General features: G+C 35.9%; 51 protein-coding genes, 1 rRNA gene and 1 pseudogene. 39 read left to right on the top strand and 14 right to left on the bottom strand.

The genetic code is table 11. The features are described from left to right. The first annotated feature begins 22 nt into the window (after positions 1–22). From rrf to WAX74_RS18435, 6 genes and pseudogenes are all read left to right on the top strand, one after another. Positions 23–138 (top strand): 5S ribosomal RNA (gene rrf, locus WAX74_RS18460). A gap of 761 nt (positions 139–899) precedes the next feature. Beyond that, positions 900–1,577 carry a response regulator transcription factor gene (locus tag WAX74_RS18455; protein WP_336499137.1) on the top strand — a complete coding sequence of 226 codons (678 nt, stop codon included), beginning with the start codon at positions 900–902 and terminating at the stop codon, positions 1,575–1,577. Continuing rightward, complete coding sequence (locus WAX74_RS18450; RefSeq protein ID WP_336499136.1) at positions 1,574–2,953, top strand: sensor histidine kinase; 1,380 nt, start codon at positions 1,574–1,576, stop codon at positions 2,951–2,953. The genes WAX74_RS18455 and WAX74_RS18450 overlap by 4 nt, the downstream gene beginning before the upstream one ends. Positions 2,954–3,015: 62 nt before the next feature. After that, a pseudogene (locus tag WAX74_RS18445) lies at positions 3,016–3,989 on the top strand (MMPL family transporter); the annotation flags it as partial. After that, positions 3,981–4,976, top strand: coding sequence for an MMPL family transporter (locus tag WAX74_RS18440; protein WP_413788995.1), 996 nt, complete (start codon positions 3,981–3,983; stop codon positions 4,974–4,976). The pseudogene WAX74_RS18445 and the gene WAX74_RS18440, both read left to right, overlap by 9 nt. Position 4,977: 1 nt before the next feature. Beyond that, a complete protein-coding gene (locus WAX74_RS18435) occupies positions 4,978–5,367 on the top strand; it encodes a hypothetical protein (RefSeq protein WP_336499133.1) in 390 nt (129 codons plus the stop codon). A gap of 41 nt (positions 5,368–5,408) precedes the next feature. Here WAX74_RS18435 and WAX74_RS18430 read toward each other — a convergent pair whose 3' ends face one another. Together WAX74_RS18430 and WAX74_RS18425 are read right to left on the bottom strand one after the other, a co-directional pair. After that, positions 5,409–6,308, bottom strand: coding sequence for an EamA family transporter (locus WAX74_RS18430; RefSeq protein ID WP_336499132.1), 900 nt, complete (start codon positions 6,306–6,308; stop codon positions 5,409–5,411). A gap of 12 nt (positions 6,309–6,320) precedes the next feature. Further along, entirely contained in the window at positions 6,321–6,893 is a 573-nt protein-coding gene (locus tag WAX74_RS18425; RefSeq protein ID WP_336499131.1) for a GNAT family N-acetyltransferase, read from the bottom strand. A gap of 159 nt (positions 6,894–7,052) precedes the next feature. Between WAX74_RS18425 and WAX74_RS18420 the strand changes: the two genes are divergently transcribed. The 6 genes from WAX74_RS18420 (at position 7,053) to WAX74_RS18395 (ending at position 11,130) form a co-directional block, all read left to right on the top strand. Next, on the top strand, positions 7,053–7,250 hold the full coding sequence (locus WAX74_RS18420; RefSeq protein ID WP_336499130.1) for a PLD nuclease N-terminal domain-containing protein: 198 nt from the start codon (positions 7,053–7,055) through the stop codon (positions 7,248–7,250). Continuing rightward, the gene (locus tag WAX74_RS18415; protein WP_336499129.1) at positions 7,247–8,149 is read left to right on the top strand and encodes an ABC transporter ATP-binding protein; all 903 of its coding nucleotides are present in this window, start codon (positions 7,247–7,249) and stop codon (positions 8,147–8,149) included. The genes WAX74_RS18420 and WAX74_RS18415 overlap by 4 nt, the downstream gene beginning before the upstream one ends. Continuing rightward, a complete protein-coding gene (locus WAX74_RS18410) occupies positions 8,146–8,928 on the top strand; it encodes an ABC transporter permease (protein WP_336499128.1) in 783 nt (260 codons plus the stop codon). Before WAX74_RS18415 ends, WAX74_RS18410 begins: the two co-directional genes overlap by 4 nt. Positions 8,929–9,300: 372 nt before the next feature. After that, positions 9,301–9,579: a hypothetical protein gene (locus WAX74_RS18405; RefSeq protein WP_336499127.1), complete on the top strand. Its 279-nt coding sequence runs from the start codon at positions 9,301–9,303 to the stop codon at positions 9,577–9,579. A 105-nt stretch (positions 9,580–9,684) separates the two neighbouring features. After that, on the top strand, positions 9,685–10,308 hold the full coding sequence (locus WAX74_RS18400; protein WP_336499126.1) for an NAD(P)-dependent oxidoreductase: 624 nt from the start codon (positions 9,685–9,687) through the stop codon (positions 10,306–10,308). Between the two features lie 24 nt (positions 10,309–10,332). After that, the gene (locus WAX74_RS18395) at positions 10,333–11,130 is read left to right on the top strand and encodes a metallophosphoesterase (RefSeq protein ID WP_336499125.1); all 798 of its coding nucleotides are present in this window, start codon (positions 10,333–10,335) and stop codon (positions 11,128–11,130) included. A gap of 41 nt (positions 11,131–11,171) precedes the next feature. Here the strand turns inward: WAX74_RS18395 and WAX74_RS18390 are convergent, their stop codons facing one another. The 7 genes from WAX74_RS18390 to putP form a co-directional block, all read right to left on the bottom strand. Continuing rightward, on the bottom strand, positions 11,172–11,357 hold the full coding sequence (locus tag WAX74_RS18390; protein ID WP_336499124.1) for a CsbD family protein: 186 nt from the start codon (positions 11,355–11,357) through the stop codon (positions 11,172–11,174). A 61-nt stretch (positions 11,358–11,418) separates the two neighbouring features. Then, the gene (locus WAX74_RS18385) at positions 11,419–12,162 is read right to left on the bottom strand and encodes a hypothetical protein (protein WP_336499123.1); all 744 of its coding nucleotides are present in this window, start codon (positions 12,160–12,162) and stop codon (positions 11,419–11,421) included. Next, positions 12,163–12,690 carry an RNA polymerase sigma factor gene (locus WAX74_RS18380; protein WP_336499122.1) on the bottom strand — a complete coding sequence of 176 codons (528 nt, stop codon included), beginning with the start codon at positions 12,688–12,690 and terminating at the stop codon, positions 12,163–12,165. A gap of 115 nt (positions 12,691–12,805) precedes the next feature. After that, positions 12,806–13,405, bottom strand: coding sequence for a response regulator transcription factor (locus tag WAX74_RS18375; protein ID WP_336499121.1), 600 nt, complete (start codon positions 13,403–13,405; stop codon positions 12,806–12,808). A gap of 3 nt (positions 13,406–13,408) precedes the next feature. After that, complete coding sequence (locus WAX74_RS18370; protein ID WP_336499120.1) at positions 13,409–14,539, bottom strand: sensor histidine kinase; 1,131 nt, start codon at positions 14,537–14,539, stop codon at positions 13,409–13,411. Positions 14,540–14,624: 85 nt separating this feature from the next. Further along, a complete protein-coding gene (gene desA, locus WAX74_RS18365; protein ID WP_336499119.1) occupies positions 14,625–15,677 on the bottom strand; it encodes a Delta(5) desaturase DesA in 1,053 nt (350 codons plus the stop codon). Positions 15,678–16,162: 485 nt separating this feature from the next. Next, positions 16,163–17,647, bottom strand: a complete 1,485-nt coding sequence (putP, locus tag WAX74_RS18360; RefSeq protein ID WP_336499118.1) for a sodium/proline symporter PutP — start codon at positions 17,645–17,647, stop codon at positions 16,163–16,165. 122 nt (positions 17,648–17,769) lie between these two features. On the opposite strand from putP, the gene WAX74_RS18355 reads away from it, so the two are divergent. Together WAX74_RS18355 and WAX74_RS18350 are read left to right on the top strand one after the other, a co-directional pair. Next, positions 17,770–18,933, top strand: a complete 1,164-nt coding sequence (locus tag WAX74_RS18355; RefSeq protein ID WP_336499117.1) for an exonuclease SbcCD subunit D — start codon at positions 17,770–17,772, stop codon at positions 18,931–18,933. Beyond that, positions 18,930–22,010 carry an SMC family ATPase gene (locus tag WAX74_RS18350; RefSeq protein WP_336499116.1) on the top strand — a complete coding sequence of 1,027 codons (3,081 nt, stop codon included), beginning with the start codon at positions 18,930–18,932 and terminating at the stop codon, positions 22,008–22,010. The genes WAX74_RS18355 and WAX74_RS18350 overlap by 4 nt, the downstream gene beginning before the upstream one ends. A 641-nt stretch (positions 22,011–22,651) precedes the next feature. Here the strand turns inward: WAX74_RS18350 and WAX74_RS18345 are convergent. Next, on the bottom strand, positions 22,652–23,944 hold the full coding sequence (locus WAX74_RS18345; RefSeq protein WP_336499115.1) for a M48 family metallopeptidase: 1,293 nt from the start codon (positions 23,942–23,944) through the stop codon (positions 22,652–22,654). A gap of 124 nt (positions 23,945–24,068) precedes the next feature. Here WAX74_RS18345 and WAX74_RS18340 point away from each other — a divergent pair, with 124 nt between their 5' ends. From WAX74_RS18340 to WAX74_RS18325, 4 genes are all read left to right on the top strand, one after another. Beyond that, the gene (locus WAX74_RS18340; RefSeq protein WP_336499114.1) at positions 24,069–24,890 is read left to right on the top strand and encodes an ABC transporter permease; all 822 of its coding nucleotides are present in this window, start codon (positions 24,069–24,071) and stop codon (positions 24,888–24,890) included. 4 nt (positions 24,891–24,894) lie between these two features. Continuing rightward, entirely contained in the window at positions 24,895–25,674 is a 780-nt protein-coding gene (locus WAX74_RS18335) for an ABC transporter ATP-binding protein (protein ID WP_336499113.1), read from the top strand. A 12-nt stretch (positions 25,675–25,686) separates the two neighbouring features. Then, the gene (locus WAX74_RS18330) at positions 25,687–26,772 is read left to right on the top strand and encodes an ABC transporter substrate-binding protein (RefSeq protein ID WP_336499112.1); all 1,086 of its coding nucleotides are present in this window, start codon (positions 25,687–25,689) and stop codon (positions 26,770–26,772) included. A gap of 80 nt (positions 26,773–26,852) precedes the next feature. Further along, positions 26,853–27,299, top strand: coding sequence for a YaiI/YqxD family protein (locus WAX74_RS18325; protein WP_336499111.1), 447 nt, complete (start codon positions 26,853–26,855; stop codon positions 27,297–27,299). A gap of 2 nt (positions 27,300–27,301) precedes the next feature. Here the strand turns inward: WAX74_RS18325 and WAX74_RS18320 are convergent, their stop codons facing one another. After that, positions 27,302–28,171, bottom strand: coding sequence for a glycerophosphodiester phosphodiesterase family protein (locus tag WAX74_RS18320; protein WP_336499110.1), 870 nt, complete (start codon positions 28,169–28,171; stop codon positions 27,302–27,304). Positions 28,172–28,371: 200 nt separating this feature from the next. On the opposite strand from WAX74_RS18320, the gene trhO reads away from it, so the two are divergent. The 11 genes from trhO (at position 28,372) to WAX74_RS18265 (ending at position 37,279) form a co-directional block, all read left to right on the top strand. Continuing rightward, on the top strand, positions 28,372–29,328 hold the full coding sequence (trhO, locus tag WAX74_RS18315; protein WP_336499109.1) for an oxygen-dependent tRNA uridine(34) hydroxylase TrhO: 957 nt from the start codon (positions 28,372–28,374) through the stop codon (positions 29,326–29,328). A gap of 207 nt (positions 29,329–29,535) precedes the next feature. Further along, complete coding sequence (locus tag WAX74_RS18310) at positions 29,536–29,982, top strand: GNAT family N-acetyltransferase (protein WP_336499108.1); 447 nt, start codon at positions 29,536–29,538, stop codon at positions 29,980–29,982. A 15-nt stretch (positions 29,983–29,997) separates the two neighbouring features. Then, positions 29,998–31,302: a D-serine ammonia-lyase gene (locus WAX74_RS18305; RefSeq protein WP_336499107.1), complete on the top strand. Its 1,305-nt coding sequence runs from the start codon at positions 29,998–30,000 to the stop codon at positions 31,300–31,302. Positions 31,303–31,475: 173 nt separating this feature from the next. Next, entirely contained in the window at positions 31,476–31,865 is a 390-nt protein-coding gene (locus WAX74_RS18300; protein WP_336499106.1) for a GntR family transcriptional regulator, read from the top strand. Then, positions 31,862–32,971: a DUF1648 domain-containing protein gene (locus WAX74_RS18295; RefSeq protein ID WP_336499105.1), complete on the top strand. Its 1,110-nt coding sequence runs from the start codon at positions 31,862–31,864 to the stop codon at positions 32,969–32,971. Before WAX74_RS18300 ends, WAX74_RS18295 begins: the two co-directional genes overlap by 4 nt. A gap of 219 nt (positions 32,972–33,190) precedes the next feature. Next, complete coding sequence (locus WAX74_RS18290) at positions 33,191–33,679, top strand: GNAT family N-acetyltransferase (protein WP_336499104.1); 489 nt, start codon at positions 33,191–33,193, stop codon at positions 33,677–33,679. A 78-nt stretch (positions 33,680–33,757) separates the two neighbouring features. After that, a complete protein-coding gene (locus tag WAX74_RS18285; protein WP_336499103.1) occupies positions 33,758–34,354 on the top strand; it encodes an AAA family ATPase in 597 nt (198 codons plus the stop codon). Between the two features lie 190 nt (positions 34,355–34,544). Further along, the gene (locus WAX74_RS18280) at positions 34,545–35,228 is read left to right on the top strand and encodes an HAD family hydrolase (protein ID WP_336499102.1); all 684 of its coding nucleotides are present in this window, start codon (positions 34,545–34,547) and stop codon (positions 35,226–35,228) included. Positions 35,229–35,296: 68 nt separating this feature from the next. Beyond that, positions 35,297–36,094 carry a class I SAM-dependent methyltransferase gene (locus WAX74_RS18275; RefSeq protein WP_336499101.1) on the top strand — a complete coding sequence of 266 codons (798 nt, stop codon included), beginning with the start codon at positions 35,297–35,299 and terminating at the stop codon, positions 36,092–36,094. 120 nt (positions 36,095–36,214) lie between these two features. Next, positions 36,215–36,730, top strand: a complete 516-nt coding sequence (locus WAX74_RS18270; protein WP_413788994.1) for a shikimate kinase — start codon at positions 36,215–36,217, stop codon at positions 36,728–36,730. A gap of 57 nt (positions 36,731–36,787) precedes the next feature. Further along, positions 36,788–37,279: a GNAT family N-acetyltransferase gene (locus WAX74_RS18265; protein ID WP_336499099.1), complete on the top strand. Its 492-nt coding sequence runs from the start codon at positions 36,788–36,790 to the stop codon at positions 37,277–37,279. Between the two features lie 163 nt (positions 37,280–37,442). Here WAX74_RS18265 and WAX74_RS18260 read toward each other — a convergent pair whose 3' ends face one another. Then, positions 37,443–37,883, bottom strand: coding sequence for a peptidylprolyl isomerase (locus WAX74_RS18260; RefSeq protein WP_336499098.1), 441 nt, complete (start codon positions 37,881–37,883; stop codon positions 37,443–37,445). Between the two features lie 77 nt (positions 37,884–37,960). On the opposite strand from WAX74_RS18260, the gene WAX74_RS18255 reads away from it, so the two are divergent. The 3 genes from WAX74_RS18255 (at position 37,961) to nhaC (ending at position 40,824) form a co-directional block, all read left to right on the top strand. After that, on the top strand, positions 37,961–38,155 hold the full coding sequence (locus WAX74_RS18255) for a YwbE family protein (protein ID WP_336499097.1): 195 nt from the start codon (positions 37,961–37,963) through the stop codon (positions 38,153–38,155). A 29-nt stretch (positions 38,156–38,184) separates the two neighbouring features. After that, on the top strand, positions 38,185–39,288 hold the full coding sequence (locus WAX74_RS18250; protein WP_336499096.1) for an amidohydrolase: 1,104 nt from the start codon (positions 38,185–38,187) through the stop codon (positions 39,286–39,288). Positions 39,289–39,381: 93 nt separating this feature from the next. Beyond that, positions 39,382–40,824 carry a Na+/H+ antiporter NhaC gene (nhaC, locus tag WAX74_RS18245; protein WP_336499095.1) on the top strand — a complete coding sequence of 481 codons (1,443 nt, stop codon included), beginning with the start codon at positions 39,382–39,384 and terminating at the stop codon, positions 40,822–40,824. A gap of 59 nt (positions 40,825–40,883) precedes the next feature. Here the strand turns inward: nhaC and WAX74_RS18240 are convergent, their stop codons facing one another. Continuing rightward, complete coding sequence (locus WAX74_RS18240) at positions 40,884–42,131, bottom strand: transcriptional regulator (RefSeq protein ID WP_336499094.1); 1,248 nt, start codon at positions 42,129–42,131, stop codon at positions 40,884–40,886. Between the two features lie 90 nt (positions 42,132–42,221). Here WAX74_RS18240 and WAX74_RS18235 point away from each other — a divergent pair, with 90 nt between their 5' ends. Next, positions 42,222–43,334, top strand: a complete 1,113-nt coding sequence (locus WAX74_RS18235) for a mandelate racemase/muconate lactonizing enzyme family protein (protein WP_336499093.1) — start codon at positions 42,222–42,224, stop codon at positions 43,332–43,334. 14 nt (positions 43,335–43,348) lie between these two features. After that, complete coding sequence (locus tag WAX74_RS18230) at positions 43,349–44,038, top strand: GNAT family N-acetyltransferase (RefSeq protein ID WP_336499092.1); 690 nt, start codon at positions 43,349–43,351, stop codon at positions 44,036–44,038. Between the two features lie 195 nt (positions 44,039–44,233). On the opposite strand, the gene WAX74_RS18225 is transcribed toward WAX74_RS18230, so the two are convergent. Beyond that, positions 44,234–44,689, bottom strand: a complete 456-nt coding sequence (locus WAX74_RS18225) for a hypothetical protein (protein ID WP_336499091.1) — start codon at positions 44,687–44,689, stop codon at positions 44,234–44,236. A gap of 467 nt (positions 44,690–45,156) precedes the next feature. On the opposite strand from WAX74_RS18225, the gene WAX74_RS18220 reads away from it, so the two are divergent. The 5 genes from WAX74_RS18220 (at position 45,157) to WAX74_RS18200 (ending at position 50,702) form a co-directional block, all read left to right on the top strand. Beyond that, positions 45,157–46,398 carry an MFS transporter gene (locus WAX74_RS18220; protein ID WP_336499090.1) on the top strand — a complete coding sequence of 414 codons (1,242 nt, stop codon included), beginning with the start codon at positions 45,157–45,159 and terminating at the stop codon, positions 46,396–46,398. A 117-nt stretch (positions 46,399–46,515) separates the two neighbouring features. Beyond that, complete coding sequence (locus tag WAX74_RS18215; RefSeq protein WP_336499089.1) at positions 46,516–48,180, top strand: hypothetical protein; 1,665 nt, start codon at positions 46,516–46,518, stop codon at positions 48,178–48,180. 265 nt (positions 48,181–48,445) lie between these two features. Then, the gene (locus WAX74_RS18210) at positions 48,446–49,258 is read left to right on the top strand and encodes an amino acid ABC transporter substrate-binding protein (RefSeq protein ID WP_336499088.1); all 813 of its coding nucleotides are present in this window, start codon (positions 48,446–48,448) and stop codon (positions 49,256–49,258) included. After that, a complete protein-coding gene (locus WAX74_RS18205) occupies positions 49,245–49,946 on the top strand; it encodes an amino acid ABC transporter permease (RefSeq protein WP_336499138.1) in 702 nt (233 codons plus the stop codon). Before WAX74_RS18210 ends, WAX74_RS18205 begins: the two co-directional genes overlap by 14 nt. A 21-nt stretch (positions 49,947–49,967) precedes the next feature. Continuing rightward, on the top strand, positions 49,968–50,702 hold the full coding sequence (locus WAX74_RS18200; protein WP_336499087.1) for an amino acid ABC transporter ATP-binding protein: 735 nt from the start codon (positions 49,968–49,970) through the stop codon (positions 50,700–50,702). Positions 50,703–50,929 lie beyond the last annotated feature (227 nt).

Genomic DNA, 50,929 nt, shown 5'->3' with positions numbered 1-50,929 from the left:
ATGTGTATTGAAAGCCGAAGAGTCTAGTGATGATGGCGAAGAGGTCACACCCGTTCCCATACCGAACACGGAAGTTAAGCTCTTCAGCGCCGATGGTAGTTGGGGGTTTCCCCCTGTGAGAGTAGGACGTCGCTGGGCATCAAGAAGTCGTCACCGAGTAATCGGTGGCGGCTTTTTTTGTTCTAGAAAAACAGGCCGAAGGCAAATGGATAAGTAAGTATATATGTATGCGAGAAAGTAGAGGAGCAAAGAGTTCGAGGAAGCAAGGAAGAGAGACTCGCAGCGTATGCTATACGCGAGAATCGAACGACCGCGGCTGACGAAGAAATCTGCCGCTCATCTGCTTTCGCAGCCCGAACACGGATGTTAAGCTCGCACGCCGATGGTAGTTGGGGGTCTCCCCCTGTGAGAGTAGGACGTCGCTGGGCACCAAGAAGTCGTTACCGAGTAATCGGTGGCGGCTTTTTTTGTGTTTTCATTTAGAAAAGAGGAAGAAATCTGGATCATCTCAAAGGAAGTGCACTCTTTATTGTGAGAAATAGTCGCTTTCACGGTCTAATTGGTTGCTTTCGTAATCTCCTTAGTAGCTTATATTACTCATTTGGTTGCTTATGGGCTTGGAATGGTTGATCTCAAAGGCAAACTAGTCTCCCTTATCCATATTTTTACTAAAATTCTCAATCAAGAATTGTTGGTCACCGAGTAATCAGTGACCAATTTTTTGTGTATGATGTTGGACAAGATGAAGTGAGAGCTCTTTATTGCGAAAAATGGTTATGTAGTTGACTGCTACGTTCAGCGAGGCACTACTTTTCCCTCTAATTAATGTTCTTAAGTTGGCTATTACTTGCCGAATTGGATAGAAACAGACACAATAAAAAATAATAGGAGGGTTCAGTGTGGTAGTGATACTAGCAGTAGATGATGATGTGCATACGTTAGAATTAATATCTATTTATTTATCTCAAACGGGATACCGTGTAATAAAAGCAACTAACGGGAAAGAAGGATTAGCATTAATAGAAAATGTAGCTCCTGATCTTGCAATTGTAGATGTTATGATGCCCATTATGGATGGATTAACTTTAACAAAGCAAATACGTGATCAATATGATATTCCAGTATTACTTTTAACTGCAAAAGGAAGATTAGAGGATAAAGAAAAAGGGTATTTGGCTGGTTCTGATGACTATTTAGTAAAACCCTTTGAACCAAAAGAATTACTATTTCGTATCCGAGCAATTTTGAGAAGATATGATAAAACAAGTGATGCCGATATCCAAGTAGGAAATTTAAGTATCAATCGTAAGAGTTTTGAAGTACATGTTGGTGAAGATATATTAGTGTTGCCATTAAAGGAGTTTGAGTTACTTTCTAAGCTGGCTACTAAACCAAATCAAGTGTTTACACGAGATCAATTAATAGTGTCAGTATGGGGAGTGGATTTTGAAGGAGACGAACAGACTTTAAGCGTACATATTAAACGAATTCGGGAACGTTTAAATAAATTAGAAACAGATATTCATATTACAACAGTCCGTGGCATCGGTTATAAATTAGAGGGAAACCGGTTATGAGAACCTTATATAGCAAGTTTGTGTGGATGACTCTTCTCATTATGTTTCTAAGTGGTACTTTAGGATTTATCATTGTGAATACGTATTATCACCAAAATTTGAAAGTGGAAAATGATTCGAAGAATGTACTTGTTGCAAAATCTATGGTGAAGCTAATTGAAACTACTGAGAAAAACCATTTAGAGGCCATTTTAAATGCATTTGGAGATAGTGGATATCAAATATATATTATAAGTGAAGAACGCCAAAAAAAGAGCTTTGGTGGGGATTTCAGGGTAAATGAAATAAGTGATTCTGTAGTGAAAAGTGTTTTAGACGGAGAAACATATCATGGAATGCGGGAGTTTCCTAGAGAAACATTTATTACGGGGTACTTTTCAAATGAATTAACAAATACAGTTGGAGTTCCATTTACATATGACAATAAAAAATATGCTTTATTTCAAAGACCTAACATAAAATTTCTATTTAATGAAATTCATTTATTATTAGGTGGTCTTGCAGCAGCAATGATTATCATCAGTGTAATTGCTATGTTAATAGTAGCGAAAAAAATGATTGATCCTTTAACGAAATTGACCATTGCAACTAAGAAAATTGCGATTGAAGATTTCCAAGTACCTATACCGGTTTATCAGAAAGATGAAATTGGACAACTAGCAGAAAGCTTTCGATATATGGTAATGCAGTTGGAAGCGAGTGACCGATATAAGAAAGAATTTATTTCAAGAGTATCACATGATTTTCAAACACCATTATTGAATATTCAAGGCTATGCTACGTTACTTGAGAACAAAAAGTTGAACGAAACAGAACAATTAACATACACATCCATTATTCAAAAAGAAGCAAAGCGTTTATCAAGCGTAATGAAGCAATTATTGATACTTACCTCATTTGACCAAATGAATCATCGAAGAAAAAATGAATGTTTTCGACTTGATAACCAATTAAAACAAGTCGTACAAAAGTTTAGATGGATGATGGAGGAAAAGGATATATTCCTAAAACTACAATTGAAAGAGGTAGAAATATCAGGTGATAAAGAAATGTTGGAGTATGTTTGGGAAAATCTTATATCCAATGCGATAAAATACAATCGTTCACCAGGAGAAATTCACGTTAATGTTACTGAATCATCAAACCATGTACTTGTTACAATACAAGATACTGGAGTTGGTAATAAAGATTCAAATTATGAGCAGTGGACAGACAGTTTTTACCGTGATGATACAGCAAGATCTACTCAAATTGAGGGTAGTGGGCTTGGCCTTGCCATTGTAAAAGAAGTGATTCAGTCTCATAATGGACGCTTATCATTTGAAAGGGTAGAACCATTTGGAACGAAAGTGGCCGTTCAATTAAATAAGCTGTAATTTTCTGTTCATCTTCCGTTCATTTTCACCTTGTATAGTACCCCTTATAAGGGGGCAGTAAAATGAAAAATAAACGTCACTGGCTTATCGTTATAGCAGCCTGGCTTTCGATAGTAATATTACTTTCTTTTCTTGCTCCATCAGGAAAAGAAGTGGCGAGTACATCCAAAAATGCCGGGCTACCAGAAACAGCTTTGTCTTTACAAGCGGATAAAATAATAAAAGAGAATTTCTCTACTAGGGATGGATTACCTCTCCTTATCGTTTTTGAAAATAAAAAAAGAGCTTCTGATGAGGAATTTCAAGAAGTTCTAGAATTAATGGAAAAAAACTATTCAAATATGCCAAGGTTCTCTCAAATTCCTATGGATCAACGGGCTTCTTTTGTTTCGGAAGATCAGAAGACATTTTTCGTTCCATTAATTTTACAAGCAAATTTAGAAAGTAAAGAGGTTCATGAAAAGGTTAAAGAGATTAAAAATAATGTATCACAAATTGTTCCTTCCGACTTCAATATTTACTACACAGGACCAGCGGGAATAGCAAGTGATACTATAGAACTTTTCTCACAGGCAGATTTGATATTACTATTAGCGACAGTTTGTATTATTTTTATTCTACTTATCCTAATTTACCGCTCTTTCCTACTTGCGGTCATTCCTCTTATTGGAGCTGGGATTGTGTATGGGGTAGTGGATAGAATATTGGTCTCACTGGTAAGTTCACATCAATTACGATTGAAAACCAAGCCCTTTCCATTATGACGATTTTATTGTTTGCTGTAATTACCGATTATTCTCTTCTGCTGTACGCTCGGTATAAAGAAGAACAGGATATGAAAGTGGCACTTACTCGAACAAGAGAAACCATTCTATTTAGTGGCGGAACTATTCTAGCAGGAGTAGCAACCCTTTCTTTTGCCATATATGAGCCATATCGTAATTTTGCACCGGTGTTTGTTATTGCGGTAATTGTCATGCTGATAGCAGGTCTTACTCTTTTACCAGCATTATTTGCTGTCGTAAAAATACCGAAACAGAACAATAAGAAATCAAAGATTTGGGCTATAGCTGGTAAAACAAGCACTCAAAAACCATGGAGAGTTGCACTCCCAATCCTACTGATTGTTGGAATTGGAACTTGGCATGCGACCACGATTGTCTATTCTTATGATTTACTGGAATCCTTTCCAAAGGAATTATCTTCAAGAGAAGGGTTTAAAAAACTAAGTGAAGCATTTTCAGAAGGAGAAATAGCACCAACAACAATTTTAATAAAATCAACAGATGATAAAATCATTTCAACTATTATAGAAAAGATAGAAGATAGGCCATTAGTCGATCAAATACGACCTTTTTCAGAGAGTGATAGGTATACAAAGTTTTCTGTAATATTAAAAGCCAATCCTTACAGTAAAGAAGCTTTAGATGAAATAGAGAATATAACAGAAGAACAAAATGTTCAGGTTAGCGGAGAAACAGCAAAACAAGTCGATATTCGTAAAATTAATGGAAGAGATACCAGTTTGGTAATGATTTTCATGACTGTTTTAATAGGAACAATGCTAGCATTTCAAACAAAATCTATCCGAGCACCTCTATTAATATTGGTTTCCATATTATTATCTTTTGGGGCCGCATTAGGATTCTCTACATGGATCTTTGACCTATTTTTTAATTATTCATCCTTTAGTTATCGTATACCTTTGTATTCATTCGTTTTTTTAGTAGCTTTAGGAGTAGACTATTCTATTATGTTGATGAGTAGATTAAAAGAAGAGAGAAAACAACTTAGCGAGCAGGAAGCAATTGCAAAATCTGTTGAATTAACAGGAGGGGTTATTTCTGCAGCAGGATTAATTTTGGCAGCTACGTTTGCAGTATTGATTACACAACCCGTAATGGAACTGAAAGTATTTGGGTTTGTAGTAGCATTTGGCGTCCTAATCGATACATTTATCGTAAGACCACTATTACTACCTTCCTTGTTAACAATTACAAGTAAAAAAATAGGAGGAAATTGAGATGCAACAAAAATGGAGTTTACGTTTAATACGAGCTGGTGCATTATTTGGACTACTAGGAGCTTATCTAGGATCACATATGGCCGGAGCTGGATCATATGCACTCCGCCCAATCCACGCCCATATCTTATTAGTAGGCTGGCTATCGCTATTTGTTTATGGATTGTTTTACAAGCTATATAAAATAAAATCCCCTAAGCTAGTAGCCGTACATGGCTGGACAGCAATTATCGGAGCAATCGGTTTAACATTAGGTATGTATTTACAGTTCATGCAACCATTTAATATAAACGAGACATTTGCGTTAGTTGCTTATATAGTAGGAGGATCATTGCTACTTCTAAGTTTTGCTGTATTTGTTTTGGTGACATTTAGAATTGATAAGGAATAGAAAAAAGCTGAAGTCAATGAATTGGCTTCAGCTTCTTTATATTAAACAGTCTGTCGTTTTTTATTTGTTCTAATTCGGGCAAGTGTCGGTATGCACATACCAACTAAGATAATGACTATCCCGAGAACTTGTAACCAAGATAATGCCTCACTTAGCACTATTACTGAAACAGTCACGGCAACCGGTAATTCCATTGCGCTCAGGATAGAAGATACTGCGCCTCCCACTTTTGGAACCGCAATTACAAATAAATAAATTGGAATAATAATACCTAGCAAACCAAGGGCTAGTCCGTAGAAAACAAGTGGTTCTGTAAACAGCTTTCCATTCCATATTATTTCAGGACTTTGGAATAAGGTAATCATAATCATTGCAAAAAAAGAAACGAATAATAGACGAGTAGTTGTATTCATCCCTTCCACTTGCTTTGTATTGACGTTCATATTAAGTGAAAAGGAAAGTGCAGCGGCAAATCCAAATACCCAACCTCTCCAGTCAATACCACTTAAATCGACATCAATAATACCAGCAGCCAATATAGTTCCGACAAATAGAATGATAAGAGATATAACTTCTGGTCTTGATGGTAACCGTTTTCTTAGAATACAATCGATAAGCGTTCCGATCCAAGTGAATTGAAAAAGCATAACGACAGCAAGAGATGCAGGTAAATAGATAAGTGCCTGTCCATAAACAATTCCTGTCAGTCCAGTAAAAATACCAGCTAACAAGACGATTTTAAAGCCACCATTGAAACGGGGAAGCTTTCGTTGTGTCATCATATATATAATCAATGCTAAGAGAAAACCAATAATATATTGACTAGATGTTGCTTCAGAGGCAGTATATCCATCCCCAATAGCAAGTTTAATCATTGTTGATAATGTCCCATAACAACTGGCTGCAAAAACAACCATTAGAGGGTAAATCCATAACTTCATAAAAGTTCTCCTTTAATTGGCGTCGACCGTTTTCACCATATGATGAAAGGGTTCGCCAATAATTGTCCAAGGACATACAGTAACAAAACCTAGACGATTATACAAGCGAATAGCAGCTTCTTTTTCCGTTTCCACGTTCAAGGAAAGTTTTCCGCCACCAGCATTTTTCACTAATTGTTCTGCATATGTTAATAATTGTGTCCCAATTCCATGTCCACGATATATTGGGTCTACTACGACCGTATCTATATAATTCTCACCAGGTGATGTTTCACAATCTATTTTGACTGAGGTTCCTTTTTTATTGGAAAGATATTTCTCTAAATTAGCATCGAGTGTAACTGCTTGCTCTGATTTATAGAAGACAAGTGCACCAGCTACTTTCCCTTCCATTTCCGCGATATACGTATACAAATAGGAATGTCGATTGTCTGTCCGAGTAAAAAAATGGACAAATTCCTTTGTGATGGCTGTTTCTTCTGTTTCTCCAGTGATTTGCATGGAGATGTCACCTATTGCTTCCATAATCAGTGGTACGGCCGCATGCGCATCTTCTTTCCGTGCTTTTCTAATTTCTAATTCCATTTTAAATTCACCTTCCAACGTTCTATTATAACATAAGCATGTAAACACTTTGCCTCTAGAATGAATGGAAATACATTTTAAAATAAATTTAAAAGTTTTTGAATCTTTTCTGTTCTATATGTAGTAGAATAGATGTAACGAAACAAAGGGGGAATAGGAATGGATTTCGAATCAATACCGTGGATGCTAATATTGCCACTTATAATTATCCAACTTATCTTGATGGTAGTAGCTATTATTGACTTAATACGGGTATCCCATACAAACGGTCCGAAATGGTTATGGGGAATTATTATTGTTTTTGGAAATATAATTGGATCAATTATTTACTTTATCGTTGGGAGAAGAAATGAATGAATACACTACTTCATATGCAAGGGTTAACAAAAGAATATGGTAAAGAAAAGGCAGTAGACAATGTCACTTTTTCGTTGAATAAAAATACGTCTACTGCATTAATTGGACCGAATGGTGCTGGGAAAACAACTACTTTATCAATGCTTGCTGGTCTACTTAAACAAACAACTGGGTCCATTGAATTGGACGTCGGAATAAAAGGCGATATAAGACGTGAAATAGGTTTTCTACCTCAATATCCGCAGTTTTATTCATGGTTAACAGCACTTGAATTTACTGAGATGGCTGCGAAATTAAGTGGAGTAGACGCAAAAATTGCAAAAGTAGAAGCAGAAAAAACCTTGGAATTTGTTGGTCTCGGGGAGGCCAAAAAGAAAAAGACGGGTACATTTTCTGGTGGGATGAAGCAACGTCTAGGCCTAGCTCAAGCAATTGTGCATAAACCAGCTTTGCTTTTACTGGATGAACCAGTGTCAGCTCTAGATCCAATAGGAAGACGAGAAATTATGAATTTATTAAAAGAATTGCAAGCAAAAACGACTATTTTATATTCAACTCATATCTTAAATGATGCAGAGGAAATGACCGATCAATTATTATTTTTGCGAAAAGGCAAATTAGTGGAGCAAGGTTCTATGGAAGAGGTTCGTGAAAAATATGCAAATCCTCAATACAAAGTTTATTTCACAAACAGTGAAGAGGCATCCCAATTTATTGAAACTTCACCTTACCCTGCAAGACAGGAAGGTCCGATTGTCTTTATTGAAATAGGAGAGGGTAAACTGCAAATGAATGAAGTTTTACGTGTACTTGGAAATAGTAATTTTAGTTTGTCGAAGGTTGAACGAGCAACTGCTAGTTTAGAAGAAATCTTTTTACAGGTGGTGAATGAAGGATGAGTAACTTTTCGGTTTTATTCCAAAAAGAATGGCGTGAAAATGTACGAAACTTTAAAATAATCTGGATACCACTAGTGTTTGTCCTGTTTGGTATATCAGAGCCTCTGATGAATTATTACTTACCTCAAATATTAAGTACTGTAGGAAATATGCCAGAAGGAGCGGTTTTTCAGCTACCTCAATTAACTCCAGAGCAAATTGTGATGTCTACTGTAAGCCAGTATCAATTTATTGGAATGTTGGTGGTGACACTTGGTTTTGCAGGTATTATTGCAAGGGAGAGAAAAAACGGGTCTTCAACGCTTATATACGTTCGTCCGATTGCTTTCTCTAGTTATGTGTTTAGTAAATTAGTCATTATGTGCATTCTTGTGATTAGCAGTGTGATACTTGGATTGTTAACGAACTTATATTATACATATGCCCTTTTTGGAGCTGTAGATTTGGGGGCATTTACAGGGTTTCTTGGGACTTATCTTGTATGGATTTTGTTTGTGATTAGTATTGTTTTATTTTCAAGTGCAGCTTTTTCGACAGGTGTTGCTTCTACGGTTTCACTTATACTCGTTTTAGTTGTTCAAATAATCGATTCTTTACTCGGTACTTATTGGACGATTTCGCCATGGAAGCTACCAATGTATGCAAGTTTCGTATTAAACGGCGATGTAGATAAGACACCTTTTGTCTGGAGTATAATTGTTACTTTGCTAGCTATCATAATACTTTTGATTGGAGCAGTTTATTTAGCAAAAAAGAATGTTTTTAAGTCGAAGATATAATCATACATGGAGGTGACAAACCTCTGATGGTATTACGAAGTAGCTGGAAAATACAGTAGAATCATAATCCTTTTCGTGAAAAAAACAACATTAGGAGAAATTTTTACGCTTGAAAAAAATAAAGAAAATTATCAATTTATAGCGCAAGGATGCGGCTGTTTATGAGGCTTGATAAATATTCAAAACTACTATAACTAGAGGTAAACGCTTCTTATTACGGAAGAGGATATTCCAAGCGATAAGCTGATAGGGATTGTTACACCTGTGAGTATGTCAAAAAAATATATAAATTTTTACAAAATAGAGGACTTTTCTTAATAGAATTCAAGTAAAATGGAAATGTTACATATTATTTGAAAAGGAGGACTCATTTTGAATCCGGTTGAAACTGAACAAACTGCAGGGTATTCCAATAATGTTACCCCAAAAACAGCGACTGATATGTCAGTTGGAGAATGGATTATTACGATGCTAATAATGATTATTCCAATTGTAAACCTCGTCATGCTATTTATATGGGGGTTTGGTAATCCAGATCCACGTCGTAATTATGCCCGCGCCTCACTTATTTGGATGGCTATTAGTATTGGACTAATTATTATTTTTTATGGAGTTATATTCGCATTTATTTTTTCTTTAAATTCTTATTAAATGTAATTTCCCGGGAAATAACATTTCTCGACATCTAAAAGTATCCCAACGCAAAATGTGGGATACTTTTTTATTTGATATAATAAAAAAAAGGAGCTGTTTCTTATGAAAATAGCATTATTCGGAGCTACCGGGCGTGTAGGTGGAGAAATTCTTTCTTTGTTGCTAAAGAATAATCATTACGTGACTGTTCTTGTAAGAAATCCAGAAAAGCTCAAGCCTCATGTTAATTTAACTGTTATAAAAGGGAATGCAAGGGTAAAATCAGATATAGAAAAAACTCTAGATAGTGTTGATGGGGTTATAAGTGCTCTAAATACAGACCAAACAACTGTATTAACAGAGGCAATAGCACATATTATTTCTATTATGGAGAAACAAAATATAAAACGAATCGTCACTATTGGAACAGGGGGGATACTATCAAGTCGGGTGAACCCTGAATTGTTACGATATCAATCCTCTGAATCAAAGCAAAAATCAACAGTTGCTGCGAAAGAACATCACAAAGTGTACGACATGTTAAAAGAAACCTTATTAGATTGGACGATTATTTGTCCAACTTACTTACCAACTGGTGCGACTACTAATGCTTTTATTATTGAAAGAGATCGATTGCCAATTGGAGCAGTTCAAACTACAACGGGGGATACAGCTTTATTTGCTTATAAGGAATTGATGGAGAGTAACCACATTGGTCATCGAGTAGGAATTATGAGCCCAAAGTAAGACATATATTTTAGGAGTAGTTAAATGAAAAAGTGGTTAGTTTTGTTATTAGTATTAGTAGCTATATTATATTTTGGAAATAAAAACATAAAAACTACAGAGATAGTAGTAGAATCAGATAAAATTCCTACTTCCTTTAATGGATTAAAGATTGTCCAAATTTCGGATCTACATGATGCAACATTTGGTGAAAATCAAACAAAACTTGTAAAAAAAGTGAAGAACGCCAAGCCAGATTTAATCTTTATAACTGGTGATTTAATAGATAGTAATCGATATGATTTAGAAAATAGTCTTGATTTAGTAGAGCAAATAACATCTTTTGCACCTATTTATTATGTGACTGGAAATCATGAAATTGCAACGAATGATATGGAGAATATTAAAACCTCCTTGACGGAAATAGGAGTAAATGTATTAACGAATGAAGAGGAAACCATTAAAAAAAACGGTGAGAAGGTTCGTATAATCGGTATTGAAGACCCATTGAATGGAGTTCTTATTAAGGAAGCGCTTAGTAAATTTAAACAATCAGAAACGTTTACATTAGTGCTTTCTCATCGACCTGAGACGTTTCAAGATTATGTAAATCATAACGTGGATATAGTGTTCTCGGGACATGCACATGGAGGTCAGTTTCGAATTCCTGGGATAGGTGGTTTAGCGGCACCGGGACAAGGATTGTTCCCTCATTTTACAGCAGGAGTATATGAAGAAAATGATACAAGGATGATTGTCAGTAGAGGCCTTGGAAACAGTATCTTTCCAGTAAGGGTATTTAATACACCAGAGATTATTAGTGTCACATTAAAATCTAAATAAGAAAAGCTCTCCGCTACTGCAGAGAGCTTTTCTTATCCAAATTATAAACGATCCCGATCAACACGATCCTTAGCTTCACCAACTGTTTCTTGCGCTTCACCTTTAAGTTTGTCTAATTTACCGTCAGCTTGTAAACTTCTATCATCTGTCGCATTTCCAATTTGATCTTTTGTTTCACCTTTAACTTTGTTTACAGTACCTTTTAATTTGTCAGATAATCCACTCATGTAAATTCCTCCTCAAATTATTAATCTACTCTTTGTTTACCCGAAGGAGGGGGTATTAAACTTATTCAACGATTTCAAATTCCTGAAGCATGGCGTAGAACCTTGCACCATGACCTTCCGCAGCTTCTAAGAAATATTTCTCTATAATCACGAAGCTGCCGCCATTTTTATTGTCTACTATATACACATTTGTAACGGGACTGTCCCATTCAGAACCGCTAATTCCATGCAACTTAAAGCCTTCAATTGGTTCTGTAACTCGTTCGGTATCAGTCACATTCGTATATTCAGCTTCTAATTCCTTTTCTAAAGTTGAGACTATTTCATCAGGTGATTTATCAGTAATTTGCTTGATTTCCATCGAAACTTCCGGATACTTTTCTTCTAAAGGCTCCTTGGTCGTAATAATATCCGAGGTTTCACCTTGGATAAGTTTATATCTTTCTTCATCGATATAAATAACGTATTCTGAATCTTTACCTTCTTGTAAAACGACTTCTGTCTCTTCATCCATTCCCTCAATACTTTGTGTAATTTGTTTCTCTGAAACGAAAATGTCTTTAATTTGTTTAATTAATGCTATTCCAGTGTTAGTTTGCGTACTGAACAATAGAATTACCGCAGCAGCAGCGGCAATTGTAATAGGAACAAACTTAGATTTCTTTTTCAAATGTTTATCCTTTCTACTCTTTTCCGGAAACAGCTCTTTGTCTAAATCATTCCAAATATCTTCTTTTAATTTATCTTGAGCATCTTCTGTATGCTTTAATATATCTTTACTTGCTCTTTTGTCCATTTGATCCATTCAAATTTCCTCCATTTCAGTCAGATGTAATTGTTTCTTTAATAGGTTTCTCCCGTTAAATAATCTTGATTTAACTGTGTTTTGGTTCAACTCTAAAATTTGAGCAATTTCTCTTTCAGAGAAGCCTTTTATATATTTTAATAGTATTGGTATTCGGTATAAGTCCGACATGTTTTGTATAACCTCGTATAAATCCTTTACACTTTCTTTCGAATGTTCCATTAGTTGTGTATCTTGTTTTTGTTGAGCAGTGTCGACCGGTATATTTTTCTTTTCATTATTTAAAAGTCGAATGCATTCATTGACTAAAATGCGGTAGAACCATGCATTAAAAGAAAGTGCCGGCTCGTAAGAAGATATATTTCGATAAACACGAATAAAAGCCTCCTGGACCGCATCTTTTGCATACTCATCATTACGTGTTATAGCCTTAGCGGTACGAATGGCATAGCTTGCATATTCATCGTATAAGCTCCGAAAAGCATCTCTATTTCCATTTTTAATTTCCGTTATAATATTTTCGTGCATAAGTTCACTCCTTCCATAAAAAAATACCTTCACTATATATACCCTTCAAACGTTTAAAAAGTTTAGGACAAAAATAAAAAAACTGCTTAAAGTTGTCCTTTAAGCAGTTTTATATTCATTTAAACCAACCCTTCTCCTTAAATCGAGAAATTGCCTCGATCCGGTTGCCTACATCTAATTTATCTAATATAACAGAAATATAGTTTCGGACAGTTCCGGTAGTTAGGAAAAGTTCGCCTGCAATTTCCTTTGTACTTTTACCATCAGCAATCATTCCAAGAACTTGGCTTTCGCGCTCTGTTAAAGGATTATCCTCTTCATACGCAATATCAACTAATTCAGGAGCGTATATACGTCGACCATCCATAATAGTGCGAATCGAATTAGCAAGCTCTTCACTAGGACTATCTTTCAGCAAATAACCACTGACACCAGCTTTTCGAGCACGTTCAAAATAACCAGATCTTGCGAAAGTCGTTAAAATAATTACTTTGCAATTTTCGTCTTTTAATTCTTCTGCAGCATCCAATCCACTTTTAACAGGCATTTCAATATCCATAATACAAATATCAGGTTGCAATTGATGGATTAGCTTAAGGGCTTCCTCCCCATTACTCGCTTTTCCCACAACCTCCATATCTTCTTCTAGATCAAGAAGTGAACCTAGGGCACCAAGCACCATTCGTTGATCTTCTGCAATTACAATTCGAATCATCTGTTATTCCTCCTGTCTCGATTGCTGAATCACATTTGGTACATGTATATTAAGAGTTGTTCCATTTTTCGCCTGAATGTCGAAACTACCATTTACAAATTCTAATCGTTCTTTAATACCTCGTAGTCCATGCCCTCTAGACCAGTCCTTTTCCACAACTAAACCAGTGCCATTATCATGAATTTTTAGCAAAGTTTCTTTAGCGGACTGTTTAATGGAAATAGAGCAAGAGGTAGCATTACTATGTTTCACAACATTCGTAATGGCTTCTTTTAAACACATACTTAGTACGTTTTCGACAAGGAGGGGAGTTTTCACAAGTTCTGGTGTTCCGCTTACTTTACAATCGATCTGTGCGGCTAGTAAAATTTGCTTCACGCGAAATAGTTCCTCTTCAAGTTTTGTACCACGCATATTTGTTACAAGTTCTCTTACTTCCTTTAATACAGAGCGAGCAGTTTGGTTAATATCATTTATTTCACTTTTAGCGGCGTCTGGATTTTTTTCGATTAGCCTGCTTGCTAAATCACTCTTCAAACCTATTAGAGATAGTTTTTGTCCGAGAGTATCATGTAAATCTCGGGCAATACGTTCTCTTTCTTCAATTATGATGTATTGGGAAATACGTTTTTGTGCGTCCTCCAACTGACCTTCTAATACTTCGCGTTTGTTTCGATTGTATGTATTGAATGGCAATAAAATCACACCGATTAAACAGATGATGAGGAAGGGCATGTGCGAAAGGAAAAGCTCTGTTTGTATAAAGAAGCCAATTATAACTGCTGTGATCATCGCTACTAAATGTATACTGTAAATGACAAAAAAGTTAGATTTTTGTTGAATATTCCCAATAAAAAAAGATAAAAAGATAGAAAAATAAATATATCCATATAAAAAAGTCATACTGACACTAATAGAGATTTCTATAAATACACATATATAGAGAAGTAAACCCTTTGATGTGAAAGATGACCGATAAACAATAAAAAATAGTAGCATGAGTACTAAACCAATTACTATTTCAAATGGACTAGATGACTTAAAAATAAAAAAGAAAGGTAAAATACAAAAAACAATCCAAGCATAAATACTTAGCCAAGGGTATTTAGGAAATATTTGATACCATTTTGTCATTATTACACCTCTAGTTTGGTTGCTTATAGTTCTATTATATAGGAAAAACCATTCCTATTTAACTGGGAATGGTTTTTCCTGTAATTTATTTTCCGTCGAAACTTGCATTTTTGGAATGTAATTTAACGTTTGATTTAGGGTTCTTTAGTAAATGTTTAATTTCTTTAAAGCTGACAAAGTTTTTATTTGCTTCATCATACAGACGGAAGTGAATAGATTGCAAGCTTGTACGAAGATTAATCGTAGTTGCCTTTTGTAAAGGTGGTGTCGATTCATGCGCCATTTCTAAATTGTAATTAGGGACACGTGGACTTAGATGATGTACATGGTGAAAGCCGATATTTCCAGTTACCCATTGCAGTACTTTTGGTAATTTGTAATAAGAGCTTCCATCAACCGCAGCTTTTACATAATCCCATTCCGATTCATCTTCAAAATAAGAATCTTCAAATTGATGCTGTACATAGAATAACCAAATTCCTAGTGAACCAGCAACAAAAAGAATCGTACCTTGAATAATAGCGAATGCTTGCCATCCAATTAACCAAATCATTAGAGAGTAAATAACAATTACAGAGATGTTGATTAAGTATGTGTTGTTACGTTCTTTTGGTCGCGCATCTTTGCGGTTAACTCGATTACTAACTAAGAATAATAATGCAGGCCCTAGACCGAACATTACGATTGGATTACGGTATAGACGATAAGAAAGTCGTTTCATTGGAGTTGCTTCAATGTATTCTTCAACAGTCATCATCCATATGTCACCGACACCGCGTTTATCTAAATTTCCACTTGTAGCATGGTGTATATTGTGTTCACGTTTCCATTTCTCATAGGCGAATAAAGTGATAATTCCAGTGATGGTACCAGTAATGTTGTTTGCTTTCTTATTTTTGAAGAAAGAACCATGCGTACAGTCATGAAAAATAATGAAAATACGAACAACAAATCCTGCAGCAACAACAGATATTGCGACTGTCAACCATACGGAAATATCAAGGGTTAAGTACGCTAAGAACCAAAGGATAAAAAACGGTGGAATTGTATTTATAAGTTGAAAAATGCTTTTTTTCAACTCTGAATTTTCAAATGGTTTTACATTTTTACGTAATTCAAGCGTTTTTTCTCTACTCATTTTATTCCTCCTAATAAGAATCATTACCATAACTATAAGGAAATTACCCATTTAGGAGTAGGCATAAACGTCAAGTCATAAACATGACAAGTGTCATATAGGCTAATATGTACAGTACTATTTTCCGTTCCAGGCGGTCGCTTTCCGCGGGCGAGCGTCGAGCCTCCTCGGGCCAACACGATGTTGGTCATGAAGGCGTCGAGGGCAACAGGATGTGGGTCATGCAATCGTTGCCGCACGATGCGCGAACTTAGATTGCCTTCCATTTGACGAGGCGCCCTTAGCCTTCCTTCAACTAATACGCTACGTGCGGGGTCTTGGACAGTCTCGCTTTTCCGCAGGAGTCGCCGACTTTCACTCCAATCCAATACTTCTCAATCAACATTATTAGATGGAAACACAAAAGCAGATGGAGAAAAACCAGTCGTTTTTCTCCATCTGCTTTATTTTAGGGACATATTGAATAGACCCTTTTACTAGTACTATTAACGATCACGTTTTAGTAAACGTAACGTCTCATCAAATTCTTTATCTATTTCAGCATTTGGTTTGTAAGTTATTAAGCTTACAATCACTGTAACAATAAGTGCTAGAACGAAACCAGGAACAATTTCATATAATGCACTTGTTAGGGCATCAACAGATCCCCAAATAACTACGGTAATAGCACCCACCACCATACCGGCTAAAGCACCAGCTGAGGTAATTTTTCTCCAGTAAAGTGAAAGTAAAATAACTGGACCAAATGATGCACCAAAACCTGCCCAAGCAAATGATACAAGTTTTAAGATTGTTTCATTTTCTCCCCAAGCAAGGATTGCAGCTACGATAGAAACAACAAGCACAGCAATACGCCCATAGTTCACATAAGTTCGATCAGATGCGTCTGTTTTAATGAGTGCCTTGTATAAGTCTTCAATTAATGCAGAAGAAGTAACGATCAATTGAGATGAAATCGTACTCATAACTGCTGCTAAAACTGCTGCAAGTACAAGCCCTGCAATAAATGGATGGAAAACAATTTGTCCAAGTGCAATGAACACTGCTTCTGGACTAGTTAGGTTTGCATTTGGATTTTGCGCAAAGTATGCAACGCCAACTAATGCTGTAGCCATTGCTCCAACTAGACTTAAAATCATCCAACCAATACCTATTCGACGTGCTTGTTTCGTTTCCTTTACAGAACTAATTGCCATAAAGCGAACAATAATATGTGGCTGACCAAAGTAACCAAGACCCCAAGCTACAGCAGATATTCCCCCTACTAGTGAGGTACCCGCAAAAAGACTAAGATGTGTTGGGTTTACTGATTTTATAGATTCAATAGTTTCCCCTAATCCACCAGTTAAAAATACTCCAAAGACAGGTACACATATTAATGCAAGGAACATTAAAAGTCCTTGAAGGAAATCGGTATAACTAACAGCCAGGAATCCTCCAAATAGTGTATACGCTACAACAACAGCCGAAACTACTAGCAGTCCTGTATGATAATCAAGTCCAAAAGAACTTTCAAAGAATACTCCTCCAGCTACCATTCCCGAAGATACGTAGAACGTGAAAAATAATAAAATAATTAGACCTGACGCAATACGTAGTAAACGTGATGATTGCTTTAAACGACTTTCTAAATAACTTGGAATTGTTATAGAGTCATTTGATACTTGTGTGTAAACACGTAATCTAGGTGCAACGAATAACCAGTTTAAGTAAGCACCGATTGTGAGTCCAATGGCAATCCATGCCTCACCCATACCCGAAAGATAAATAGCTCCAGGTAATCCCATTAACAACCAACCAGACATATCTGCAGCCCCTGCACTTAATGCAGTTACAGCTGGACCCAGTGAACGACCACCGAGCATATAATCGGTTAAGTTGGCAGTTTTTCTGTAAGAATACCACCCGATAACAAGCATTGCTACCATATAAATAATTATGGCTGTAAGTTGATAAGCTTCTGATGACATAAGCATCCCTCCCAATGTCATCATAACATGTGAAGTAAACGGTTTCATTAGAATTTTAATAATTACCAATCATTTCTTTTAATATATGATGTTAAAATAGTCTTATAGAGGAGGTTTTTCTTTTGAAATTTTTTCATACAGCAGATTGGCATTTAGGCAAATTAGTTCAAGGTATATATATGACAGAAGAACAACGATTTGTTATCAATCAATTAATAGAAGCAATTGACATAGAGAAGCCAGACGCAGTAGTTATTTCAGGTGATTTATATGATCGCGCTGTACCACCAATGGAGGCTGTTAACTTATTGGACGAATTACTTGCGGAGATTGTCTTAAAACGAAAAACACCCGTATTAAGTATTGCCGGAAATCACGATAGTCCTGCTCGTCTAAATTTTGGCAGCAAGCTAATGAAAGATTCGGGATTATATATAGTAGGTCAATTAAATAAAGAGCTAAAATCTATCATTCTGAATGATGAATATGGAGAAGTACATTTTCATTTAATTCCATATGCTGATCCTTCCCAAGTACGACATTTATTTGAGGATGACACGGTAACTAATCATCAAGAAGCTATGAGTAGAATTATAGAAGAAATCGAAAAAACGCTAGATTTATCGAAAAGGCATGTGTTTGTTGGACATGCATTTGTAACTGCACGTGGGCAGCAAGAAGAGAATACGAGTGATTCAGAACGTCCACTGGCAATTGGTGGAGCTGAATATGTGGATGCAGCCCTTTTCAAAAACTTCCACTACACGGCACTTGGCCATCTTCATCAAGCCCATTTTGTATTAAATGAAACAATACAATATGCAGGCTCTCCATTAAAGTATTCTATTTCAGAGGAACACCACAAAAAAGGTTATTATATTGTCGAATTAGACCAACATGGTAAGGTTACGTTGGAAAAACGTTTGCTAGTTCCAAATCGTGAAATGAGAACAATAGAGGGCTATATGCAAGATATATTGCATCAACCGGTGAGTCAAGACTTTGTATTTGTAAAATTACTTGATGAGACACCTATCTTATCTCCAATGGAACAGATCAGAACTGTATATCCAAATGCGATGCATGTCGAAAGAAAAGTGTTCAAGTCAATTACTACAAATGAAAAAGAACAAGTAAGTCGTCGAAAAACAGACGATTTTACTCTTTTTCAGGCGTTTTATACCGAAGTAAGCGGAAAAGAGCCCTCAGAGGAAACAGAAAACTTATTTCAGGAAGTCTTAGGAAGTCTAATGATAGAAGAACGTGAAGGGGGATTCAAAGCATGAAGCCGCTTCAACTTAAGATGACTGCATTTGGTCCATACAAATTAACCGAAACAATAGATTTTAATGAGTTACAGAACAATCGTCTTTTTGTTATCTCAGGAGCAACAGGAGCAGGCAAAACAACTATATTCGATGGGATATGTTTTGCATTATATGGATTGGGAAGTGGAGAAGATCGTCGAGATACGAAAATTATGCGTAGCGATTTTGCAACAGACGACACACATACTTGCGTTGAATTAACGTTTGAAATGCATCAACGTACATATCGGATATTACGTCAGCTTCCGCATGTGAAAAAAGGAAATAAAAGTGCAACTGGTGAACGCTACGAATTCTTTGAAGTAAATGAAATGGGTGAATCTCCTGTTGTTGACCGTCAAATTGTATCAGAAATCAACAAAAAAGTAGAAGAAATTATTGGACTGACACAGGATCAGTTTAGTCAAATCGTTATGCTACCTCAAGGGGAGTTTAGAAAGTTATTAACCTCTCAAACAGAAAACAAGGAAGCTATTTTACGAAAAATCTTTAAAACAGAGCCTTATAAAATGATTAATGAGAAATTGAAAGAGAAGAAACTACTAGCAGAAGCTGAGTTGAAAAAAGAAGAGTTAACTCGAAACAGCTATACAGAACAAATTTTAGCTTCATTTCCAACGAGAGATTCTAGCGTTTTTCAGCTCATTCAATCAGGAAACTTTAACGTTGTTCAACTTATGGAAGCATTAAAAGAAGAAATAATTTATTATGAAGAGAAAATTCAACTGGACGAGACTGCATACAAAAAAGCATATGAAAAACATGAAAACAAACAGAACGCTTTTCACGAAGCAAAAGCAGTAAACGATCGATTTATAGAGCTTGAAGCAAAAGTACAAAGCCTTGAAAACTTACAAAGCCAGTCAAAAGATTATGCAGACAAGCAAAAGAAGTTAGAAGCAGCTGAACGGGCAAGCTCTATTGAACCTATTGAAACTTATTTTCAAGAATTAGAGCAAGAAGTGGATAAAAAATCGCAGCTATTAGAATTAGTCAAATTAGAAATATTAGAAACAGAAGAAAACGTAAAACAAGTAGAAATTGAGTATATAGTAGAAGCAAATAAAAAAGAAGAACGTGAAAAAAGTGTGGAAGCACTTATTCGTTTAAACGCATTTATACCTTTATTAGAAGACCTCGAAGTAAAAAAAATCGAGATGCTTGATTACCAAAATCGTATGAATGAACTAAACAGTCAAGTGTCTGCTATGACAAATTTATTTCTCGGAGAAAAAGAAGTATGCGCCTCACTAATAGAGGAAATAGAAAAGCTAGAAGAACTTGTAGAACCACTAGACTATGAAGTACAACGGCTTACGAAATTACAAACAGAAAAGAATAGGTTGCAAGAGTTTATCACAAGTGAACAACTTTTTCTTAGCCTAGTAAAAGAAGAAAGTATTCAAGAACAGTTATTTTTAGATTTACAAGAGGTATATAAGGAAGAAGAAAGTAAGTGGATAAGCAACCAAGCAAGCATCCTTGCATCCAAGCTTGTGGAAGGAGAGGCTTGCCCAGTTTGTGGGAGTACGGAGCATAAAGGGGTAAATGCAGAAGTACACGATCAAGCTGTAAATCAAGATGAATTGCAAAGCTTAAAAGACAATCTAACTAAGCAAGAATCTATTTTTTTGTCGGTTCGTGCGAAAAAAGAAACTGCCGAAAATAGTCTTTTGAAGATGCAGGAGCAAATAGAAGAACTTCAACTTTCTGTTTTAGAAGCACCGCAATTAATAAAAGATGTCGAAAAACTAGAATTAGAAATAGTGAGAATTCGACAAGAAAAAGAAAAGCTAGCAGTTATGCGAGAGCCTTATAAGGCGAGTGTTCAAAAAATTGAGAGGCTAGAGCAAGAAAAAATAAGTGCGGAAGCTACTTATCAACAACAAAAAAGCATGTTTGAGCAAGCAAAAGCAGTGTATGATTCCAAGAAAGCCTCTATTCCAACGAACATTTCCAACTTGCAGGATTTAAAACAACAAATAAATGAAGCGGCCAAGAATAAAGAGCAATTAGAAAATTCTTGGACACAAATACAAAATAAGAAACAGTTGACTATAGAAGCATTCACGAAAGCCCAACTTGCTTTAGGGCATGCTTCCAATTCACTTCATGAAGCAAAAGAAAAAAGAGACAAGGCCTTTGTTCAGTTAAGAGAAGCATTAGCTAAAGCTGACTTTGACACAATCGAATTGTATAAGGCAGCGAAAATGTCTGAATCAGAACGAGTAACTTTGAAAGAACAGTGCAATGCTTATAACCAAGCGCTTCATACACTTACAGAGCAAGTGAAAGAGAGACGGGAGCAACTTGCAAACAAAGCAAAAGTAGAGTTAGCTCCGTTAGAGGAAGAGCTAGTTACACTTAAAATTGCTTATGAAGAAGCATTAAGTATCGTAAATCGTTCGAAAGAGTATGCGAAGGCAGGTCTTGAATTAGAGCAAAAAATTAGTTCTGCAAGTTCTCGCATAACAATGTTGGAGCAGCAAGTAGGACGTATTATAGACCTATATGACGTGCTTAGAGGTCAAAATCAGGCTAAAATATCGTTTGAACGATTCGTGCAAATTGAATATTTGGAGCAAATTGTACAAGCTGCAAATGAACGGCTAAAGCATTTGTCTAGTGGTCAGTATTACTTAATTAGAAGTGAAAGACAAGAAACGCATGGTAAACAGAGTGGACTTGGATTAGACGTTTATGATGCATATACAGGACAAACAAGAGATGTGAAGACGTTATCAGGTGGAGAAAAGTTCAATGCATCACTATGTCTGGCACTTGGAATGGCTGACGTTATCCAAAGCTTCCAAGGTAGTATACGAATTGACACGATGTTCATTGACGAAGGATTTGGCTCGCTTGACGAAGAATCATTAAACAAAGCAATTGATACATTAATTGATTTACAAAAATCAGGTCGAATGATTGGCGTAATTTCGCATGTTGCAGAACTAAAGGCTGCAATACCTGCAATTTTAGAGGTACAGAAATTAAAAGAGGGCTATAGTAGAACAAGATTTGTTATTAAATAGTATGTAAGTAAAAAGGTGAGTCCTACTAATGGATTCACCTTTTTATATTGAAGATTGAAAGGTTTTCCGAAGCTTACTGCTCGCTATTCAGGCCCCGTTGATTTCCGTTACAGGCGGACGCATTCCGCGGGGTGAGCGATGAACCATCCGCCCCTTCGGGTACGTTGTGATGTTTCATCTGTCTCACTGATCCCGCCGGAGTCGCCGCCTTCCACTAGAATCAACTAGTGTATGTCTACAGAAAAAAATCTTCTATCTAAAAAATCATCTTGTTGAGGCCATCTTCTAGTGCCATATCTACAACAAAAATCAAAATAATGAACGAGGCTAATTCTCCAACGCCTTATGTCTACGATCTGAGGTAAGTCCATCAATACGATAGCAACTATTCTGTAGTTATCCAAAACAGTAAGTACCTAGTTTCCAATAGTTGCAGGAGGGCGACGGACAGACGAAAGTCACAGGATTACCGAAAAAAGATGGGAGGGTCGTGACGCTCGTCACAACCTCCCATCCAAAAATTAACACGGTATTGGTGTAGCCAAAGTCTATCCAAAGCACTCTGGAAACGTTTGAAAGCAGGTATGCTTTTAAAGGTACGCTTGCGCTTTTCTTAATTTATATATGTCCTTAAAAAGCAGTTAATAGTTATAAATTATTTCTAAAAATTCTTCTTCATTGGTAACATCTAGCATGTCAAATGCTGAGTATCCTTCAGGATCAATTTCCGTTGGATCAGCACCATATTCATAAAGAAGGGATGCCATATAATAGTTTTCATAATTTATCGAAGCGGTTAATGCATTTGAATACAAATCAGCGGTGTTCGGGTCTGCACCTGCCTGTAACAATATTTCAGCAATATCATCATTCTCCTCATAGATCGCCAGAAGAAGTGCCGTTGTGTTCTCAGAATCTTGTTCTTCTAAATCCACACCGTCTTCAATTAGCTGATTGACAGTTTCTGTATCAGCATCTATAACTGCTTGCATTAAAGGAGTTTGAGTATAGGAAAATGAATCATCTGAAAATGTTTCGCCTAAAGTGCTTCCGGAAAATAAATTTGCATACGTGAATGTCCCGGCAGTTACAAAAGCGATAACTCCGATATAAACTGCAAAGAAAATAGCAAATAATGCTCCGATGCCTAGTGCTATTTTGCTTGAATTAGAATAATAAGATGGTGTTTCATTGACTTGCATAAATTTTCCTACGGCTTGAATTCTTTTTGGAAGAAGCGGATGACTTGAAAGTACCTCACTTAACCAAACAGCGACATTCGATTCTGTATGGATTTGTTCTAAATAAGCGTCTTCGTTAACTTCTTTGTATAATTTTTTCCCTACACCAAGAATGGTAAGTGCTCGCTTAGCTGCTACTCCATTTTGAATATGGTAGGCCGCTTCTCGGTCACATGTATATTCACATGAACGACTGTAAGCTTGAGATAGATAGGGAATAAATTGAGCAGGCATAATTAATATATTTTTCCAAACATGTCTACGATTCACATGGGATAGCTCATGGGCAATTATAAAATCTAATTCTGCCTCCCCTTGTTCTCTAGCAAGCTCAAATACTTCTGAATAGATAACCACCATGTTTCTTCCAAGAAATCTCGTTGCAAATGCATTGAAGGCACCTTCTGAATGAATGACAAATACATCCGGAACCTTTTTAATATTCATCTTAGAACTTAAATGTATAACTCGCTCATAAACATCTGGGAATTGCTTTTCACTTATTCGTATACCATTTCCCCGTATGGAACCTAGCATAATAGCATTTGCATATAGTAGAATTGCTAAAATTACAAGTAATATAGCAATTCCAAATAGAGAAGCGATAGCTAATATGTATATAAAAGCACTAAAAATGATACTGAGTATAAAATAAATCAGTTCTCTATTTGACCTTAATTCTTTGGGTGTCAATTTTTATTCCTCCTTTAAAAATATTTATAAATCTACCAAATATTGTGATTGTAGTCAATGAGAATTAGTGATTTTCACACATTTACCCGATTTAACATATTATTTTTACAAGAGGTGGTGAAAAATGCGCGATGAAAAAGGGGTCGTCCAATACGATCCTTATAAAACGGAACAACAAGAATGGAAGAAACAACAAGTGAAAGAAAGAGCAAAGCAGCTTCTAACAATTATCTCTCCTATCCTCATTTTATTATTATGGGAAGTTTGTTCTCGAACGGGAATCCTTGATATTCGGTTTTTCCCTCCTCCGTCTGCAATTGTCTCTACTTTTATCGATTTGGCGACGAGTGGACTATTATGGACGCATATTTCGGTCTCACTATATAGAATTGCAGCAGGCTTTTTATTAGGTGTTATTCCTGGAATAGTTATTGGATTACTTATGGGATTATATGCACCTATTCGTCATTTTATCTCCCCTATTGTAATGGCTTTTATGCCGATACCTACTCTAGCATTACTTCCAATTATTATAATCCTCTTTGGAATTGGAGATTTTTCAAAAGTAGTAACGATCGCAGGCAGCGTATTTTTCCCAGTTGTCATCAATACAGTAGCGGGTGTAATGAATATTGAAAAAGTGCATTTAGATGTTGCTAAAAATTATGGAGCAAGTCCGAAAGACTTTTTCTTTAAAATAGCTTTTCCTGGTGCACTTCCTGTCATGCTTGAAGGTATTCAGATGGGGCAGGCAATTGCATTGCTCACAATAGTTGCGGCGGAAATGATGGGAGCTACTTCTGGAATTGGGTATTTAATTTGGACCTCTTATAAAGCCTTCATGTTAAAAGAGATGTTTGTTGGTTTAGTGCTCATTTCATTTTTTGGGTTTCTATTTTCACTCTTCTTACGTGGGCTGCAAAAAAAGATTGTCCCGTGGAGGTGAGTAGTTGAGTAATCCTATTAAAATATCGATTGAGAATTTAACAAAAGTTTTTTACAAAAAAGATAATAGTGTAACAGCGGTTAAAAATGTATCGCTTCAAATAGAAGAGGGTGAATTTGTCTGCTTGGTCGGGCCGAGTGGATGTGGCAAAACAACATTACTAAGAATTTTAGCCGAATTAGAATCTCCAAGCTCTGGCTCTTTCAAAATTATGTCAGATTCAGGAAAAAGGCCACTTCAATCAATGGTTTTTCAAGAAAAAGGTGTAATTCCTTGGTTAACAGTGAAGGAGAATGTTGCTTTCGGACTCAATATGAGAAACCTACCGAAGGATTTTATCCAAAAACAAACAGATTATTATTTAGAAAAGGTAGGTCTAATGAATTTTTCCAAGCTTTATCCGAAAGAAATTTCTGGTGGAATGAAACAACGGATTAGCATTGCTAGAGCCTTTGCAAATGACCCGGAAATTCTACTGATGGATGAACCATTTGCAGCATTAGATGAGCAAAATAAATTTATTTTACAGGAAGAACTGCTTTCGATATGGTCTGAAACGAAAAAAACAGTGTTATTTATTACGCATAGTATTGACGAAGCTTTGCTATTAAGCGATCGCATCGTTTTAATGAGTGCTCATCCAGGTGAGATTATCAATGAAATTAAAGTACCTGTACCAAGACCTAGAACGATGGAACAGGTGCGAGCAAACACAGAGATGGCGGAGCAATTTATTGCAATATGGAATCACTTGCAGCAGGAAGTACAAAAATCAAGAAGTTAAGGGAGGAAGCTTGTGAAAAAGCGTTGGTTGATACTACTCGCATCGATTATTCTTTTATTGGGTGCGTGTTCTTCTAATGGAAAAAAAAGTGCCGATGAAGTGAATGATGAAGTGGATAAAAATAATCCATCTGGTGATTTGGCACCATTAGAAGAGAAAGTAAAGGTAATTATTGCAGAGGATGGAGCAGCATCTGGAGCAGGCTTTTATATCGCAAAAGAAAAAGGATACTTTGAAGACTACAATATTGAAGTCGAATTTGCACAATTTGCAAACAGTGATGAAATGTTACCAGCTCTTGCATCTGGTGATGTAGATATTGCAGGAGGAGTATCAACAGCGTCGTTCTTTAATGCTATTGCACAAGGTATAGACGTGAAGATCATTGCAGATAAAGGGCATAATGTGCCAGGGAAATCTTATTTTTCATTTGTAATTGGTAATCATATGAAAGATGAAATCAAGGAATATAAAGATTTTAAAGGTAAACGTATTGCAGTCTCTTCTAAAAATTCGATTGATGAATACATTTATTTGGAAATGCTCAAGCATGCAGGACTTACACCAGAGGATGTTGAATTTGTATTGCTTGGCGACTTCGGAAGTATGCTAGGAGCTATTGAAAATGGTTCGATTGATGCTGCTCTTCAAATTGAGCCGCTTATTGCACAAGGAATCGAAAAGGGATTTCACGAACGTTTCGGTGATGCAACAGATTACGCACCGGAATCCCAAATTGCTATGGTACTTGGATCTCCAAAGTTTATGAATGAGGAAAAAGATGTATCACTACGTTTCATGGCAGCTTATTTAAAAGGGGTTCGAGATTATAATGATGCATTCGTAAAGGGAGAAGGAAAAGCAGAAGTAATTGATATTATGACACAGCATACATCCTTAAAAGATCCAGCCCTTTGGGAGAAAGTTTTTGTTACCGGTCTTGATCCAAATGGAAAAATGTTTTTAGATGATGTGAAAAAACAGTATGATGTATATAAAGCTAACGGTGCGATTGATGGGGATGTTGACTTTGATAAGGCAGTTGATACATTCATCACAGAAAAGGCAGTAGAGATTTTAGGGGAATACGATAAATAAAACGCCCAATAAGCATTGGGCGTTTTTTTATAAAATGGTATACAATGAGGAAATATTGAATGGTAAATGAGGTGCGTAGGATGGTAAATGTTTTAGTTGACGCAGATGGATGCCCGGTAGTAGATCTAACAATTGAAATAGCAAAGAAATTTGATTTAAAGGTGACATTGCTATGTGATACTGCTCATTATATGCAAAGAGAAGGGGCAGAAACGATTATGGTATCAAAAGGTGCAGATGCGGTCGATTTTGTATTAGTAAATAAAGTGAACAAGGGAGATATCGTTGTTACACAGGATTACGGTCTTGCGGCAATGGTATTAGCAAAACAAGGCTTTGCAATTGATCAAAACGGTCGCTGGTACACACCTGAAAATATTGATCAGCTATTAAACAGCCGTCACATCTCAAAGAAAATTAGACAAGCGGGTGGACGTTTAAAGGGACCTAAAAAGCGTCAAAAAGAAGATAATGACAAATTTGAGGCAAGTTTTAATAGACTATGTGCACATGCTATAAATAAATAATGCTAATCGAATTCATCTTTTATTCTAATTCCTAAATCAGGATTATTGATGAAAATACCGTTTGATTTCAGATTTAAAGCTTTTTTCATTTCTACTTCATTTTCAATCGTATATAGATGAATTTGAAGGCCGTTTTGTTGGACTTCCTGAATAAAATCTGTCGTCACAGAATTAAGGTTAACTCCAATACCACTTGCATAAGAACGTAAGCGATTATATTCTTGAACCGAAAGTGCGGCTTCTTCCTCGTTGAAACTATATAACTTAATAAGAGTAAGCCTCGGTTCAAGCTGGTAGACTTTTGTTAAACTATCTTCATTAAAGGATTCAATAATAACTCTAGGCAATCCCTCATTTACTTGAATCAGGTTATATTGTTTTAGCAAAGCAAGAAGTTTTTCTTCCATAGCATTATAAATACCAGGAGATTTCATTTCTATGTAATAGTTCACTTCATCTCCAAAATACAAAAAGATTTCTTCTAATGTAGGTACCTCCAGACTTTCAAATTGTTTATTTGCTAGGTCTGGAAAGGTCTGATTAAACCATTTCCCCGCATTCAATTGTTTTAATTCGTCTAATGTGTATTCTTTTACAAACCCAGTTCCATCCGTAGTTCGGTCTACCTTCTCATCATGCATAGCAACCAATACACCGTCTTTTGTCATTTGCAAGTCTATTTCAATATAAGTAGCGGCTGCTTCTTTTGCTGCTTCATAAGCAAGAATCGTGTGTTCAGGAGTATATGCAGATGCTCCCCGATGTGCAATAATGATAGGTTCCTCTACAGGAAAAGGTTTCATACTAATTTCACTTACACCACAAGCGGCTATGAATAAAAAAAGAGCAAGGATTATAGGGAGTCTTTGCATAAGAACCTCCTTTCAGGCAAAAAAACAAAGATAACAAAGAACGTATATATATACTATTGTTTATAAAGACGAACAAGAAGCAGTTAGTGCAAACTTGTTCGTTTTTTTGATAATACAAAAAAAACAATTTATTTAACAAGTACCCGATTTTTTGGTATATTAAAACGAATGGACAAATTTTAGAAAAGGTGGAGTAAAAAATGGACACACATGCATACAGAGTATTACTTTACTATAAATATGTCTCAATTGAAGATCCAGTAACATTTGCACAAGAACACCTTGCTGCTTGTAAAGAAATTGGGTTAAAAGGGCGTATTTTAGTATCAAATGAAGGAATTAATGGGACATGCTCCGGAACTATTGAGCAAACCGACTCGTACATGAACATGATGAAAGCGGATGAACGTTTTGCTGACATGGTGTATAAAATAGATGAAGCAGATGGACACGCATTCAAAAAAATGCACGTTCGACCTAAAAAGGAAATTGTACATTTAGGATTAGAAGAAGATATTAACCCGAATGAAGTAACAGGTAAATATCTATCACCAAAAGAATTTTTTGAGCAAATGCAAGCAGAAGATACAGTAGTGATCGATGCTCGTAATGATTATGAATTTGATTTAGGACATTTTCGCGGAGCAATTCGTCCTGACATTCGCAATTTCCGTGATTTACCTGAATGGATTCGTGATAACAAAGAAATGTTAGAAGGTAAAAAAGTTCTTACGTATTGCACAGGCGGGATTCGATGTGAAAAATTCTCTGGGTGGTTAGTTCGTGAAGGCTTCGAAGGCGTAGGTCAACTACACGGCGGTATTGCAACTTACGGGAAAGATCCAGAAGTTCGAGGTCAGCTATGGGATGGACAAATGTACGTATTTGACGAGCGTATTGCTGTTCCAATCAACCAAGTAGAGCATGTTGTTGTCGGTAAAGATCATTTCACTGGTGAGCCATGTGAGCGCTATGTTAACTGTGCAAACCCAGATTGTAATGACAAAATTTTATGTTCAGAAGAAAACGAACATAAATACCTACGTAGCTGTTCACATGAGTGCCGAGTGCACCCACGCAACCGCTACATCGTAGAACACAAATTATCAGAAGAAGAAGTAGAAGCAAGACTAGCTGCTATAGAAGAAACAGTATAATATAACGAACCCAAATCCCACGCTTTCCCAAAGCGTGGGATTTTTTTATTACAGAGGTGTTACTGGTGCCTGCCACCTGAACCACCTCTGTAATAAAGCTTGGGGTTTGGAAAGTATACTATGAGAATAGAGGGAATTCGACTTACAATAGCGAAAGGTAACTAGAGTTCGTTTTATATTTAAGTATAATTGAATGGGGGAAACGTAATGGCAATCGAAGTGAAGAGAATTTCAGATTTGAATGAAGTCGACGTAACCAAACTAATTCAAGAAAGCGAAAAAGAAGGATATCGATTCGTATCCAGATTAGCGAGTAAATATGAAGATGGTACGAGAAGATTCAACGAACAAGGAGAGGCACTTTATGGGGTATGGGAAGACGAGGAAATAGTAGCGATCGGTGGGCTAAGACAAAGCATAAAAACTTCTGAAGAGCAATCCGCTCGATTACTTCGCTTCTACACATTACCAGAACACCGTCGAAAAGGTATCGGAAGTGAGCTATGTAAAGTGATAGCGGAAAATGCAAAAGGACAGTTTAAAGAGATTACTACTAAAACTGAATCCGCCAAAGCAGATGCTTTTTATCGAGCAAATGGTTTTGTATTTGAAGACCGATCGCCTGATACTACCCATGTATTAAACTTAGAATAGAAAGGATTTACAACTATGAACTTACAACAATTGATAGAGAAATATCCTTTGATAAAGGAAATGCAAAATACAGAAGAGGTCATTTGGTTCAATTCCAATCAAACAAAGACGTCTGAAGCTCTTCGAAATATAACAGTAACAAGTGAGATGGTGCAGGATGCAAATGATCGACTAGAGCGATTTGCTTCTTATATTGAAGTTGCTTTCCCTGAAACCGCAAAAGCGAATGGAATTATCGAGTCGCCGCTTGTTGGTATTCCGACAATGGCATCTGCCGTAAAGGAATTATTTAAAACTGAATTTAATGGAGAGCTTTTATTAAAATGCGATAATGACTTGCCAATTTCAGGTTCTATTAAAGCCAGGGGTGGCATTTATGAAGTGCTAAAAATTGCAGAGACACTCGCAATCTGCGAAGGTTTATTAACGTCAAAGGACGATTATGGAGTCCTTGCAAAGGAAGAATATAAAAAATTTTTCTCTGGCTATTCAATTGCAGTTGGATCAACAGGAAACTTGGGCTTAAGCATTGGAATAATTAGTGCTAAGCTAGGTTTCCGTGTAACCGTGCATATGTCGAGTGATGCAAAGCAATGGAAAAAGGACATGCTACGACAAAAAGGAGTAGAGGTCATTGAATATGCTGCCGATTATAGTCTGGCTGTAGAAGAAGGAAGAAAGCAAGCTGAACAAGACCCAAAATGCTTCTTTATAGATGATGAAAACTCTATCGACTTATTTGTTGGATATGCAGTAGCCGCTAGTAGATTAAAGAAACAATTGGAGCAGTTAGGAAAAATGGTAGATGAAGACCATCCATTATACGTTTATTTACCATGCGGTGTTGGTGGAGGTCCAGGAGGCGTTGCATTTGGTTTAAAGCTTCTATTTGGTGATCATGTTCATTGTTATTTCGCCGAACCAACACACTCTCCCTGTATGCTTCTCGGATTGATGACAGGATTACATGAAAATATCTCCGTACATGATATCGGGTTAGACAATAAAACAGCTGCAGACGGGCTTGCGGTAGGCCGTCCATCAGGATTTGTTGGAAAAACATTAGAACAACTAATAGACGGTAGTTATACAATAAGCGATCAAACCATGCATCAACTGCTTACTTTATTAGCCGACAAAGAGAATATTAGGCTTGAACCATCCGCTCTTGCTGGTATGACGGGTCCAATTCAAGTAGCAAAGCATGGAGCTAACTTACAGAACGCTACTCATATAGTATGGGCGACTGGTGGGGGTATGGTACCTGAGAGCGAAAAAGTAACGTACTATGAAATGGGACGACAATTTCTTAATCGGTAGAGTTTTATGATTAGGAATAATTAATTTAAAAAATAGAAAAACCTACTCTCTTCGGAAAGTAGGTTTTTCTATATGCATAAAAATATTTTATTTAAGAAACACTTTGCTCTATTACTTATAGAACAATTGTGTTATACTAAGAATAGAACAAGGGGTAAATAGGAGGTAGCATCATGTTTATAGAAATAAAGACAAATTCATCCGTGCCAATCTATTTACAACTAGCACACCAATTAATCGAAGGTATTGTACGAGGGGAGTTAAAACCTGGTGACTCATTACCATCTGTCCGAGCATTTGCAGCAGATCTAGGGATGAATATGCATACAGTAAATAAAGCGTATCATTACTTAGAAGAAAAAGAATTTATACAAATTGTCGCAAAATCCGGTGTTTTTATACAACCAAATGGAATTCCAGGGGCAACTGTAATAGAAAAACAACAGCTCAAGGAACAAATGAGACCCTTACTGGCAGAAGGATTGGTATTAAAGCTTTCTGAAGAAGAAATGGTAAAGATGCTACATGAACTCGTTCAAGACATTAAGGAGGGAAAACCATGATTATTTTGTTATTCGCATTTATACTATTATTTACTACTGTATTACAAGCATTTATGCCAAAGTTTTTAAAGCAAACAGAAGCCTTTGGAGTGTATGTTCCAGAGCAATATTCGACAGAAAAAACAGTAATCCGTTTGAAAAGCAAATATACACGTGTTGTTTTGATAGCAGGATTGGTCATATTAGCTGGGTATTTATTATGGTCATTAACACAAAACCCTACAGAAGCTACATTAGCGCTTATAAGCGTAGGTGTTCAATTTTCAATGCTTTTTATAAGCATTGGCTATTATTTTATGATGCATTTACGAGTAAAAAAACTAAAAGAAGAACAAAAGTGGCTATCTGGTAAAAGTGAAGTGCGCGTCGTAGATATAAAATTTCAAGATAAGCTGAAATTAATCCCAAAAGTTGTTTTTATAATCCCGATGATTGTTACGATTGGCCTTATTATTTATACATTTATTAAATATCCTGAAATGCCAGATATGATTCCGACCCATTGGGGGCCAAATGGACAGCCCGATGATTTTAGTGAAAAAACATATTTTAGTTCCATTGCTATACTTCTTTTACTACTGGTCATGCAGGGTATGTTTCTATTGATGAGCGAAGGAATGAGATTTTCAGGATCTAAGATAAATCCAGCGAACAAAAAAACTTCCCTTGCACAGCAGCTTGAATTCCGAAAATACACAAGTTGGTTTGCTCTATTCATCTCAATAAGTGTGACACTAATGATGGGTTATTTGCATCTGCAAACTATTCATCCGGACATATCCTCTGCCTGGGTTATGTTAGCATTACCAATTACATTTTTAGTCGTTGTATTATTTGGAGTACTCATTTATGCAGTTAAGGTTGGTCAGAGTGGTTCGCGCATAAAAATAAAAGAAGATAGCCCTAATTTAGAACATTCAATTACAGCGGTTGATGAAGATCGATACTGGAAGGGTGGAATTTTATATTTTAATCCGGACGATCCAAGCATTTTAGCAGAAAAACGCTTTGGAGTAGGGTGGACACTAAACTTTGGTCGACCTGCAAGCTGGATCATTTTATTATTACCGCTTATCCTAATTCTCACAATTGCATTTAATTTATAGACAAATAAAGTCATTTCCTATCATTAGGAGATGGCTTTTTTAGGTGGAGAACATATTTGTAATATCGGCTTTCTTAAAAGACTCTATTAAAGAGTGCAGTTACTTGGGTGGCTCTTATTTTAATTGAATTCCCGTAGGAGGGTAATTAAAGAAGGTTTTTTATAGAAGAAGAGAGAATTACATAATTTAGCAAGGTTTAATAAATGTAGGGGATGGATTATGTTAATAAGAGAGATGAACTTTTCAGATATAGATAGAGTGAGGGATATCGCAATTGCTGCATGGAGAGACACATATAGTAGTTTTATTCCAGAGGAAATCCAAGATAAAGTTTTAAAGGATGCTTACTCCAATGAGGAGATGGATAACCGATTTAAATTCTCTCTAAATTTGGTTGCTGAAAATAATGAAGAGATTATGGGATATGTTTTTTTCTCAGGAAATTTATCGGATAAAGATGTGTTCTTGGAGTCCTTGTATATACATCCTAATCACCAAGGAAAAGGGATAGGAAAACAACTGATGTTAACTGGCGTTGCAAATTTCAAAGAACTAACTACTTTATCATTAACAGTATATAAGGGAAATCGCAATATTTCTTTTTATGAAAGAGAAGGATTCAAGGCAATAAAAGAAATTAATGGAGAATTTTATGGACAACCATTAGTTTTTATAATGATGAAAAAGAATCTGCTCAATATGGAATAACAAAAGATTATGCGGAAAATAAATTCTTAAAGGTGTTTCATCGTTCTATTACGGTGAATTCAAAAAAGGGTGATACTATTGATTATTTGGATAAATGGGGCATTTGGTTCGGGGAAAACGCAGACTTCATACGAATTAAACAGAAGGATTCCTAATTCCTTTGTATATGATCCAGAAAATATAGGTTCTTTTATAAACAAGAATATACCAAAAGAAATTCGTAGAGGGGACTTTCAAGATTACAGTATCTGGCGAGAGTCAAACTACACTATTTTAAAATACATAGATAGTGAATATGACGGTATTGTTATTGTTCCAATGACTATAGTAAATCCACAGTATTTTGAAGAAATTGTAGACAAACTAAGAGATGATGGAGTAATAGTCAATCACTTTGTACTGTGGGCTTCTAAGGAAACCTTAGAAAAGAGACTAAGAAGCAGAGGTGAGAGAAAAAACTCATGGGGTGCAAAACAAATAGATAGATGTATTCAAGGATTATCTAACGAAATATTTAAGCATCGAATAGAAACGGATAATATGACAATAGAAAGTGTAGTAGAAACAATTGCATCCAAGTTAGACATCCATTTACTCGCTGACAACAGAAATAAGTTTAGAAAAGGATTGGACAGAATTAAGACACATATTAAACAAATTCAATTTATAAATTAGGTAGGTTACTTTTTTCAGCTAACCGATGCATTAATAAAAAGGGCAATGTCGTTAGACCGTTGTCCTTTATTTAGGTCTTCCGATAATTATCATTTTCACCTATTAACAAAGAAGCAGATTAGTTGAAAAATGAGTTTGTGTTAATTATGAAGAGCGATATGAGAATACTTAAAATGGGAGTGTTTTAATAATGATTAAAGCGGCTATATTTGATTTGGATGGAACTTTGTTAGATAGGGATGAATCTGTAAAACTGTTTATAAATAGACAATACGATAGATTGAATAAACTAATAGGTCATATTCCAAAAGAAGAGTATGTGACTAGATTTTTAGAACTAGATAACCGAGGATATGTTTGGAAGGATAAAGTATATCAACAATTAGTCGATGAATTTAATCTTACTGAGATAACTTGGGAAGCACTACTTCAAGATTATATTAGTGAGTTTAAAAATAACTGTATTCCTTTTCCTAATCTAATTGAAATGTTGGAAGAATTAAAAAGCAAAAATCTTCTTTTAGGAATGATTACAAATGGATATGGACAGTTTCAGATGGATAACATTATAGCTTTAGATATAGAAAAGTATTTTGATATTATTTTGATATCCGAATGGGAGGGAATAAAAAAGCCAGACCCTCGAATATTTAACAAAGCATTGGAGAAACTTCAGGTTTCAGCTAATGAAAGTATATTTATGGGGGACCATCCAGAAAATGATGTCGTAGGGGCTCAGAAAGTAGGAATGAAAGGTATCTGGAAGCAAGATTTTCAATGGGAAAATGCTCATGCAGATTATATAGTTGATGACTTAATGGAATTACCTTCGATTATTGAAAAGCTGAGGAGTTTAAAATCAAGGGTTGGATGAAACAAATTTGCATTAAAGAATTACCAGATAATTTAACACTGATAAACAACGGAGAGGAGGGACAGTTAATGACAGATTACGGTAAAGAATTGTTTAAGGGTACAGCTTGGTATTATTCACGCTATAGACCCTTATATCCAGCTTCTTTAATAAGATATTTAATAGATAAGTTTTCTCTCGACGGTAAAGGTCAAATGCTCGATTTAGGGTGTGGTACTGGACAATTGGCATTCAGGTTTACCGATTGGTTTGAAAGAATAGTTGGGATTGATACAGAGCCTGAAATGCTAAAAGAAGCAATACGTCTGGAAAAGGAATTTAGAGTAGAGAATCTGGAATGGTTTAATGGAGAACTTGATACATATAAGGATAAATTTGATGGAAATTTTAGATTTGCAACAGTTGCTAAGGCGTTCCACTGGATGGACAGAGAAAGGGTTCTTGATACTTTATATGAAATGATATCTTATGGTGGTGGTGTTGCCATCATTGATAATTATTCTCCAAATAAAGAACTTTTACCGTGGCAAAAGAAAGTGAACGAGGTAGTTAAACAATGGTATGGAAATCAAAGAAGAGCAGGTAAAACAACATATTCTCATCCAACAGTTAGCTATCAAGAAATTGTATCAAATTCTAAATTTGACTTGGAAATGATTGAGTTACCAAATTATGAGCAATTATGGACATTAGATTCAATAATTGGCAATCTATATTCGACTTCCTATGGTTCTAAACATTTCTTAGGAGAAAATGTTAAATTGTTTGAAAAACATTTAAAAGAACAATTATTGGAAGTTGATAGTAGTGGTGTTTTTAAGGAACAAATAAATATATCAATAAAACTAGCTATAAAGAACCAATAATTCTGCTGGCTGAACACACTAGTTTTACATATTAAGCCGACCGAAGATACGAATTTATCATTTGGGGGAAGTACGTTGGAAAAATTTATTTTTTTATTTGGACCACAAGCTGTTGGGAAAATGACAGTCGGACAAGAACTAGCTTCAATAACAGGATTAAAGCTTTTTCATAACCATATGACCATTGATTTATTAGAACCTCTCTATGGATTTAGTCCTGAAATGTGGCGTCTAACACACTTGTTTCGACGAGAAATATTTCATTCCTTTTCAAAAAGTGAACATTATGGAATGATATTTACCAAGATTTGGTATTTCGATAAAAAAGAAGACTGGGACGAGATTGAATACATGTGTAATATTTTTAGTTCGCAGGGTGTTGAGATATATTTCGTTGAATTGGAAGCAGATGTAGATGAGAGACTTATTCGAAATAAAACAACACATAGGCTTGAACATAAGCCAACTAAGCGAAATATCGAACAATCCGAACAACATTTACTTAGTACATTAGAAAACAGAAGGTTAAACTCAATAAAAGGTGAAATTAAAACAAAAAACTACATGCGAATTAACAATACAAATTTGGATGCAATGGAAGTAGCTCGTATGATAAAGAAAGAATTTAGTTTATAAATAGAAACCTATAGAAATGCGTACAAGTGATTAGAGATCTATTTACATTAAACAAAAATGATAATAGGAGTCATATGTAACAACCATGTATCGTCCAATAAATTACTTTCTGAAGGATTAAAGGTAGAGGAATTTATAGAGGGGGATTTTGAAAAGGTTGTTGAATTGGATAGAAATGCTTTTGGGGATTCAAGACGAAAATTCCTTGTAAATAGAATTAACCAGTCTCACCAATGTCTTGTCCTCAGAGATGAAATTGGAAAAGTTCTTGGTTATGGTCTCTCTATTTTAGGTCCAGTAAATTTAATTATAGGACCAATTGTTGCCCCTGATTACAACACAGCTACCTATCTAATTAATCAATTGGCTCTAAACTATAGTGGAAAGTTAAGGATTGATACTGTTACAGACGATGAAATGATTATGAAGTTTTTAAGGGATAGTGGCTTTGAGAAAGTGGGTCAACCTCCTATAATGATAATTAATTCAGATAAAATGCCTCTTAGAAACAACAATTTATATGCTATTGCAGCACAAATTTTCGGATAATATAAAAATATTTATTTCAATAGTGTAGCAATGAAGAATGAAAGTACGTCCATTATGCAAAAACAGGCAATGGTGAAAACAGCCTAAAAAAAATGACTGAAGATAAACTCGAATTTTCGAGTTTATCTTCAGTCTGAAACTTCCCTAAGGGAGCTTCTCTAGATTATTCTGCGTCGAATACTTCTACTTTTTCCATTTTAGCGCCGTTTGACATAGCTTTTGCTACTTCCAGACCGCTTGTTACTTTACCAAAAACAGTGTGAACCCCATTTAGATGTGATTGTGGTTCATGTACGATGAAGAATTGGCTAGATCCAGTGTCTTTACCAGCATGCGCCATAGATAGGCTGCCTGCTTCATGTTTGTGAGGGTTGCCGGCAGTTTCACATTTAATTGATTTGCCGCTTCCGCCCATGCCTGTACCAGTTGGGTCGCCACCTTGACTTACAAAGCCAGGAATAACACGGTGGAAAACTACTCCGTTATAAAATCCGCTGTTTGCTAACTCTTCAAAGTTTGCTACTGTGTTTGGTGCTTCATTTGGGAACAAATCAAATTCGATTTTTTCGCCTGAATCCATTAAAATATATCCTTTTTTCGCCATTCAAAACACTCCTTTTTCAAATAAATCCTTATAAGTATAGCATGAAAGTGGTACGATACAAAAAGAGGTGAATCCAAATGAATGGACAAAATAGAAAAGATATAAAACCAGGATTAGAAGTATATATTATTTTGAAAAAAGATCAGCGAACAGGAGAGAAAACACGGGGCATTGTGAAGGATTTATTAACAAACTCATCCTTTCATCCACATGGAATAAAAGTACGATTAGAGGATGGACAAGTAGGTAGGGTTTGTGAAATTATAGGATAAATCAGAAAAGTGAAGGGAAGATTTATAAAATGGATGTAGAATCACAAATTTTACAATGGTTTAATCATTTTCATGAAAACCCTGAAATAAGCTGGAAGGAATATGAAACGACAAACAAGCTTGCAGAGATTCTAGATGAGCTTAACATTCCCTATCGTCGTTTCGATGACGTAACTGGATTACTCGCAGAGATTGGGGAAGGAGAAGAAGTGATAGCAGTTAGAGCAGACATTGATGCACTTTGGCAAGAAGTAGATGGTGTTTTTCGCGCTAACCATTCATGTGGTCATGACGCAAATATCTCCATGGTACTTGGCGCCTTATTATTAATCAAAGATGAAAAACTACATAAGCGTATCCGCTTTATCTTCCAGCCAGCAGAAGAAAAAGGCAATGGAGCAAATGCGATGATTGATAGGGGTGCACTAGAAGATGTCACTCATCTTTTTGGTGTGCATTTACGACCAATTGAGGAGCTTCCGTTTGGAAAGGTATCTCCTGCAATTCATCATGGAGCAGCAATGTTTTTAGAAGGACAAATTAAGGGAATAGATGCACATGGTGCTCGTCCGCATCAAGGTAAAAATGCAATTGATGTTACAGTAGCTATCCATCAAGCATTAAAAAATCTCTACTTCTCACCATTTGAGTCATACTCCGCGAAGTTAACAAAAATACAAGCTGGAGGAGAAAATGCAAATATAATTCCTGGTAATGCAACATTTTCTATAGATGCCCGAGCTACAAAAAATACGATTTTATTTCAAATGAAAGACCAAATTGATAGAAATCTAGAAGCATTACAAACGCTATTTGATATTGAAATGGAATGGGAATGGCAAGATATAACACCTGGTGCTGAAGTTTCACCTGAAGCAGCACAAATTGCTAGAGAAGTAATCATTCAGCTACTGGGAGAAGACAAATTGGCAGACGAGGTAATCACCTCTGGAAGCGATGATTTCCATTTCTATACGATTAGACATCCGGAAGTTGAAGCGGCCATGATAGGCATTGGCTCAGACCTTTCTCCTGGATTACATCACCCAAATATGACGTTTAACCATAATTCACTGCTCATAGGTGCAAAAGTAATAGCGGAAACGCTTTCAAGAATTTCTAAAAACTATTGACGTCAAACTTTTTTGGCTTTATTATTGTGCTATTAACGACCAATAAACGGCAATTCGGAACTGTCGTAAAAATTTGAAAAGGGGAAACTGGGGATGGAAGAAAAGAAAACCGCTGTGGAAAAAAAAGAAATCTCTTTACTATGGGCACTTACTCCATTATTAGTAATGGTTGCAGTAATGATCGTAACGATTGTTTATTTAGAACAAGGACCGCATATTCCATTAATTATTGGGACAGCAGTAGCCGCGCTTGTAGCTTGGAAGCATGGATTTAAATGGAATGATATTGAAGAAATGATGTACAAGGGGATTAAACTAGCTTTACCAGCTGTAGTTATTATTATTTTGGTAGGTTTAATCATTGGAGCTTGGATTGGTGGCGGAGTAATCGCTACGATGATTTATTTTGGACTTAAAATTATTACACCAGCCTTTTTCTTAGTAACTATTTGTGTTATCTGTATGATAGTTTCCTTAGCAATTGGTAGTTCTTGGTCAACAATGGGAACTGTGGGCGTCGCTGGTATGGGGATTGGATTAAGCATGGGAATTCCTGCTCCAATTATCGCGGGTGCGGTTATTTCAGGAGCTTATTTTGGAGACAAAATGTCCCCACTCTCTGATACAACAAATTTAGCGGCAGGTCTTACTGGCACAGGACTATTTGTGCATATTAAACATATGTTATATACAACTGTACCTGGGATAATTATTGCTCTCACCGTTTACGGTATACTTGGCACGAAATACAAAGCAAGCAACCTTGATCAAGGAAGTATCCAAGATACAATCCTTATGCTAGAAAAAAGCTTTGTAATTTCTCCGTGGTTACTATTAATACCAGTTGCTTTAATTGCCCTTGTAGTGATGAAAGTTCCGGCAGTTCCAGCACTAGTAGTAGGGTTTATTTTAGGGACTTTAGCGCAAGTATTTGTACAAGGTGGTTCTCTTGCGGAAGCAATTGGAGCTCTTCAAAGTGGATATGTTATAGAGTCTGGAAATGCAATGGTAGATGATTTATTTAACCGTGGGGGCTTAGATTCCATGATGTATACGGTGTCAATGACACTTGTTGCAATGACGTTCGGAGGAATCCTAGAATTTTCCGGAATGCTCCAATCCATTATGAATCAAATACTTAAACTAGCAAAATCAGCTGGTACGTTAGTAGCTTCAACGATTGTAGCTTGTTTCACGACTAATGCAACTTGCTCAGAGCAATATATTTCAATCGTTGTTCCTGCTCGTATGTTTTCAACCGCTTACACAAAAATGGGCTTACACTCAAAAAATCTATCCCGTGCATTAGAGGATGGAGGGACACTTACTTCTGTTTTTATTCCTTGGAATACATGTGGAGTGTTTATTCTTGGAACTCTAGGTGTTGGAGCATTTGAGTATGCACCCTATGCTGTTTTAAACTATGTTGTGCCACTATTATCTATTGGATACGCGATGACAGGCTTTACAATCCAAAAGTTAACACAAGCAGATATTGCAGAAATCAACAAAAGAGAAGCTTCATTAGAGTCATAAGAAAAAAGGAAAGTTCAGCAAAAGTGAACTTTCCTTTCTTTATAAATTGTCTAGACCTGTTATAAATATGTAGGAAAATTCAACTCATATATAGCACGAGGGCGACCCTGTTGATAGGTCATTTCTTCTCCGGTTACTCGTGCGTATCCATTATCTACGAGCTTTTTTAAGATTCGTTCCGTTGTGCGTCTACTTACTTGTAAATATACTTCTAGGTCGTAGGCGGTAAATTCAACGGAAGTATGTGAACGACTGAACTGCATTATTTTAGAGACGTTTGCTGGACTTAATGTTGTTACCTTAGATAATTTAGCAATTTTAGGTTCATTCGTTTTTAAATGTACTTTCTTTTGATTGTTTGGAAAAGGTCCTAATAACTCTTTGCGATCGGTTAAGACATAGGCTGTATTGTCTTTGGTATAGGGAAGAGCATCTTTTGCATTCTTCGTAGCTTCTATAACTGTTTTACCGAATCCAAAAGCAATTTTAAGCGGGGAAGATGCTAATTCAAGCCAGGTTTCTAAGTAATTGTTTTTAAATGCTTTTTGAACATCTCCCTGAGTTGAATAGAGCAAGTATAATCCTTTATCAGATTTAGTATAGCTTGCTTGAATCGAACTGGATATTTTGTTTAATAGATCCTCCGATATCAATGCATCCTCATTTGTTTGGATAAATCCAACTGCTATTTTAGCAGATTGACTTTTTGCAAGTAGTGCCATTGACTTTGTATCTTCAATTCCCTTTAATATAGAGCCTTTTGGGTCTATCATTCGAATAACGGAAAGATTGTTTTCTCGTAATTTTTGATAGACTGCATGAATACTTGTCACTGCGAGGATCGATTCACCGCTTCGTTGCAAGTTCTCGTGAAAGTTAACGACTTCTTTTATATCGAATGTTGGATCAATTTTCATCATAAAAGGGTACTCTTCTGTTCGCCCAATATCTTCTAGTACATGTTGCACAATTTGTGGCTCTATTAAGTCGATAGAAAGCTTTGATATTGGGATAGATTTGGAGAAACCAATGGATAGCAGCGTAGTAGAAATAGCTGTCTCATCTTGACGCAAATAATGAGAAGGAATTGGTAATTTCTCTCTAGCTTCTTTTGAGTAAAAGTAAGGTAGCGATCCTGAAAAAAATATTGCATCACATGGTTTGATCGTGGGGACTATTTCTGTTGCTTCCATTGGAGATTTATATATATAATAATCCATATGTATAGAAGGTAGCTCGCGTTCCAAATGTTTCAAACGCTCGATAAAATTATGGGATCCTAAGACAGCAATTCTGGTAACCATCATTTCACCTCTTTTTTTTTTATTTTTAAGCGGCTATTTAACGACAACTATAAAGAAGAATTAATTTTTTGTAAAGAAGAAAGGGAGATTACTTTGAAAATTAAAAAAATTGATATATATGCTATTAGATTACCATTAGTTGAGCCATTTATCATTAGCTATCATACATATGATGATATGCCCTCAATAATAGTAAAGTTAACGACCGAAGAAGGCTTAGTAGGATACGGAGAAGCAGTAGCAGATGAGCATGTAACAGGTGAGACCTGGGAGAGTACATATGCGTTACTAAAAAATACTTTAGCTCCTTTATTGATAGGGAAAAATCCAATGGAATTTGAACGTGTGCATGAAATGATGGATAAAGCCGTTTATAATGCACCAGCAGCTAAAGCTGCAATCGATATCGCATGCTATGATGTAGTAGGTAAAAAATTAGGAGTGCCGGTATATCAGCTACTTGGTGGACGCTATCACGAGAAGTTTCCTATTACTCATGTGTTAAGCATTGGCACGCCAGAATCGATGGCAGAAGATGCGGAAAAACGTATGAAGGAAGGCTATTCATCGTTTAAAATGAAAGTTGGTACAGAAGTTCAAGCTGATGTAAAGCGTATACAAGCAGTTCGCAACACGGTAGGCGACGAGATTGCAATACGTGTAGATGTGAACCAAGGCTGGAAAAATAGTGCGAACACTATTACTGCTATGCGTCAATTAGAGAATACGGGCCTAGATTGGTTAGAGCAGCCTGTAGTTGCAGATGATTTCAATGGAATGGTAGAAATTAAAGGGAAAACAAGCACTCCACTAATGATGGATGAAGGTTTAAGGGGCTTTCGCGATATGCGCGAATTAATCGAGAAAAAAGCCGCACATAAAGTTAATATTAAACTAATGAAATGCGGTGGTATTTATCCAGCAATGAAGCTTGCGCATATGGCAGAAATGGCAGGAATCGAATGTCAAATAGGTTCGATGGTCGAATCCTCCATCGGTTCTGCTGCAGGTTTCCATGTAGCGTTTTCTAAAAAAGCTTTTACTAGCGTAGAGTTGACTGGCCCTTTAAAATTCTCTAAAGATGTTGGGAATTTACATTATGATGTTCCTTTTATTAAATTAAATGAACGTCCAGGATTAGGTATAGATGTTGATGAAGCAATTTTACAAGAGCTAACAGAGTATTCTACAACAGTAACAAAGTAAGAGGAAGTGTTTGTATGAAAGAATGGAATGGAATGCTCGGAGACAAAGAATATGTAGTTCGAGTGTTAACAAAAGACAGCATAGAAGATATTTTAAGCATTCAAGAACTTGTTTTAGAAACGCTCGAAAACAATGATTTTTTATCGCCGTTAACAAAGGAAGAATTTGAAGATTCTATCTCGAATCATTTAATGGTAGGTGTTTTTGTAGAAGAGGAATTAATCGCATTCCGTGCGTTGGCAATACCAGAAATAGATGAAAAACATTTAGGTTTTGATATTGGACTCACTACAGAGCAACTGGACAAAGTCGTCTATCAAGAAATCACAAATGTCCTTCCTAATTATCGTGGTTTTGGTATGCAAAAAAGTCTTGGAACTATTGTTATGGAGCTTTTAGACGCCTCTCCATATACACATGTGTGTGCAACGGTAGCGCCATTTAATATTGCTAGCTTAAAGGATAAGCTTAGCCAAGAAATGGTAATTGGCGCATTAAAAAATAAGTATGGAGAAATGCTTCGCTATGTATTTTATAAAAAGCTGCACGAAAATCGTGAAGTAAGTAGCGAAGTTTTAGAAATTAATATGGGTGACATAGAAAAACAACAACAGTTACTTTCAGAAGGATGGATTGGAACAAGTATTTTGCAAAAAGATGACGACTGGTATGTAACGTACGAGAAAAAAGGGACGTATTTATAATTTCAATCAACTAAATATATATAGGAAAACACTTGGTGCGAAAATGCACTAAGTGTTTTTTTATCTGAATAGAATCGAGCTTTCGTATCTAGTGCTCATAAGTTTTTCCAAGAAATAATCTATCTCATATGAGAACTTAACAGTACCATAGAAAACCAACAATGAAATATATAACTTATTTACGTATATTACCCTTCATGAAGTTAGCTCAATACGAGGGAATTCTTTGTTCAGGAATAGTTGAATATGATTTTTCTCTTCTCTAAATACATACAGTTCTTTAATTTCTAATTCACTCATGATGCGGTGAAACCAGCTGAGAGCAATTATCGATTTATTTACCTGAACTAGCAAGAATTCGATTTTTATTTCTTTGGATGATTTAGATATATCTATGAGGTTTATAAGTTTCTCTATTTCATCATTTAATTTGGAGATTAGATGTATAATTAGAACTCCACCAGTAATATTTTTTGAAACATGACGTATTAAATATGAATAGACTTGTATTAATTTCGCAGTTTTGTATTCGAGTTCATCTTTGCTTATGTTATCTAACTCATAAGTTGGTTCAGCAGGTATAAAGTCATCAAAATTTTTCTCCATATAGAGTAAAAATTCTGCAGTGGAATTTTTACTCTTTTTCTTCATATTAATCATCTAGATTCATCCATTCCTAAAGAGTTTAGTTTTTCATCATACTGATAGCGGAGAGATTGGAGAATATCGATATACGTCTCCATCTTACCTTTTATATCGGACGTTTTCTATTGTTGGTTAGTTCTTTTTCTTCTTTTTTTTTGTACTTCGTAGTACTTGTTAATTAAGGAATAAATTAGTTTTTCGTTTTTCTCTTTTTCTATTGCTTTATTCGGTACTAAATGCCCTTTAAAAGAGAGGTAGAAAATCTTATAAAAATGTAATTTTATTTGAAATTATTCTTTGACTTGAAACAGATGGATACTGAGAGACAACTAGAACGATTAGCGCTCTTCTGACACCCTTATTCAGTCAAATGTATGAGGTCCAATCAAGACCTATGACTGAATCCGAAATTGGCAATTTCCATTATAGTGAAAAAAAGGAGAGTTAAGAGTTCATAATTTAAGGGGTGAAATATGATGAAAAATTTATATAACGATACTCGGTTTCGTTTAATTATTTGTGCGAATATCGCTTCATCGATTGGATCTGGGATAACGATGATTGCTATTCCATGGATGCTTGTATCAAGCGAAAGTGGAAATGCTGTATTTGGGTATGTATCAATAGGTATGACTATCATTAGCTTCGCCATTACACCGTTTGTTGGTAATTTAGTGGATAAAGTCTCGAGGAAAAAGTTGTTACTAACAAGTCAAATCGTCTGTTTAATTTTTTTATCGTTTTTTGCAATGATTGGGTTTGTTGGTTTATCGTATGAAATATGGCATTATACTATTATTTATATGATAGGAAGTTTATATTACACTATTTTCTTTCCTACGATGTTTGCATTAAATCAAGAAATCTTTAACAAGGATCAATACAAATCCTTAAATGGAATTATGGAAGTGCAAGGTCAACTTTCCAGTATGATCGCTGGGGGGATAGCTAGCATTTTATTGTTGAAGTGGGATTTACACTATATTTTATTGCTAGATGTATTAACTTATGGAGCAGCTATTTATTTTTACGTGAAACTTCCTTATGTACGGAATAGCATAATTAATACTGGAAAGATGATAAAGTCTAAAGCGAGTGATGGCCTAACATATATGTTAAAGCATCCAATTATGTTTGTATTTCTCGTGTTCTCTTTTATGCCTTTTATCGGAGTAATGCTAACCAACTACTTATTTCCAGTTTATCTTGTAGATATTCTAAAGGCTGATGCAAGTGTGTATGGATTGGAAGGAATGATTTATGCGATAGGAGCAGTTGCCGCCGGATTGTTCGTTCCAACTCTCGCTAGACGGGCAGGAAATGAAAGGACTATTATTTTTGGAGTCATTACTTATACAATAGCTATTTCCCTAATTGTATTTGTAAATCTCCCTGTATATCTGTCGTTGATGTTTTTTCTTGCATTAGGAAATAGTGGTGCAAGAGTGGCAAGAAACTCTTACTTAATGGACAATATTCCAAATGACATAATTGGTAGAGTGGATAGTCTGTTCCGATCCATTGGTTTATTGCTTCGAATTGTCTTGCTTGCAACATTTACAGGAATGGTGTCTTCAGGTTTAATCGTTCTTTGTTTTCTCGTTCTAAGTTCTTTATTGGTTATTTCTTCTATCTTCGTTATTTTCTCTTGGAAAAAAGGTTTAGCTTTAAATGGAAAGAGTATTAATCTTACGATGGAATCAGAAATTATTTAAGTTATTAGGTTATGAAAGTCCGACCAATTGAAGTATAACTAGATAATTATTAACTGAAACCATTTTATCGTTCTTCCGTATAATAACTAAGCAAAAAAGAGGAAGAAGGATGAAGATATGACATTTGTATTTATAATTTCGGGAGTTGTGGCATTACTCACTGGATTAATAATTGTGCCGTGGACTGCTAAAAGGAAGGATACGATGTCTTCCTTTATTGGTCTGGCAGTTTTAACGTTTATTGTTTTAGCAGTTGTATACTATTTAACAAATTTAGATCGAAACTGGACAGCATTATGGCCTTGGTTTGTGCTTGTTACCTTAGCAGGTATGTCGATTTCTAAAGGAAAAGAGCAAAAAGTAAAAGGCTTATTATTCTTAGTAAGTCTAGTAGTTGCTATTTTCATGTTGTCTGCACCTGTTTGGAATGCAGATGAGAAGTATGAAGTGGCAAATATGGATGAAAAAGTGGAGATTGAAGCGTTTGATGAGACAAAAACACCTGCAAGTGTACCACCCAAATTTGCACGTAATAAAATGAAAAAAGCGTTTGGGCAAGTACCAAATACCAGCTATTATGAGTTAGGAAATTTACAAATTCAAAAAGTACAAGATGAATATGTCTATATAGCTCCCGTAGAGTTTTCAGGATTTTTTAAATGGATCAATGGAGATGTGACACCGGGGTATTTTACGATGAGTGCAACAGATTCAGCTGACAATCCAAAGTTTGTTAAGGCAGAAATGGGTTATACACCTTCCTCTTACCTACACAAAAACTTAGAAAGACGTATACGTATGGAGCATCCAACAAAGATTTTTTATGGTGACCCTCAATTGGAAATTGATGAGGATGGAAAACCTTATTATATCCGATCTTATGGGAATTTCATCTCAGCACGAAACGGATTTGAGGTAGAAGGGATAGTTGCGGTTGACCCTGCTACAGGCCAAACGGATTCGTATAGTTTAGAGGAAGTTCCAGAATTTATTGACGGGGCAGTATCCCCAGAAACTGTTAGTCTGCAAAACGGTTACTATGGTAAATATGTGCATGGTTTTATTAATAGTATTCTGAGTAAAAAAGATGTGAAATTGCCTTCGGATGAAGGTACAGAAGCAAATGTTAGTCCAATCTTCGGTGAAGACGGTCAAATGTATTACTTTACAGACTTTACAAGCCCAAAAGAGGGCGTCGATTCAATGCTTGGTTATTCCTTAACAGATGGCCGAACTGGTAAAGCAACCTATTATACTGGGAATCTGGAAGAGTCCTATATGGATTCTCAAGGTGCACTTCAAATAATAGAAAAGAAATTTATTGAAAAGAAATGGAATGGTGAAATGCCTGTATTGTACAATTTCTACGGTGAAGCAAGCTGGTTAACACCAGTATTGGATTCGAATGGTTTTTTACAAAACTACTTCATCGTCTCTGCTGCTAATCCGGAAATTTCGGTTTATGGAAATACACCAAACGAAGCATTGAAATTGTATAAAACTGCTATTCAACGTGGTGGTAGTTCGGTAGATGGGAGCTCAAATGCGGAAGAAAAATCGATAACTGGTACCGTCGTTCGAGTATTCAAAGAACGTGTTGGAGACTTCGCCCAAATTTCTTTCCTGCTTGATAATAAAGAAAACTATATTGTATCTTCTGAAATAGCCCCACTAGCAGTCTATATGCAAGAAGGAGACTCTGTCCAAGTAAAATACTTAAACACGGGAGAACTGTTTCTACCAGTAAAAGAACTAACGATTCAAGGAATTGAAAGTAATTAATGTGAATTTACCATAAATTATTTAGGTTGTTCAGTTTTGAATAACACTTATTTACTCTCTTAATTAGCACTGCAAATCGCAGTGCTTTTTGTTTTGGACTGGAATATTGTTTTCATATATAAATGACTTTTTTATACCTGTATTAAAAAAGCAAGAATTTAAGGTTCATTCTCTCACAAAATAATTAATCGATTTTCTTTGACGTTTACATTCATTTGATATATCATAATACCTAGTAATTATATATGAATTAGGAGGAATAAGAATGAAAAAGATATATATACTAATATTTGCAGTAGTAGCATCAGTATTGTTTTTATCTGCGTGTGGAAATGAAGAACAGAAATCATCTGATCAAAGTGAAAATACAAGCAACGATGTATTAGGGAAAATTCAAGATAAAGGTGAGCTACTAATTGGTACAGAAGGGACATATCCACCGTTTTCATTTCATGATGAGTCAGGAAAGTTAACGGGCTTTGACGTAGAACTTGCAGAAGAAGTTGCGTCACGTTTAGGGGTAAAAGCGAAATTTATGGAGACACAATGGGATGCGATTTTCGGAGGTCTTGATTCGGAGCGTTTTGACGTAATTGCCAACCAAGTCGGAATCCGTGAAGATCGATTAGAGAAATATGATTTTTCAAAACCATATATTACATCTGCAGCGGTATTAGTCACAAATGAGGACAATAACGATGTGAAAAGTTTTGAGGATATTAAGGGGCTAAAAGCAGCTCAGACCTTAACTAGTAACTACGGGGATATGGCTAAATCTCATGGTGCGGAGCTAGTGGGAGTAGACGGTTTCAACCAAGCAATTGAGTTGATTAATTCAAAGCGTGTAGATGTAACAATAAACGATAAATTATCCGTATTAGATTTTACAAATCAAAAACCAGATGCGGCTGTTAAAATTGTTGCGCAAGCGGATGATGCATCACAAAGTGGTTTCATGTTCCGTAAAGGTAATGAGACTTTGGTGGAAGCAGTAAACAAAGCATTAGATGAAATCATTGAAGATGGTACTTATGAACAAATAGCTAACAAATGGTTTGGCGAAAATGTTTTGGAATAGTTTTGAGATAGATCCCGATAAATTAGAGCGTTATATGACAATCGCAAAATCCTCCCTCCTACCATTGTTAGAGGGAGCTGTTGTCTATACTCTTCCATTGACGCTTATTACGTTTACGCTTGGATTAATAATAGCCATATTTACCGCTCTTTCTCGTATTTCACATGTAAAGCCTCTTCAGTGGCTAGCAAGAGTCTATGTTTCTGCAATTCGTGGTACTCCACTACTCGTTCAACTATATATTTTATTTTACGGTTTGCCGTCGATAGGAGTTGTGATAGATCCATTTCCTGCAGCTATTCTAGGGTTTTCTTTAAACGTGGGTGCTTACGCTTCTGAAGTTATACGCGCTGCTATTTTATCAATTCCCAAAGGTCAGTGGGAGGCAGCTCAGATGATGGGGATGAATTACCAGCAAATGTTACGTCGAGTTATTTTACCTCAAGCGACGCGTGTTTCAATTCCACCATTATCTAATACTTTTATTAGTTTGGTAAAAGATACGTCACTAGCTTCTTTGATATTAGTAACAGAAATGTTTAGACGTGCTCAAGAAATTGCGGCAACAAACTATGAGTTCCTTTTGCTATATTCAGAAGTTGCGATTATTTATTGGGTTATCTGTTTCTTCTTATCCATTGTTCAAGGGAAATTAGAGAATCGATTCGATCGATACGTATCTAAATAATGGAGAGGCAGGAGAACCACGATGATTAATATTAAAGGTTTAGTTAAACGTTTTGATCAGTTGGAAGTGTTAAAAGGAATAGATTTATCTATTGAGAAAGGGCAAGTATTTGTAGTTATCGGACCGTCTGGATCTGGAAAGACAACGTTATTGCGCTGTTTAAATGTGTTGGAGATTCCTTCTGAAGGAGCTATTTCGATTGATGACAAATCGTTAGATTTTTCAAATCGTATTGCGAAAAAAGAAATTGAAAGCTTTCGAAGAAAGTCTGCGATGGTTTTTCAGCATTATAATCTCTTTCCACATATGACAGCCTTGCAAAACGTCATGGAAGGTCCGGTTACAGTAAAAAAAGAAGATCGTGAAAAAGCGCGTGAGAAAGCAACAACTCTTTTGAATAAGGTTGGACTAGGAGATAAGCTCGATTATTATCCACACCAACTATCAGGTGGACAGCAACAGCGTGTAGGAATTGCCCGTGCACTTGCACTTGAACCAGAAGTGATGCTGTTTGATGAGCCAACGTCAGCGCTAGACCCAGAACTAGTAGGAGAAGTTCTCCAAGTAATGAAAGACTTAGCTGGAGAAGGTATAACAATGGTCGTAGTAACCCATGAAATGCGATTTGCTAATGATGTAGCCAATAAAGTCATTTTTATGGATCAAGGTAAGATTATTGAACAAAGTGCCCCCAGTGAAATGTTTACAAACCCTCAGGAAGAACGTACCCGTCAGTTCTTAAACTTAATAAAATAAGTCCAAGCATTCATAGATTCTCTGTGGATGCTTTTTTGCTTTTTTAAAGGCTAAGGTTGATTTATCGTAAAATGGTATTATAAAGATTGCCTGCATCTAAAAAAGTTTGTGAACGAATGTACTTAAACTACCATGAAAATAAACTTCTGTAATTTCGGAAAAAAGGCAATACTTAATAAGACGCAGCTCATTCGTTTAAAAAAAAGAGAGCGCCTAATTCATTGAAC

This window comes from Psychrobacillus mangrovi, assembly GCF_037104765.1.
GTDB lineage: Bacteria > Bacillota > Bacilli > Bacillales_A > Planococcaceae > Psychrobacillus > Psychrobacillus mangrovi.
This window is presented reverse-complemented; position numbering and strand designations above follow the sequence as displayed.

Bases quoted from the DNA above. Each gene is read 5' to 3' on its own strand.
- WAX74_RS18450 (WP_336499136.1), top strand. From the start codon at position 1,574: ATGAGAACCTTATATAGCAAGTTTGTGTGGATGACTCTTCTCATTATG.
- WAX74_RS18435 (WP_336499133.1), top strand. From the start codon at position 4,978: ATGCAACAAAAATGGAGTTTACGTTTAATACGAGCTGGTGCATTATTT.
- WAX74_RS18430 (WP_336499132.1), bottom strand. From the start codon at position 6,308: ATGAAGTTATGGATTTACCCTCTAATGGTTGTTTTTGCAGCCAGTTGT.
- WAX74_RS18425 (WP_336499131.1), bottom strand. From the start codon at position 6,893: ATGGAATTAGAAATTAGAAAAGCACGGAAAGAAGATGCGCATGCGGCC.
- WAX74_RS18420 (WP_336499130.1), top strand. From the start codon at position 7,053: ATGGATTTCGAATCAATACCGTGGATGCTAATATTGCCACTTATAATT.
- WAX74_RS18415 (WP_336499129.1), top strand. From the start codon at position 7,247: ATGAATACACTACTTCATATGCAAGGGTTAACAAAAGAATATGGTAAA.
- WAX74_RS18410 (WP_336499128.1), top strand. From the start codon at position 8,146: ATGAGTAACTTTTCGGTTTTATTCCAAAAAGAATGGCGTGAAAATGTA.
- WAX74_RS18400 (WP_336499126.1), top strand. From the start codon at position 9,685: ATGAAAATAGCATTATTCGGAGCTACCGGGCGTGTAGGTGGAGAAATT.
- WAX74_RS18395 (WP_336499125.1), top strand. From the start codon at position 10,333: ATGAAAAAGTGGTTAGTTTTGTTATTAGTATTAGTAGCTATATTATAT.
- WAX74_RS18390 (WP_336499124.1), bottom strand. From the start codon at position 11,357: ATGAGTGGATTATCTGACAAATTAAAAGGTACTGTAAACAAAGTTAAA.
- WAX74_RS18385 (WP_336499123.1), bottom strand. From the start codon at position 12,162: ATGGATCAAATGGACAAAAGAGCAAGTAAAGATATATTAAAGCATACA.
- WAX74_RS18380 (WP_336499122.1), bottom strand. From the start codon at position 12,690: ATGCACGAAAATATTATAACGGAAATTAAAAATGGAAATAGAGATGCT.
- WAX74_RS18375 (WP_336499121.1), bottom strand. From the start codon at position 13,405: ATGATTCGAATTGTAATTGCAGAAGATCAACGAATGGTGCTTGGTGCC.
- WAX74_RS18370 (WP_336499120.1), bottom strand. From the start codon at position 14,539: ATGACAAAATGGTATCAAATATTTCCTAAATACCCTTGGCTAAGTATT.
- desA (WP_336499119.1), bottom strand. From the start codon at position 15,677: ATGAGTAGAGAAAAAACGCTTGAATTACGTAAAAATGTAAAACCATTT.
- putP (WP_336499118.1), bottom strand. From the start codon at position 17,647: ATGTCATCAGAAGCTTATCAACTTACAGCCATAATTATTTATATGGTA.
- WAX74_RS18350 (WP_336499116.1), top strand. From the start codon at position 18,930: ATGAAGCCGCTTCAACTTAAGATGACTGCATTTGGTCCATACAAATTA.
- WAX74_RS18340 (WP_336499114.1), top strand. From the start codon at position 24,069: ATGCGCGATGAAAAAGGGGTCGTCCAATACGATCCTTATAAAACGGAA.
- WAX74_RS18325 (WP_336499111.1), top strand. From the start codon at position 26,853: ATGGTAAATGTTTTAGTTGACGCAGATGGATGCCCGGTAGTAGATCTA.
- WAX74_RS18320 (WP_336499110.1), bottom strand. From the start codon at position 28,171: ATGCAAAGACTCCCTATAATCCTTGCTCTTTTTTTATTCATAGCCGCT.
- trhO (WP_336499109.1), top strand. From the start codon at position 28,372: ATGGACACACATGCATACAGAGTATTACTTTACTATAAATATGTCTCA.
- WAX74_RS18310 (WP_336499108.1), top strand. From the start codon at position 29,536: ATGGCAATCGAAGTGAAGAGAATTTCAGATTTGAATGAAGTCGACGTA.
- WAX74_RS18305 (WP_336499107.1), top strand. From the start codon at position 29,998: ATGAACTTACAACAATTGATAGAGAAATATCCTTTGATAAAGGAAATG.
- WAX74_RS18300 (WP_336499106.1), top strand. From the start codon at position 31,476: ATGTTTATAGAAATAAAGACAAATTCATCCGTGCCAATCTATTTACAA.
- WAX74_RS18295 (WP_336499105.1), top strand. From the start codon at position 31,862: ATGATTATTTTGTTATTCGCATTTATACTATTATTTACTACTGTATTA.
- WAX74_RS18290 (WP_336499104.1), top strand. From the start codon at position 33,191: ATGTTAATAAGAGAGATGAACTTTTCAGATATAGATAGAGTGAGGGAT.
- WAX74_RS18280 (WP_336499102.1), top strand. From the start codon at position 34,545: ATGATTAAAGCGGCTATATTTGATTTGGATGGAACTTTGTTAGATAGG.
- WAX74_RS18275 (WP_336499101.1), top strand. From the start codon at position 35,297: ATGACAGATTACGGTAAAGAATTGTTTAAGGGTACAGCTTGGTATTAT.
- WAX74_RS18270 (WP_413788994.1), top strand. From the start codon at position 36,215: ATGACAGTCGGACAAGAACTAGCTTCAATAACAGGATTAAAGCTTTTT.
- WAX74_RS18265 (WP_336499099.1), top strand. From the start codon at position 36,788: ATGATAATAGGAGTCATATGTAACAACCATGTATCGTCCAATAAATTA.
- WAX74_RS18260 (WP_336499098.1), bottom strand. From the start codon at position 37,883: ATGGCGAAAAAAGGATATATTTTAATGGATTCAGGCGAAAAAATCGAA.
- WAX74_RS18255 (WP_336499097.1), top strand. From the start codon at position 37,961: ATGAATGGACAAAATAGAAAAGATATAAAACCAGGATTAGAAGTATAT.
- WAX74_RS18250 (WP_336499096.1), top strand. From the start codon at position 38,185: ATGGATGTAGAATCACAAATTTTACAATGGTTTAATCATTTTCATGAA.
- nhaC (WP_336499095.1), top strand. From the start codon at position 39,382: ATGGAAGAAAAGAAAACCGCTGTGGAAAAAAAAGAAATCTCTTTACTA.
- WAX74_RS18240 (WP_336499094.1), bottom strand. From the start codon at position 42,131: ATGATGGTTACCAGAATTGCTGTCTTAGGATCCCATAATTTTATCGAG.
- WAX74_RS18230 (WP_336499092.1), top strand. From the start codon at position 43,349: ATGAAAGAATGGAATGGAATGCTCGGAGACAAAGAATATGTAGTTCGA.
- WAX74_RS18225 (WP_336499091.1), bottom strand. From the start codon at position 44,689: ATGAAGAAAAAGAGTAAAAATTCCACTGCAGAATTTTTACTCTATATG.
- WAX74_RS18220 (WP_336499090.1), top strand. From the start codon at position 45,157: ATGATGAAAAATTTATATAACGATACTCGGTTTCGTTTAATTATTTGT.
- WAX74_RS18215 (WP_336499089.1), top strand. From the start codon at position 46,516: ATGACATTTGTATTTATAATTTCGGGAGTTGTGGCATTACTCACTGGA.
- WAX74_RS18210 (WP_336499088.1), top strand. From the start codon at position 48,446: ATGAAAAAGATATATATACTAATATTTGCAGTAGTAGCATCAGTATTG.
- WAX74_RS18205 (WP_336499138.1), top strand. From the start codon at position 49,245: ATGTTTTGGAATAGTTTTGAGATAGATCCCGATAAATTAGAGCGTTAT.
- WAX74_RS18200 (WP_336499087.1), top strand. From the start codon at position 49,968: ATGATTAATATTAAAGGTTTAGTTAAACGTTTTGATCAGTTGGAAGTG.